General features: G+C 31.9%; 49 protein-coding genes (2 of these 49 cut by a window edge). 40 read left to right on the forward strand and 9 right to left on the reverse strand.

Translation table 11 applies throughout. The features are described from left to right. Nucleotides 1–450, reverse strand: partial view of a glycine C-acetyltransferase gene (gene kbl, locus HOO91_11135; GenBank protein ID NOU18097.1) — the beginning only. Its footprint begins 747 nt before the window's first position; only the first 450 of its 1,197 coding nucleotides appear in the window; the start codon lies at nt 448–450; its stop codon lies beyond the left edge, outside the window. 264 nt (nt 451–714) lie between these two features. On the opposite strand from kbl, the gene HOO91_11140 reads away from it, so the two are divergent. Next, nucleotides 715–1,452, forward strand: a complete 738-nt coding sequence (locus tag HOO91_11140; GenBank protein ID NOU18098.1) for a hypothetical protein — start codon at nt 715–717, stop codon at nt 1,450–1,452. On the opposite strand, the gene HOO91_11145 is transcribed toward HOO91_11140, so the two are convergent. Next, entirely contained in the window at nt 1,429–2,331 is a 903-nt protein-coding gene (locus HOO91_11145) for a CPBP family intramembrane metalloprotease (GenBank protein ID NOU18099.1), read from the reverse strand. The genes HOO91_11140 and HOO91_11145 overlap by 24 nt on opposite strands. A 181-nt stretch (nt 2,332–2,512) precedes the next feature. On the opposite strand from HOO91_11145, the gene dusB reads away from it, so the two are divergent. Beyond that, the gene (dusB, locus tag HOO91_11150) at nt 2,513–3,532 is read left to right on the forward strand and encodes a tRNA dihydrouridine synthase DusB (protein NOU18100.1); all 1,020 of its coding nucleotides are present in this window, start codon (nt 2,513–2,515) and stop codon (nt 3,530–3,532) included. Between the two features lie 11 nt (nt 3,533–3,543). Here dusB and HOO91_11155 read toward each other — a convergent pair whose 3' ends face one another. Further along, complete coding sequence (locus tag HOO91_11155; GenBank protein NOU18101.1) at nt 3,544–4,263, reverse strand: phosphatase PAP2 family protein; 720 nt, start codon at nt 4,261–4,263, stop codon at nt 3,544–3,546. An 86-nt stretch (nt 4,264–4,349) separates the two neighbouring features. Then, complete coding sequence (locus tag HOO91_11160) at nt 4,350–5,072, reverse strand: TerC family protein (protein ID NOU18102.1); 723 nt, start codon at nt 5,070–5,072, stop codon at nt 4,350–4,352. Nucleotides 5,073–5,336: 264 nt separating this feature from the next. On the opposite strand from HOO91_11160, the gene HOO91_11165 reads away from it, so the two are divergent. From HOO91_11165 to HOO91_11185, 5 genes are all read left to right on the forward strand, one after another. Continuing rightward, the gene (locus HOO91_11165; GenBank protein NOU18103.1) at nt 5,337–6,104 is read left to right on the forward strand and encodes a 4Fe-4S binding protein; all 768 of its coding nucleotides are present in this window, start codon (nt 5,337–5,339) and stop codon (nt 6,102–6,104) included. Nucleotides 6,105–6,187: 83 nt separating this feature from the next. Further along, entirely contained in the window at nt 6,188–7,366 is a 1,179-nt protein-coding gene (locus HOO91_11170; GenBank protein ID NOU18104.1) for a radical SAM protein, read from the forward strand. Between the two features lie 7 nt (nt 7,367–7,373). Continuing rightward, a complete protein-coding gene (locus HOO91_11175) occupies nt 7,374–8,957 on the forward strand; it encodes a DUF116 domain-containing protein (GenBank protein ID NOU18105.1) in 1,584 nt (527 codons plus the stop codon). Continuing rightward, on the forward strand, nt 8,920–9,795 hold the full coding sequence (locus HOO91_11180) for a hypothetical protein (GenBank protein ID NOU18106.1): 876 nt from the start codon (nt 8,920–8,922) through the stop codon (nt 9,793–9,795). The genes HOO91_11175 and HOO91_11180 overlap by 38 nt, the downstream gene beginning before the upstream one ends. Nucleotides 9,796–9,887: 92 nt before the next feature. Then, on the forward strand, nt 9,888–11,681 hold the full coding sequence (locus HOO91_11185; GenBank protein ID NOU18107.1) for a squalene--hopene cyclase: 1,794 nt from the start codon (nt 9,888–9,890) through the stop codon (nt 11,679–11,681). Between the two features lie 211 nt (nt 11,682–11,892). Here the strand turns inward: HOO91_11185 and HOO91_11190 are convergent, their stop codons facing one another. From HOO91_11190 to HOO91_11210, 5 genes are all read right to left on the reverse strand, one after another. After that, on the reverse strand, nt 11,893–12,657 hold the full coding sequence (locus HOO91_11190; GenBank protein ID NOU18108.1) for a hypothetical protein: 765 nt from the start codon (nt 12,655–12,657) through the stop codon (nt 11,893–11,895). An 831-nt stretch (nt 12,658–13,488) separates the two neighbouring features. After that, nucleotides 13,489–14,376, reverse strand: a complete 888-nt coding sequence (locus HOO91_11195; protein NOU18109.1) for a hypothetical protein — start codon at nt 14,374–14,376, stop codon at nt 13,489–13,491. Between the two features lie 12 nt (nt 14,377–14,388). Next, a complete protein-coding gene (locus HOO91_11200; protein ID NOU18110.1) occupies nt 14,389–14,808 on the reverse strand; it encodes a hypothetical protein in 420 nt (139 codons plus the stop codon). Between the two features lie 387 nt (nt 14,809–15,195). Beyond that, nucleotides 15,196–15,534 carry a DUF86 domain-containing protein gene (locus HOO91_11205; GenBank protein NOU18111.1) on the reverse strand — a complete coding sequence of 113 codons (339 nt, stop codon included), beginning with the start codon at nt 15,532–15,534 and terminating at the stop codon, nt 15,196–15,198. Next, entirely contained in the window at nt 15,527–15,826 is a 300-nt protein-coding gene (locus HOO91_11210; GenBank protein NOU18112.1) for a nucleotidyltransferase, read from the reverse strand. Before HOO91_11210 ends, HOO91_11205 begins: the two co-directional genes overlap by 8 nt. A gap of 386 nt (nt 15,827–16,212) precedes the next feature. On the opposite strand from HOO91_11210, the gene HOO91_11215 reads away from it, so the two are divergent. From HOO91_11215 to HOO91_11375, 33 genes are all read left to right on the forward strand, one after another. Next, the gene (locus HOO91_11215) at nt 16,213–17,826 is read left to right on the forward strand and encodes an ATP-binding cassette domain-containing protein (protein ID NOU18113.1); all 1,614 of its coding nucleotides are present in this window, start codon (nt 16,213–16,215) and stop codon (nt 17,824–17,826) included. A gap of 283 nt (nt 17,827–18,109) precedes the next feature. Continuing rightward, a complete protein-coding gene (locus tag HOO91_11220) occupies nt 18,110–19,192 on the forward strand; it encodes a hypothetical protein (GenBank protein ID NOU18114.1) in 1,083 nt (360 codons plus the stop codon). Between the two features lie 936 nt (nt 19,193–20,128). After that, complete coding sequence (locus HOO91_11225) at nt 20,129–20,668, forward strand: UpxY family transcription antiterminator (protein ID NOU18115.1); 540 nt, start codon at nt 20,129–20,131, stop codon at nt 20,666–20,668. Nucleotides 20,669–21,012: 344 nt separating this feature from the next. Next, complete coding sequence (locus HOO91_11230) at nt 21,013–21,909, forward strand: hypothetical protein (protein ID NOU18116.1); 897 nt, start codon at nt 21,013–21,015, stop codon at nt 21,907–21,909. Nucleotides 21,910–21,936: 27 nt separating this feature from the next. After that, entirely contained in the window at nt 21,937–23,244 is a 1,308-nt protein-coding gene (locus HOO91_11235) for a radical SAM protein (protein NOU18117.1), read from the forward strand. Nucleotides 23,245–23,253: 9 nt separating this feature from the next. Beyond that, nucleotides 23,254–23,961: an ABC transporter ATP-binding protein gene (locus HOO91_11240; GenBank protein NOU18118.1), complete on the forward strand. Its 708-nt coding sequence runs from the start codon at nt 23,254–23,256 to the stop codon at nt 23,959–23,961. 13 nt (nt 23,962–23,974) lie between these two features. Continuing rightward, nucleotides 23,975–26,086, forward strand: a complete 2,112-nt coding sequence (locus HOO91_11245; GenBank protein ID NOU18119.1) for a hypothetical protein — start codon at nt 23,975–23,977, stop codon at nt 26,084–26,086. Nucleotides 26,087–26,093: 7 nt separating this feature from the next. Beyond that, nucleotides 26,094–27,026 (forward strand): hypothetical protein, encoded by a 933-nt coding sequence (locus HOO91_11250; GenBank protein ID NOU18120.1) that lies wholly within the window; start codon nt 26,094–26,096, stop codon nt 27,024–27,026. A 12-nt stretch (nt 27,027–27,038) separates the two neighbouring features. Continuing rightward, nucleotides 27,039–27,578, forward strand: a complete 540-nt coding sequence (locus tag HOO91_11255) for a GNAT family N-acetyltransferase (protein NOU18121.1) — start codon at nt 27,039–27,041, stop codon at nt 27,576–27,578. A 63-nt stretch (nt 27,579–27,641) separates the two neighbouring features. Beyond that, on the forward strand, nt 27,642–27,836 hold the full coding sequence (locus tag HOO91_11260; GenBank protein NOU18122.1) for a hypothetical protein: 195 nt from the start codon (nt 27,642–27,644) through the stop codon (nt 27,834–27,836). A 912-nt stretch (nt 27,837–28,748) separates the two neighbouring features. After that, complete coding sequence (locus tag HOO91_11265; GenBank protein ID NOU18123.1) at nt 28,749–30,176, forward strand: SPASM domain-containing protein; 1,428 nt, start codon at nt 28,749–28,751, stop codon at nt 30,174–30,176. An 82-nt stretch (nt 30,177–30,258) separates the two neighbouring features. After that, nucleotides 30,259–32,184, forward strand: a complete 1,926-nt coding sequence (locus tag HOO91_11270; protein ID NOU18124.1) for a S8 family serine peptidase — start codon at nt 30,259–30,261, stop codon at nt 32,182–32,184. Beyond that, nucleotides 32,177–32,416, forward strand: coding sequence for a hypothetical protein (locus tag HOO91_11275; GenBank protein ID NOU18125.1), 240 nt, complete (start codon nt 32,177–32,179; stop codon nt 32,414–32,416). The genes HOO91_11270 and HOO91_11275 overlap by 8 nt, the downstream gene beginning before the upstream one ends. A 29-nt stretch (nt 32,417–32,445) precedes the next feature. Then, nucleotides 32,446–34,011, forward strand: coding sequence for an ABC transporter permease (locus HOO91_11280; protein ID NOU18126.1), 1,566 nt, complete (start codon nt 32,446–32,448; stop codon nt 34,009–34,011). A gap of 17 nt (nt 34,012–34,028) precedes the next feature. After that, nucleotides 34,029–34,982 (forward strand): radical SAM protein, encoded by a 954-nt coding sequence (locus tag HOO91_11285; protein NOU18127.1) that lies wholly within the window; start codon nt 34,029–34,031, stop codon nt 34,980–34,982. A 74-nt stretch (nt 34,983–35,056) separates the two neighbouring features. Then, a complete protein-coding gene (locus HOO91_11290; protein NOU18128.1) occupies nt 35,057–35,971 on the forward strand; it encodes a radical SAM protein in 915 nt (304 codons plus the stop codon). 2 nt (nt 35,972–35,973) lie between these two features. After that, nucleotides 35,974–37,368 (forward strand): ABC transporter permease subunit, encoded by a 1,395-nt coding sequence (locus tag HOO91_11295; GenBank protein NOU18129.1) that lies wholly within the window; start codon nt 35,974–35,976, stop codon nt 37,366–37,368. Then, nucleotides 37,365–38,249, forward strand: coding sequence for a radical SAM protein (locus HOO91_11300; protein ID NOU18130.1), 885 nt, complete (start codon nt 37,365–37,367; stop codon nt 38,247–38,249). The genes HOO91_11295 and HOO91_11300 overlap by 4 nt, the downstream gene beginning before the upstream one ends. 68 nt (nt 38,250–38,317) lie before the next feature. Further along, the gene (locus HOO91_11305; GenBank protein ID NOU18131.1) at nt 38,318–39,196 is read left to right on the forward strand and encodes a class I SAM-dependent methyltransferase; all 879 of its coding nucleotides are present in this window, start codon (nt 38,318–38,320) and stop codon (nt 39,194–39,196) included. A gap of 158 nt (nt 39,197–39,354) precedes the next feature. Further along, the gene (locus HOO91_11310) at nt 39,355–40,638 is read left to right on the forward strand and encodes a hypothetical protein (protein ID NOU18132.1); all 1,284 of its coding nucleotides are present in this window, start codon (nt 39,355–39,357) and stop codon (nt 40,636–40,638) included. 9 nt (nt 40,639–40,647) lie between these two features. Next, complete coding sequence (locus tag HOO91_11315) at nt 40,648–41,967, forward strand: hypothetical protein (protein ID NOU18133.1); 1,320 nt, start codon at nt 40,648–40,650, stop codon at nt 41,965–41,967. A gap of 24 nt (nt 41,968–41,991) precedes the next feature. After that, nucleotides 41,992–42,789 (forward strand): NTP transferase domain-containing protein, encoded by a 798-nt coding sequence (locus HOO91_11320; protein NOU18134.1) that lies wholly within the window; start codon nt 41,992–41,994, stop codon nt 42,787–42,789. 11 nt (nt 42,790–42,800) lie between these two features. After that, nucleotides 42,801–44,546, forward strand: coding sequence for an ABC transporter ATP-binding protein (locus tag HOO91_11325; GenBank protein NOU18135.1), 1,746 nt, complete (start codon nt 42,801–42,803; stop codon nt 44,544–44,546). Between the two features lie 11 nt (nt 44,547–44,557). Beyond that, the gene (locus HOO91_11330; protein NOU18136.1) at nt 44,558–46,207 is read left to right on the forward strand and encodes a radical SAM protein; all 1,650 of its coding nucleotides are present in this window, start codon (nt 44,558–44,560) and stop codon (nt 46,205–46,207) included. A 74-nt stretch (nt 46,208–46,281) separates the two neighbouring features. Next, entirely contained in the window at nt 46,282–47,940 is a 1,659-nt protein-coding gene (locus HOO91_11335) for a radical SAM protein (GenBank protein NOU18137.1), read from the forward strand. Next, on the forward strand, nt 47,937–49,151 hold the full coding sequence (locus HOO91_11340; GenBank protein ID NOU18138.1) for a hypothetical protein: 1,215 nt from the start codon (nt 47,937–47,939) through the stop codon (nt 49,149–49,151). The genes HOO91_11335 and HOO91_11340 overlap by 4 nt, the downstream gene beginning before the upstream one ends. Before the next feature lie 34 nt (nt 49,152–49,185). Then, complete coding sequence (locus HOO91_11345) at nt 49,186–49,950, forward strand: hypothetical protein (GenBank protein ID NOU18139.1); 765 nt, start codon at nt 49,186–49,188, stop codon at nt 49,948–49,950. A 90-nt stretch (nt 49,951–50,040) separates the two neighbouring features. Beyond that, nucleotides 50,041–51,201, forward strand: coding sequence for a radical SAM protein (locus HOO91_11350; GenBank protein ID NOU18140.1), 1,161 nt, complete (start codon nt 50,041–50,043; stop codon nt 51,199–51,201). A 455-nt stretch (nt 51,202–51,656) separates the two neighbouring features. Then, entirely contained in the window at nt 51,657–52,010 is a 354-nt protein-coding gene (locus tag HOO91_11355; protein ID NOU18141.1) for an acyl carrier protein, read from the forward strand. A gap of 7 nt (nt 52,011–52,017) precedes the next feature. Then, nucleotides 52,018–53,994 (forward strand): asparagine synthase (glutamine-hydrolyzing), encoded by a 1,977-nt coding sequence (gene asnB / locus HOO91_11360; protein NOU18142.1) that lies wholly within the window; start codon nt 52,018–52,020, stop codon nt 53,992–53,994. Nucleotides 53,995–54,015: 21 nt separating this feature from the next. After that, on the forward strand, nt 54,016–54,984 hold the full coding sequence (gene nadE / locus HOO91_11365; GenBank protein NOU18143.1) for an NAD(+) synthase: 969 nt from the start codon (nt 54,016–54,018) through the stop codon (nt 54,982–54,984). 26 nt (nt 54,985–55,010) lie between these two features. Beyond that, entirely contained in the window at nt 55,011–56,462 is a 1,452-nt protein-coding gene (locus HOO91_11370; protein NOU18144.1) for an AMP-binding protein, read from the forward strand. A gap of 269 nt (nt 56,463–56,731) precedes the next feature. After that, nucleotides 56,732–57,671, forward strand: the 5' portion of a protein-coding gene (locus tag HOO91_11375) for an MBOAT family protein (GenBank protein ID NOU18145.1). The gene runs 230 nt beyond the window's last position; only the first 940 of its 1,170 coding nucleotides appear in the window; it begins with the start codon at nt 56,732–56,734; its stop codon lies beyond the right edge, outside the window.

A 57,671-nucleotide genomic window follows, 5' to 3' on the forward strand; every position in this document is an offset into this window, starting at 1 on the left:
AAAGCGTTTTGCTTTACAAAGTCTAACGCCATCGATTATTGATGCGTGATTAAGCTCATCGGAAATAATCGCATCCTGTTCCCCAATAATTGGTTCAAATATGCCCCCATTTGCATCAAAAGCAGATGAGTAAAGAATAGTATCCTCTGTACCCAAAAAAGCACTTAACTTATTTTCAAGATCCTTATGAATTTTTTGAGTTCCACAAATGAATCGTACCGAAGACATTCCAAATCCATACTCCATAAATGCCTTATTTGCAGCATCAATTACTCGTGGATGAGATGATAATCCAAGGTAGTTATTTGCACAAAAGTTAAGTACTTTCTTTCCATTTGCGATTATGTCAACCCTCTGAGGGGTTGTAATAATTCGTTCCGTTTTATAAAGCCCCTCATTATGAATGGATTCAATCTGCTGCTTTAAATCCTCTTTTATTTTCCCGTACATAACTATATTATTATTTGAGATGTTTTTAAAAAATTTTTCAAATGTAGAATATTTTCTACTTATAAATTTCAAACCTGCTAATAAGCAGGTATTTTGAGAAGACATGCGTTTTTTGTAAAAACACCCAGTGTTCGTAAATTTAACTATTTAACGGTCAATGAAAAAAAACTACACCACAATTCGTGCGAAGATGCTTGTTTTTTTAAATTCATTCGCTATATTCGCACGTTATCAACAGCTATCTAACAACCAAATTCGACCAAAATGCCTTACAGACGCTTACCAAACACTGACATTGCCAGAATAAAGGCTCTAACCGTAGCCTACAAGAAAGCAAAGGAGCTTCCTCCTTTTAAGCTTGCATTCTCCCAAAGCACATTTGCCAAAATAGAACTCTTCATTAACTCGTTTGAAAAAGCGATGATTAATTATAAAGCAGCATATAATAATCAGGTTGAAAAAAATAAGGATTACGTTGCTTTAATGAAAAAAGCAAAAATTTACCTTTCTCACTTCATTCAGGTAGTTAATATGGCTATTTCAAGAGGAGAACAGCCTGAAAAAATAAGATCCTTATATGGAATGGACGTAGATGAACAAAAAATTCCATCATTGAATACCGAAAAAGATCTTGTGGATTGGGGCAAGAAAATTATTGAAGGCGAAGCAAAACGCATACTTAATAATCAACAACCTATTACAAATCCTACAATTGCTGTCGTTAAGGTCAGATATGAAAATTTTGTAGATTCTTACAATCATCAAAAAATCTTACAACAAAATACTCAGCGTATGCTGAACGAACTTGATGCGCTCCGTACAAGGGCTGATGAGATTATCCTAAGCATTTGGAACGAGGTTGAAGCATCATTTAAAGATTTACCCGATGATTTAAAAAGAGAGAAATGTACCGAATACGGCGTAGTTTACGTTTATCGTAAAAATGAGTTAAAAGGATTACAATTACTCGAGCGAAGTTTATTCGATTTTGCGGATCATTAGTCCTTCGCTTTTTATTTTCACCAGAAGTGCTAAAACGGATATTATACTTATAATACCCAATGGCCACAAAACCGTTAATCCACCAACATTTTCTGCCTCAGCAGGAAGATTTCCTTTGTAAATCAGTGTGTATCCAATAATTGCAATAGAATTATTAATAAAGTGGGCAATTATTGGTAACCATAATGATCCAGACCAGACTAAAAGGTAGCTGAAAAGCACTCCAAGCGCAAATCGAGGTATAAAGCCTTGAAACTGGAGATGCATTGCACTAAAGAGTGTTGCGGAAATAATAATTCCCCAAAAAGTCTTACCAGTAAGTTCCGCAAAGACTTTTTGTAAAATTCCTCTAAAAATCAACTCTTCACCAAGAGCTGGAAGTACAGCAATCATAAAAATATTTACAAGAACTCCTCCAAAACTATTCACTTGCATAAACGCTTTTGTTAGCATTTGTGCCTTTTCCTCCATACCATTCATCCATTCTGGAAGATTAATTTGTTCGTTTAGCGATGCCAGAAGATTTATTGCAGGGAAGGCAAATAGTACTGTAAGAGCGGTAAGAAAACCTAAATTGATATTTATCTTTTTAAAACCCAGATAATTTTTAGGATCTGAAGAAAAATAAATAGCCAATAAAAATCCGGGTGCGATAAATAGACCTATCGCCTGACATATCTGTAGGATTTTCAAAGAAACTATTGATTCATGTATTGCTGGATTCGGATTTGAAAGATAGGTCATTGAGGCAGAACCATATATAACAAAAACAATCAATATACCTATAAACATAAACAATAGCATACCTGTAAGGCAAAACATTAAGGTTAGCATTATTTTCATCGAGGGTGTTGATTCTCTGAAATATGTAGATATCATAAGAGATTTTTAAAATGAACTAAAATAATTCGAGAATCTAAAGTTGAAAACTATACTAACTTTAAATACTCTAGGCACTCGAAGTACTCTGGACACTAATATAATTCGCAAATATACTCAAAGGGTTTAGATAGGTTTCAGAAGAGTATGTATTTTTGTGTGCTAAAAAACCCAAGGAGAATTGAAAATAGGAAGTGTTGATTTAGGCAATTTGCCGCTTTTTCTGGCACCAATGGAGGATGTCACTGATCCTTCGTTCCGATTTATGTGCAAAAAATTTGGTGCAGATATTATGTACACGGAGTTTATAAACGCCGATGGGCTAATTCGTGATGCACGAACAAGTGTTGCTAAGCTAAATATCTTTGATTATGAGCGTCCAATTGGAATTCAACTTTACGGGCATGAGATTGATAGCATGGTTGAGGCAACACGAGTTGCAACTACTGCAAAACCTGATGTTATAGATATTAACTTTGGTTGTCCTGTTAAAAAAATTGCTAATCGCGGCGCAGGTTCAGGTATGATGCGAGATGTTCCTAAGATGGTTGAAATGACCCGCCAGGTTGTAAATGCAACAAATATTCCTGTAACCGTTAAAACCCGCTTAGGCTGGGACGATAGCAGTAAAAATATTTTAGAGATAGCCGAAAGGTTGCAAGATGTGGGCATTACAGCGTTAACAATTCATGGACGAACTCGTGCTCAACTTTACAAAGGAGAGGCTGACTGGACTCTGATTGGGGCGGTTAAAAGCAACCCAAGAATGGCAATACCAATTATTGGCAATGGTGATATTGATAGCCCCGAGAAGGCAAAACTCGCTTTTGATACTTTTGGTGTTGATGGAATAATGATTGGACGAGCAACCTATGGAAGGCCTTGGATATTCAAAGAGATTAAGCACTATCTTGAGACTGGTGAAAAACTGAAACCATTCTCAATTCCTGAAAAAGTTGAACTCGCTAAATTTCATTTATCAAAATCACTGGAAACAAAAGGCGATAAAACAGGCATCCTTGAACTTCGACGACATCTTACATGCTATTTTAAGGGATTGCCTCACTTTAAGGAGCTGCGTCTTAAACTGGTAACATCAATGGATCCGCTTGAAATTATATCACTACTTGATCAAATTGAAGAAAAATATGCGGAATTTACGCCTGACGAAACAGTTAATCCCTCTCCTTGGGCTTTTTAATTTAATATAAACTAAAAAACCATACACAACCCTGCATTACCCCCTAATCCATTAACATAAGGGTAAACTGCAATTTTTTTACTTTTAAACGGTTTCCAATTTCCGAGAGGGTTAACGTACCAAACTAATTGTGTAGAAATCATTCCAACTCCTGCTCCTACAAGAACATCGGAAAGCCAATGTCTATTATTCGTTATTCTTAATATTCCTGTTGCAGTGGAGAAGCCATAGCCTGAAAGGGCTAATAACCTGTTTGAGTCCTTATATTCAAGGTATAATGCGGTAGCTCCAGTAAAGGACTGTCCTGTATGACCAGATGGAAAGGAAAAGGGTGATCCGTTCGGTCGTGTAATTTTGGTTGTCTTTTTAAGACTTTGAACAATTATAGCGGTTAAGATCTCTGAAATCGCTAAATTTTTCGTTTGTTGAAAAACTTCGTTTTTGGTTTTTGATGAGTAAATATCTGCAATATATAATTGTGCAATTGGAACATACTGAATATAATCATCAATTTTTGTATTGGTTTGAATTTTTGAACTTTGTACTTTCTGCTGAAAGTATTCTCTAAAATTTGTCTCCTTAATAACTATTCCCGTAATACCTAGTGATACAGGTATAATCATCGATTTTGCGAAACCGTATTTGGGTACAAAATCCTTTTTCACAGAATCAATCTGAGCAAAAAGAGTTGTTTGAATAAGTACAAGAAGACAACTGGTAAGTTTTACCATCAATGAACTTTGTTAAAATATTGTAATGAAAGATAATATCATTTTAATAAAAACAGTAGTCTCCTTAATAACAGTATTTAAGATTACTAATTTTCCTCAGCCAATTTACGCCGAGCACGCATTTTCATATTAATTATCTCAACAACAACAGAGAAAAATAGCGCAAAGTAAATATAACCCTTCGGTATCTCGTAGTGAAAAGCCTCTAGGGTTAGCATAAAACCAATAAGTATAAGAAATGATAGTGCAAGAACCTGTAAAGTTGGATGTCGGTTAATAAAGTTGCTAATAAATCCTGAGAAATAGATCATTACAATCATTGATATTACAACAGCTCCAATCATTATAGGAAGCTGATTTGAAAGGCCAATTGCTGTAAGGATAGAATCAAATGAGAAAATAATATCAAGCAAGACAATTTGAAGAATCACATAAAAGAATGAAGTTGCTTTTCCATTCTTTGTAATATGCTCTTCTCCTTCAATCTTATCGTGCATTTCAGTAATACTTTTGGCAATTAAGAAAATGCCACCAAGAAGCAAAATCAAATCGCGAATTGAAAAACTAAAACTCCCAATTGTAAACAATGGATTGGTGAGTCGAATAATGTAAATGATAAACGATAAAAGGATAATTCTAAATAAAAGGGCAAACAGCAATCCAATAGTTCTAGTTTTTTTCCGGTCTTGCAGTGGAAGCTTATTGGTAACAATAGAGATGAAGATGATATTATCGATACCCAGCACAATCTCTAGTAGAGTGAGGGTAAACAATGAAACATATGTTTCGGGTTGAAAAAGAAAATCCATACTTAAAAGATTATTTTATTTATAAATGATTTGCAGATAAAGAGCCACAAAAGTAGCAAATTGTATAATGCTGCAATAACTTTTTGATGACATCTCACAACGATTAAACTATTTTTATAATTCTTTATCAAACAACTATATAAAAACATTTGTTTTAATCTTCTTTTGCATTCAGAAGTTAACATTACTGTTTAAAATCATTTAGTTGTATTATTTTTACCGAATAAAATCAACAGAAAAAAGCTATAAATCATAGAATATTTTATGCAAAAAAAGATTATTTACTGTAATTGTGGAGGAGAGATTGTAAGTCTAGAAATTAAAGAATCAATATCAAATTTTCTTTATAAAGAAAACGTTGATGCTATTCATCTTTCCGATTTGTGCAATTTGTGCGTTTCTGAAAAGCAAGATGTTAAAAAAATCTTTTCCTCTCAATACCCAACGCTTGTGGTTGCTTGTCACCCAAGAGCAGTTAGAAAGTTATTGGAATTTGCAGGGGTTGAAAGTAATCTTGAAAACCTATCATTCCTCAACCTACGAGAAACAACGAAGGAGGAAATCTTATCAACCCTAAAATCTAACTGCAATGATGAACCTTCTTTGCAAAAAGAACATTTGGGTGAGATTGAATGGCCATCATGGTATCCTGTGATCGATTACAACCGCTGCACGGCTTGTGGTCAATGTGCCGATTTTTGCCTATTTGGAGTTTATGAGAAAACAGACAGTAAGGTTAAAGTAGTTAACCCAAAGTCTTGCAAGAACAATTGCCCTGCATGTGCTCGTATCTGCCCGCATACTGCGATTATCTTTCCAAAATACAAACAGGGAGGTGCAATTAGCGGTTCCGATTCTATTGATGAAATCGCAGAGCAGCAACGTTTGCAGCAGGATATAAAATCGATTGCTGGTAACGATATTTATAAAGTACTCCAAGAACGAAAAGCAAAGCGACAATCGATAATTAAAAATGAGGCGATAAAAAAAGCGCTTGAGGAGAGGGATAGAGCGAAAGAAAATGAAAAATGAAAAATGAAAAATGAAAAATGAAAAATGAAAAATGAAATACATCAATTTTTCACTTTTCTCTTATCAATTATCACTTTAAAGAGATGTCAATAACAAGAAATATACTGCGTACCGATTCCAAATGCTTACGGAAATTCTTTTTCACCTTTGGGTGGAAAGGCTTAATGGGGTTCAGCAAGTTCCAAAAACGGAAGAAAAGAGGTGAGATGTTCCCTGCTTTTCAATTTATATCTGTAACTAATGACTGTAATCTAAGCTGCCAGGGTTGTTGGGTAACAAAAGGTGAGAAAACATCAAGTTTAGATATTGAGCAGATAAATAGAATTATTATCGACAGCAAAAAGTATGGTTCGTACTTCTTTGGCATTCTAGGTGGCGAACCTTTGATGTATAAACCACTAATGGATATTTTCAGATCCCACCCCGATTGCTATTTTCAGCTATTTACCAATGGAACCCTACTAAATGATAATGTTGCTCAAGAACTTCGCAGTCTTGGAAATGTAACCCCGCTTATCAGCTTTGAAGGAAACGAGACCATTGCCGATATCAGGCGTGGCAGCAATCGTGTTTACCAACGAACTATTCAGGCAATTGAAACAGCAACTAAACATAAACTCGTTACAGGTGTTGCTATAAGCGTTTGCAAATCGAATATCGACATGGCATTATCCGAGGAGTTTATTAATTTGCTTCACGATAAAGGGGTTGTTTATCTGTGGTACTATATCTATCGCCCATCGGGTGAAAATCCTTGCTACGATTTGGCTTTAAGTTCTGAGGAGATTGAGCGTTTGAGGTATTTCTTGGTTGATGGTAGAACAAAATATCCTCTCGTACTTATTGATTCCTACTGGGATGCTGATGGAAATCCATTCTGCCCAGCATCGGAGGGATTAAGTCATCATATTAATCCATCAGGGAACATCGAGCCTTGTCCTGTTATTCAGTATTCATGCGATAACATCAACAGCGAGGATTTAAAATCCGTTTACGAAAATTCAACTTTTCTAAAGGATTTTAAGGTAGAGATATCAAAGAAAACAAAGGGATGTATTCTGATGGAAGACCCAAATTGGCTACAAAATTTTGCATCAAACCATCAGGCTAAAAACACATCGAACAGAAGCGAAATGCCCAATCAACTTGCCAATGGCAAGATTGTGCCCAGCCATGGTTCGTGCAAAGTTATTCCTGAAAAAAACTGGATATATCGAATGGCAAAAAAACGTGCCTTTTTTGGTTTAGGAGCTTATGGTTGAAAGGATTATGAATATATCAACATTAGACCTAGTTGTACCTGAGACTAAAGAGACAAGGGCTGAGATTCGTAGCGAAGTGGAGAAATACTTTACGGCGAACACCGTTATTCCTCCTGTATCATACGAAGGCTTATTTGAACTAGCCGGAAAACTAGTCGAGGAGCATCATTGGGATGAAAGATATCTTGCTTTTACCATGGTATGCTCTGGTAATGCTATTTGGCATGATGTTGTTGGAGCAATCCCTTACAATCGCAGGGTGTTGATGTTGCCGCAATGCCTTCGAAACAGCAATCTTTGTAAAGCTGAAAACGATCACCTAGGATTACTTTGTCAGGAGTGTGGGGAGTGCAATATCTCTTTCTTTTTACAAGAGTCCGAAAAACTCGGGTATGAGGTTTTAGTTACAGAGGGAACAACAATTACCACTCAACTGATTGAAAGCGGTCAAATTGATGCCGTTATAGGCGTTGGTTGCTTGGAGGTGCTTCAAAAACTATTTCTTTCTATAAACAAATACTCTATCCCTGGAATTGGTATCCCTCTATTGACTTGTGGTTGCAAAGACACCCTTGCCGATTTAGATTGGATTAAAGAAGAAATATTAAATATTAGAGAGATAAAAGATTTTCGACTACTAAACTTCAACAAAGTACGTAGCAAAATCGATTCAATTTTCAACGAGGCAACACTTTCACACATTCTTGGTCACAATGGTTATGAGGCTGAAAAAATAGCCCTTAAATCCCTTTTGCTGGGCGGTAACCGATTTAGGCCATTCCTTGCAATGTTAACATACGAGGCTTTTTGCAAATCGTTTGACCAAAAAACGGCAAATGTTATTGCACTATCCGTAGAGTGTTTTCATAAAGCATCATTAATTCACGATGATATTGAAGATAATGACGATACCCGTTACGGTAAGGAAACAATCCACTCCGAGCATGGCACTCCAATCGCCATTAATACAGGAGATCTGCTTATTGGCGAAGGGTATCGGCTAATTGCTGAAAGCGATTTATCGCCCGAAGTAGTTCGCGATTGTATACTTGTTACATCACGAGGTCATCGTGCGCTATCGGTTGGGCAAGGTGCAGAGCTATCGGCAATTGCAAATGGTGAAATCCCATCGTTGAGTGATACCCTCAAAATCTTTGAGAATAAAACCGCTGCTGCTTTCAGAGTGGCCTTACTCCTTGGAGCCTCGGCGGGAAATGCGGATAAAGACAGTCTCGAAATACTCAATCGCTTTAGCCACAATATCGGAATTGCTTACCAAATCAAAGATGATTTAAGCGATTACCACGGAGATAATGGTGATATCGAAATAAGAAGATTCTCAATTCTGCTCTCGAAGGTTTTTGAGAAAGTTTCTGCTGATAAAAGATCTGCCCTTCTGAAAGATTTCAGAGATGGAAAGTCCTCGGAGGTTTTCGATCTTATCAAAGAAAATAAAATTCAGGAAGAGACTGAAACACTGTTAATGTCATATATCGGTGAAGCAAGAAAGAGCATAGAAAATCTTCAAAATCTTGGATTAAAAATCGCACTAAATGAACTTGTGGGAAAGATTTTTAAGGATTACCTATAGGTCGGCTGCCTCGCCATTTCTGAAACGATATCAGAAAAAATCCATTGAATCGGTTCTTAAAAAATCAACCTCGATTTTCGATGATGATATTCAGGCAGAGATTAAAAATCATCTCCTAAAATCTATTACAAAAGATGGCGGTTTTGCCGACAGGGGTGGAAAATCCGACCTCTACTACACCATGTTTGGTTGCTTTGTTGCCGAAGCCCTTTCGATAAACGAAATCTTCCCTGCGCTAAAGGATTATGTAAAAAGAGAGGTAAACCAAGACGCATTAAGTGGAATTCATCTATTTTGCGGAGCGATACTCTACTCAAAACTCCATGGATTTGATTCGACAACTGAAAAACTGAGAAAAAAGGTTGAGATTGAGTTGGGAAACAACAACGGAAGCAAATCGGAATACAACTATTTTATTGGACTACTTACACTTTACTACTTACAGGATTATCGGTTTATCCTAAAACTGAAAAAAAAGATTACAGGATTTAGCAACGAAAAGGAGTCGCCCTGTTCATTGGCTGCTGCGGAAGCAGTAATTAATGGCGTACTAGGAAAATCGGTTAAAGAGGTTGGAATCAAGTTAAAATCCTTCTACCGTGGCAATGGTGGATTTGTTGCCCTACAAAAAGCACCAATCACCGATTTACTCTCAACCTCAGTTGCATTGTATGCACTACATTTTATCGATTCCAATTTAACGAATATCAAACCCGATTGCCTTACCTTTGTTGATAATCTTTATCTAAATGGCGGATTCCGTGCCACCGATTTAGATTTTGATATCGATATAGAATATACGTTTTACGGATTATTGGCATTGGGAGCATTATCTTAATTTAACCACAAAGAGCACAAAGGAATTCACAAAGGTGTTCTTGGTGATACTTGGTGTGTACTTAGTGGCCTTTGTGGTTTATTTAGTTTTGTATGGAAAAGCATCAACTCGAAAATCAATATAAAATCCTCCTCAACAAGCTGATTGAGGAGCAGAATAGCCGTGGCTTTTGGACAGGGCAACTATCATCCAGCGCATTAGGTGTTTCGGTTGCAATTGTTGCCATTAAACTAAAAGGATTACCAAACCACGAGGAGCGAGTTTTTAAAGGCCTTCAATGGCTTTTTAGAAACGTCAACACCGATGGTGGTTACGGCGATACCCCCGAAAGCGAAAGCAACGTAAGCACATCATTCCTTTGCTATGCGGCAATTACATTTTGCCAGACATCCGAAACTGATGGGAACAAGATTTTAAAAGGGATAGAGAATTATCTCGAATCGCAGAAAATCTCCCTAAAATCGGGAAACATCGCAAAATCCGTTTTGAGCTACTACGGAAAGGATTATACCTTCTCCGTTCCCATACTCTCAATGCTCACCATCTGCGGCATTCTTGGCGATGAAGATATCAGAAAAATCCCCCAACTACCCTTCGAGTTCACCCTCCTACCCGCTTCGCTTTACCGATTCTTCAACATGCAGGTGGTTAGCTACGCAATTCCGGCACTTGTAGCGGTGGGTATCTATACATTCAAGAAAAAGAATCGATCCAACTTTCTAGTAAAATCAATCCGAAACAGATCGATAAAACCAGCCATTGGCAAGCTAACCCGATTAGTTCCCGAAAGCGGAGGATTCTTGGAAGCAATTCCGTTAACCGCATTTGTGAGCATGTGTCTTATACAAAGCGGATATGCAGATAATTCAATTGTTGATAAAGGATTAGATTTCCTCTACAACCAGCAACGTAACGATGGCAGCTGGCCTATCGATACCGACCTCTCAACATGGGTAACAACCCTTAGCATAAAGGCTTTAGGTGATAATCTTTCCAGCACATTCAAGCCGGAATCAGTGCAGCTGATGAGAAATCATCTACTAAACTTGCAGTACAAGGAGAAACACCCATTTAATGGAGCAATGCCAGGAGGTTGGGGTTGGACTAGCTACTCAGGCTCAGTTCCCGATGCCGATGATACCCCCGGTGCAATCCTTGCCCTACTTGAGATGTACGAGGGCACGGACGAAGAAACCAAAGCAATTATTGATGGTTGCAACTGGCTTATCAACCTACAAAATAGCGATGGTGGAATCCCCACATTCTGCAAAGGCTGGGGACGATTACCTTTCGATCAGAGCTGTGCCGATTTAACAGGCCACACCCTTTTAGCAATTACCCGTTCAATAGATGTTTTAGGTGATAAAATCCCCAAAAAGCAACAAGCAAGTTTTAAAAATTGCATTAATCGCAATTTGCGATACCTCAAAAACAACCAGCATAGGTTAGGATCTTGGCTGCCATTATGGTTTGGAAACCAGCAAACATCAAATAAGCGAAACCCGGTTTACGGTACTGCAAAAGTTGCAACTTACATTGTTGATAGCCTAAAGTGTAAGTGGCTAAGCTACCCAACCCGCGTTGAATTACAGCTTATGCTCACCAACGCTCAAAATTACCTGCTACAACAGCAAAACGATGATGGTAGCTGGGGCGGATATCAAGGCGTTGCTGGCACTATTGAGGAAACCTCCCTTGCAATCTGCGCCCTCGCAAAAAAGGATAAAGAGGCATGCATAAAGGGTTTTGATTGGCTTGAGAATGAATACAACCTCAACGGACTCCGCTCAAAGCCAATAGGATTATACTTTGCCACCCTTTGGTATGATGAAAAGATGTACTCGCTGACTTTTTATGTGGAGGGGTTGAGAAGATATCTTTCATAAATGGGGCAATTGCTCAATATGCCAATGGGACAATGAGACAATGAGACAATGGGACAATGGGACAATGGGACAATGAGACAATGAGACAATGGAACAATATGCCAATTGGAGAATGAGGCAATATGACAATAAAACAATGTAGAATTAATCATTGGCACATTGGCATATTGAGCAATTGACATATTGATTAATTGGCAAATTACTTCCATAACTAGGACTCTGTTACCGCAATGCTCTCAGACGATTCCTTCACCTTTGCCCGTTCTCTGCTTCTCCCTTTGCGAATATGGAGTGTAGTTCTGAAGTAGGCTATGGTCTCGTTCAGCTCGCTTGCGAATTTTAAAACGGCGGGTTTAGCAACTCCAAGCACAATGGTAGCGTTAACCCTCTCAACGATGCACGTGTAAAGCAGGTCTACAGGACGGCGCACAAGGCGCACGTTACCCTGCTCGCGGCTGGCGTACTCGGCGTTACGGTCATTGAAAAGATTCTGGAAACGCTCATTCTCCTTGCGGAGCTCATCAACCCATGCCTCGATACCGAGTTTTTGAAGATGAATAGCGTTTGCCAGTTCGGTAAGTGATGCAATTAGGTTCGATATTACCGAACTACACTCGTTGAACGATAGGCCATGGATTTTTCCAAAGTTCTTTATCACCCGCATAATTATTTCCGCACTCTCCGCCTCGTTCTCAAAGGGGCTTAGCCGTGTTGATTTTACCCTGCCATAAATCGCCTTCCAGATTCTAACTCGCTGCCGATCGGCTTGTCCAATCGCCTTTGACATGTTGCTTCCCAGCTCCGTCTGCATTGCAACCCCCTCCAATTTCAACTGGTTGCTAAAATCGGTGTACTCGCTATCAATGCCAAGCACGACGGGATCGTGTTTTTTAATCAACACTTCAACATCGGACATAAACTGGCAATGCTCGCTGTTTCGGAGGCGGAATAACCCCATTGTTTCTATCTTATCCATGGCAGTATAGTATGCTAGTAATTATATGGAAAGTATATTTAATGTATTTGCGTAAAATAATATCAGTATAAAAATAAAATATAGTGCATTTGCACATGCAATTTATACATTTTATATTTTAAAATAGCAATTTGCACATGCAAATTATATATAATATAAATGTATTAATAAAATTGCATATGCAAATTATTCTAATATATTTTGAATATTGATTTTTGCATATGCAAATTATATAAATTATTTCTGATTACTAAAATTTGCAGATGCTAAGTATAGTTTTTTATAATATTTTCTATAATTTGCATTAATAGATTATATAAAACTATTTTTGGTTATAGATATAAGTGTGGTTTATTGGCTGAGCGGTGGAATGACTGAACTTGTTCACCAACTTTTTATTCCCGTTTTACTTTGAATTGGGTAGGTGTAATTGTGCGCAATGATAAATGATATGGGGGAATTGATCAAAATTGTAGTTGCCTTAAGGCGAACGCAAAAAAAACGTTTTGTTACTGCAAATGCAGGAGCCCCTTTTCTGACATTGGTAATTCTACACTAGGCTGGGAATAGGGTTTACAAGTTCGGAAATTAGAGTTTCTCTTAATATTTATTCATATCGTATCCATATTTTATCTATGTAAATAGATAAGATTTTTATTAATCTATCTATAATGTATCCATAAGATATCTATTTATTGAGATTTCGGACAGGATGTGCTATAACATTCCTGTGGTTGGAAATTTGGGAGTTAACGGCTGCTTTTGTATCCACCGTTAATGAGCTTTATGGTGAGCGAAAACCTTGCTGTTGCATCATCAGCCCCAATATTTTTAACCACATGTTGTGCGCTGTGTATTAATATTGTCAATTACTTCTTTCCACATTTCTGAATCTTCAAAATTTATGAAATTTACTTCTTTCGTATAGTATTCTCTTATATTGAATTCATTAAGTAATTTAAGGCATATTAAAGATGAAAATAATCCCGCTTCAAAGATGGCATTCAAATTCTCGGAATTTAAGTTAATTAAATTCTTAATATTCAAAGAATCTGTGTTAGGACTAATTTTACAAATATCATACGTAGGATACTGTTTTTGCTTTAAGTATGCAAGAACTGAAAATGCAGCGGGATGGCTTATTTGACATAAAAAACTATAAAACTGATATAAGGAACCATTTTCTTCTTCATCGACAAATTCTATGTATTTTTTTATTGATTTTGTTTCATGACATTTAGGTGAATTTTCATTTTTCAATAATCTCCTAGCATACGTAAAATGAATTAAAGTTTCTTCAAGTTCAGAATCAAGATATACAGTATCTTTTTGTTCACAGTGTAATGATTTCTTTATAGAAGAAAAAGATTTAGAAATCGAAATTGGGACTTTAATAAAAGTATCATAAGAATCAACAGATGATTCTAGCAAACCACGTGTAGAAGAACAAAAGCCAATAAAATTATTGTTGTCATAGTTCAAAATCATTGAATCTAACCATCTAATATTTCTTATTAAGCTAAGAAATGCCGCAGAATGAACTCTATTTAAGATTTCTACCCAATATATTTTATTAGCTTCAACTATATTATTGTGCAAAATTTTAATAAATTCTTCCTCAGATGTAAAAAGGTATTCTCTTTCGTCTGAGAGTGTAATGATATTAGAAATGAGAGGATACAAATTGCTATTTACTTCACTAAAAATTTTATTTATCATTTTTGTAATTTCCTAGGAATTTTCCACAACTTTTTGTATTACAAAAACTACAAAAACACCTCTATCTGTTCTGTCTTTTTTAAACATATACACAACTTCTCCCTTGTCATTTACATATTTTGATAAGATATATTTTTTTCCTGACTTCCTTTCAGTATAGACAATGTTTCCATCTTGGAGGTCTTGTAAATAATCGAAGTTTATAAAACCTAATGCTCCGTCTACATCGGTATATAATACTTGATACGATTTAAAATAATTTTTATAAACGATAATAACAGTTTTACCCCAAGGAACAGAAGTCATTACTTTATTTGAAACAGAATCGATAAAAAGTGCTTCCATAGATGGAGCTCTAAATACTTTTTCATCATCTTGACCATAAGCTAATATACTAGTCAAAATGAAAATTAGAAATAGTAATCTTTTCATAGTTGTAATTATGTTAGTTATCGTTAATTACATTGCGCACAACAACCACCCCAAAGGTATGGTAATACAACTCAAAATAGATATTAAACCACACCCTTTGGTAGGGTCTATTTTCAAACTTAGTAAATTATTATTAATCATCAAAATGCAATTGGCAGGAAGTTGATTGGTGTCTTCGCTAACAGGGTAATAAATATCCTAATGCCATTTTGCTTGGTAAACTAGGAGAGCAAAGCGAATCATCTCATGAACGAAGTGAACCGAGCTTGCGAGCTCACCGAAGGTAATAATGCAGGTGCTGACCGAAGGAAACTCAGCGGAGTTAATCTCCTTCGCTATTTTGTATTTCTGCCCAAATGGAATTTAGCGTTTGTTGTGTGTAGCCTTTTATTCGTCTAGTTTCGAGGTAATTTCTTCTTTCAGTTTCGGAAGGTGATTGATAACAATGCTCCAAATTAAATCATCAGAAATTTTATCATAGCCATGGGCAATTCGATTTCTTGTTCCAATTATTTTTTGAACGTTTTCAAGTTTGAACTCTTTGTCTCTTTTCATTATTCTATTAACGGCCTCTCCAATTATTTCTATATCCCTTTCAACGGCTCGTTTTGTTCTTATATCAGTATTGTATTCTTCGAATTTCTTAGGTCTATCTTCAAAGTAACTCTCTATTTCTTTTATCGATTGCAGAATGTCGTACAACCAAGTTTTAATTTCGCTATCCATAAACTAGTTGCTTTGATGAATCAATGGATTGTCTTAAATATGGATTTTTGATTGCTTTTTCCTCCAATAAATCCACATTGCGTTTAAAAAGTTTCTCTAATGATTCTTTTAAATCAAAATAGTTGTCTGCATATTCGTAAAGGTCTACACCTTGAAAGTCTACAACTAAGTCAATGTCGCTATCCTTTTTGAATCTATCTGTCAATACTGAACCGAATACAAATAGCCGCCTCACCTTGTGTCTTGAACATAAGTCACGAATCTTGTCGATATTTCTTTCAATCAGGTTCATAGGACAAAGATAGTTAATTTGGAAGATGTTGCCAAATCGCGCTAAGGCTACACACAACTCTCGCAAAGTCGCTAAACCGCAAAGAAGATCTGATATATCAAGAACTCATTTAATGTCGATTGAAACTTCAGTTTGTGCGCAAAGGAAAAAACATTTAGTTTTTTCTTCTTCGCGAACTTGGCGACTTTGCGAGATTTATTAGCGTAAGAATAGCCTGTATTTAATATCTTCTAAGTATTTGTTTGGGAATCGTTATTGGTGGTAGATTATCAATTATTCATCACAATATCTTTCTTTTCCTTTCCATCTAATAATATTTATATACTTTTGCAGGCTCTCAAAAAATCTCTCACGCTTTTTTAATTATTTACGAACCACCTATTTACATGATTACAGTTTCGAACCTCGGCGTTCAATTTGGCAAGCGAACACTATTTCAGGATGTCAATATGAAATTCACTCCTGGCAATTGTTATGGAATAATTGGAGCGAATGGTGCCGGGAAATCCACTTTTCTGAAAATGCTTTACGGAGAGGTTGAAAATACAAGGGGTACAGTAACCTTTGGCCCACGCGAAAGATTATCGGTACTAAAGCAGAACCACTTTGAGTTTGACGAATATACAGTTCTTGACACCGTATTGATGGGTCATGCCAAACTTTGGACAATCATGCACGAGAAGGATGCCCTTTACGCAAAGCCTGATTTTAACGAAGAGGACGGACATAAGGTATCGGAACTTGAAGGGAAATTCGAGGAGATGGATGGCTGGAATGCACAGAGTAATGCAGCATCGCTACTTAGCGGGTTAGGAATTAAAGAGCAACATCACGATAAGCTGATGAAGGAGCTCAGCGGAAAAGAGAAGGTAAAGGTTCTTTTAGCACAAGCGCTATTCGGCAAACCCGATAACCTCCTACTCGATGAGCCCACCAACGACCTCGATCTTGAAACTGTTAGCTGGCTTGAGAATTATCTTACAAATTTCGAAAATACCGTTCTTGTTGTTTCGCACGATAGACACTTTTTGGATTCAATCTGCACCCATATTGTCGATATCGATTTTAATAAGGTTCAGCTCTTTGCTGGGAACTATAGCTTTTGGTACGAATCGAGTCAGCTGGCACTACGTCAACAGCTGGCTCAAAACAAAAAGGCTGAGGAGAAGAAGAAGGAACTTCAGGAGTTTATTCAACGCTTTAGCGCAAACGTGGCTAAGTCAAAGCAGACCACAAGCCGCAAGAAGATGATTGAGAAGCTGAATATCGAGGAGATACAGCCATCAACCAGAAAATACCCGGGAATTATATTTACGCCAGAGCGTGAGGTTGGTAATGTAATCCTTGAGGTTGAAAATCTCAGCAAAGTTGTTGAGGGTGTTACTCTTTTCAAGAACCTTAACTTCAGACTTGAGAAGGATGATAAAATAGCCTTCCTATCGCGCGATTCCAGAGCAATGACAGCTCTATTCGAAATTCTTAGCGGTCACGCAATGCCCGACACTGGCTCATTCAACTGGGGTCAGACCATTACTTATGCCTATCTTCCTGTAGATAACGAGGAATTCTTTAAAAAAGATATCACTCTAATTGATTGGCTGGCTCAATACTCATCGGATACGCTAGAATCATTCTTGAGAGGATTTCTAGGGAAAATGCTTTTCTCCGGCGAGGAGATCTTCAAGAAAACAACCGTGCTTTCTGGGGGAGAAAAGATACGCTGTATGATTGCCAAAATGATGCTTCGCAATGCTAATGCAATGATTCTTGATTCACCAACCAACCACCTTGATCTAGAATCTATTCAAGCATTCAATAATACCCTAACAAACTTTAAAGGGGTAATCCTAATGTCATCGCATGACCATGAGTTTATCGAAACCGTTTGTAATCGCATAATCGAAATTACACCGAACGGGATGATTGATAAACGAATGGATTACGACGATTACATTACCAATGAAAAGGTGCAGGAGTTGAGGAATACGATGTATCAATAGGACAATTACTCGATGTGCCAATGGTTCAATAGGACAATTGATCAATGTGCCAGTATGCCAATGGTTCAATGTGCCAACGGTTAATGAAAATTGACTCATTGTCGGATTGGCATATTGAACAATTGTCGAATTAAATATCCTTTCATTTAAAGTAAAAAGCCCTTTTTCATAGGTCTACCATTAGTATGATCAACCATCTCCTTTTGTTAAATTTCTTTAATTCTGCTGAATGTTTCATTAAACTTCTAGTTTTGTAGGTATCTAAAATGCAGATAAAAGTATTATGAAAATACACTTAGTAGGAGGTTTTCTTGGTAGCGGGAAAACAACAGCCATAACTAACGCCAGTAAACTACTGGTTGATAAAAATATTTCAACATCGGTAATTACAAACGATCAGGGGAATTATTTGGTTGATAGCCGATTTGTCCAATATTCCGAAATACCTGTTGCAGAGGTCACAGGTGGTTGCTTTTGTTGCAACTACAATCAACTTGATTCACAAATCAATAATCTACAGAAGGAGTTCAATCCAGAAGTAATTTTTGCAGAAACTGTTGGTTCATGCACAGACCTAATAGCCACGGTACTTAAGCCTTTGCTTAAATTTAGAGAGACAGATATAGAGCAGGTTACCTTTTCGAGTTTTGTTGATTCACAACTATTGCTGATGTATTTACAAGGTAAAACATTACCCTTTAGCTTAGAAACAAACTATATTTGGGAAAAACAGGTAGAGGAGGCGGAAATACTCATTGTGAATAAAGTTGATTTACTATCCACCGAAGATTTTGAAGCATTGGTTGAATTGGCAAATAAATCCTTCCCTTCAAAGCTACTTCTATTTCAAAACTCTCTTGATATTGATTCAGTAAATATCTGGGTTGAAAATATTGGCAAACAGCAAGGAATAAAAGAGCACAAATCGATAAATATTGATTATGTGAAGTATGGTGCTGGTGAAGCTAATCTTGCGTGGTTGGATGAGGAGATTGAAATATCAACATCAGATAATTCTGCTGTTGAACTCGTTTTCGATTTCATTAAAAAACTAACCACCGAAGTTACCACCAGAAACCTTCCAATTGGGCACTTAAAATTCTTTCTGTCGATTAATGGACAATTCCACAAGTTGAGCTATACAACCATTTTAGAGAAAGAGTCTAAAATTCCTCCAATTCTTGAAAAGGCAAGTAAAGTAGATCTGCTAGTAAATGCCCGAATACAAACCACACCAGACGAACTAAGAAACATCTTCATTGATTTACTCAATAAAATAAAATCAATACCTGGTGTAAGTATTTACGAGAAGCACCTCTCCTACTTTCAGCCAGGTTTTCCAAATCCTACGCATCGGATCCCTTAAAATAAACTGAATTTGATATAGTTTTTTAACACAGAGGTTTTAAGTTCTGGATCTAACAAAGTGATTGCTTTAATAAGATACAAACTTGCCAATATTTTGTTTGTTGATATTGAGAAGAACAGAGAACGCAGAGGTTTTTTGATTTTGCATAAATGCAAAATCAAAAATGTGTAATACATCAAATTCTAAGCTATCCAATACAATTTCTTGCTTCGAACTAACGTTAAAATATTTCTAAAAAACGCCACATTCACCAGTTCAATCATCTTCTGTGTCCAATTCTTGCCTTATACACTGACTAGAATGAAGTGGGTTAAAGCCCGGAAATAAAAGGAGTTTCGAGGTAAATGAAGACACTCCTCACAATTTGCCTAGGGATAATAGACAACGCTGTTACTTGTAGATATTTCAAACCATTCAAAAAGTATGCGTAAATCGAAAAGAAGGCATTTGAAAGATTGTGTTGAAAGCAACGAGTCCTACTCAATATTGAGCATTTGGAACTGAAATAATCCACAAATATGATATTCTGCGCTATAGAGTGGATTATTTGTTTTTATGTTGAATAATAATAAATTACCGAAAAAATACTTACAAATCTGTTCTCATATAACCAAACACAGACAATATATAGACGTTTTCTATAATTCAAATTTTTATTTTTAATATTTTTTAAATAGTTGTTAATATCACATTACCAAAGAGTAAATATGATTCTAAAAAAAATATTCAACCAGCAAAAGCAGAAATAATATACAAAACAGCGATAAAAATACAAAATTTGTTTGTATTATTTTTTTTTGCTATATTTGATGCTAACCGATACAAAATTAATTGTATTAACGGTTTTAAATAAGCAAAGTAGTAATACTTTACATTGGGTACGTTGTGTTCGTTCATTAAGTTGACAGCAATCAACCCCAGATCATAAGGCCTATGAATGAGCCATTTTGGCACATACTATATGTAAAGCCAAGAACGGAAAAAATTGTTCAAAAAAAATTAGAAGAGGTAAACTTTAATGTTTTTCTTCCATTAGTGAATCATTTGCGTGTTTATAAAACGGCAAAGAAAAAGATACTCCTTCCATTATTTACAGGATATATTTTCGTGTTTGTTAAGGCTGGGTATCGTCATCAAATAACTGCAATTCCTGAAGTGTATCGGTTTATAAAATTCAGAGATGAATATGCCAAAATATCTGATGAAGAAATTATTAACCTCAAATTACTTGTAAACCATATTAAAGATTACAACGAATTTCAATCAGAAGTAATATTCCAATCAGGAAGCCGTGTGGAGGTAACCGAAGGTCCTTTTCGGGGAATGAAAGGCAGAATGATTATGAGGAGCGGAAAGCGAAGGATAGTAATTGCAATAGAGGCCATTAAACAATCTATTTCAGTTGAGATTAACGCAACAGATCTTCGTAAATTAGAATGCTCCAACATGGATGAATTAGCGGGTTACGTCTAAAAATTCTTATTTCTTCCAAAAATGCGAGTGAGATTATTTATTATCCCTGATAATGTAAGATAACATCACACAAACTATTAAAAGATTTTTAAAGTTACGCGTAAGACTTGAATTACTATACCGTCCAACATGTTCACCCGATTTGAATCAAGCAAAAGAGTTTGGAGGTATATGAACTACTTGCAATAGGTTTATTAACAACATTAAAGAAAGAGAAGGAAAGTTTTGGAGGATGTTCTCTTATTACCTGAAACCAAACAATTTATGAGGAATTTATTTGTATTAAATTATTAGGCTTAGTATAAATCAATCGTTCCTTTACATAACAAAAAACAATGTAAATTTTGAAAAAAAAAGTACCCGTTTATATAATCGAAGAGCATCACGAAGCATTTATCATTTGGAATTATGCAATAGAAAATAAATTAATTTCCAGAGAAAAGAATAGATTAGTTCATATCGATGAACATTCAGATATGAATATCCCACGGTTTAATTCCTCAATTAATGATTTAAACTCGGACATCCACAAAATAAAACAATTTACTTATCAGGAGTTAGCCATTGCATCTTTTATAATGCCTGCCATCTATCTTGGAATATTTAATAATATAATTTGGATTAAACAAAATCATAAAAAAACAACAAGGAAAGGGTCTACCTGTTTTGTTCGTTCTTATAATAAACAGGGAAAGAGATTACTATCTGGTCGTGGAAAGGATAGCGCAAAAGACAATAGTGATTCAAAAACTTTTAAGTTTTATCATAAAACAATAGAAGCGTTACCTTCAAATTATGGCAAAATTATTTTGGATATTGATTTAGACTATTTTTCTTGTTCAGGTAGTCCGAACGATAATGATGAAATTATAATTGAAATAACCAAGGACGAATATATTAAATTTAACAATGATAAATACCATAGACTAAGATATTTGAATCTAGGAAGAATAGAGACGCTAGAAGAGAAAGGCAAATACTTTTATGTTATTAATTACTATAATGAAATTTATCCCAACCCGTTAAAAGTAGATAATGAAACTATTATAAAGAGAATAAATTTACTAATTGATACGTTGCAATCAAAGAAATGTAATCCCGCAATAATTACGATATGTAGATCAAGATATAGTGGATTTACGCCGGTTGATCAATGGGAATTTATAGAGAATATATTAATTGAAAAGTTGAAAGAAATTTATCCCATTACTATAAGCAATACAAGTGGGATTTTAAACTAATTCGTTTTTTAAAATCATTATTTAAAAATGTCCAATATCATTTTAACAAATAATTGTAACATAAAATGCCCATTCTGTTTTGCAACGGAAAATAATTATGGTATAACAAAGAATACTAAAGAAGAATTTAATATAATTGATATTTGGAAATTAACACCTTTTCTTAAAGATAAAACTCTCAAATTGTGTGGCGGAGAGCCTACACTAAATAAGAATATTATACCAATAATTGAAGGCGCATTAATAAATGGCAATAGTGTAATTTTAATGACAAATGGATTGTGGCCTCAATCTTTCAAAGAATACATTGGTAATTTATCAGATTTTGATGCAAGCAAAATCAGCTTTTTGTTTAATATTCTTGAAGATAAATATTATACCAGAGAACAACTCGAAAATTTAAATCATGTATTTAATATTATTAATCCTGTAAACTCAACATTTGGAATAACTATTTACAAAAAGGATTTTGAGTATGATTATCTCCTGAATTACGCAGAAAAATACTCTGTAAAAAGCATCCGAGTTAGTATAGCTGCCCCAAATATAACCATTGGTGAGTATGAACTGGAAAATAGTTATTGGCAAATTGCAAATCAATTGAATGACTTTTTAATTGCGGCTTCCAACAGAAATATTAAAGTTTATAAAGACTGTAATTATATCCCTCCTTGTTTTTTTAGCAAAGAACAATTAATTAACATTAAATTTCAACTCAAGGGTAATTGGAGTTTTTCCTGTGTTTCTGCACCAGTCGATATTAATGCTAATGGCGAAGCTTGGCGGTGTTACGGATTATTTTCAGTTTTAAGAACAAAGATAGGCGACTTTAGTACTGAGGAAGCATTAAAAAAATATTTTAATAGAAGAATGAGACTACTGTCCATTAACCTATATGCTTATTCTGAATGCAAAGAATGTCCTTATTGGCAAAAGAGTTGTTTGGGTGGATGTTATGCTATACGGATTAAAAAAGTATTAAAAGAACATCCCAACATGATTTTATTTCCTATTGATGATGATAATGAAATTCTTAATTGTAAACCCAAAAGAAATGAATCATTAGTGTTACGCGAGAATAAATTAAACTATAAAGTTTATTCCGAGGGGAAAGTTATGAATCAACCTGATGAAAACATGGTTTCTTTTCTTAAAATAATTGATGGGCAAATAACAATAAGAGAATTAATTGATAAGTGGAAAGAAAACTTTGATAATTACGAAGAGACCAAAAATGAAGTCACAAAAATGTGTAGAAAACTTTTTGAAAAAGACATGATTGATATAGTATATGATTATAAATGTGAGATAGCACCTCTTCCAAAAAAACTTTAACTATTAACAATGCTCCAGATAATAAATTTAACTAAACTCTATGCCAATGATGTTTTGGCTGTTAACAACCTAAATCTTGAAGTACAAAGAGGGGAGATTTATTGTATGCTTGGGGCCAATGGTGCCGGGAAGACAACAACAGTTAACATGATTTTCAATTTCACACCCCCAACCAGCGGTAAGATTTTAGTAAATGACATTGATGTAACTATTGATCCACTTGCGGCAAAAAAGCATTTGGCTTATGTTTCTGAAAATGTTATGCTTTACGAGAATTTCTCGGCAATTCAAAATCTAGATTACTTTTCAAGGTTAGGTGGGGTTAAAAATTATTCCAAAGCTAATTATACAGCTATTTTAAGTAAGGTTGGATTACCAGAAAATGCTCACGAAAGAAGAATTAAAACATTTTCGAAGGGAATGAGACAAAAATGTGGAATTGCAATAGCAATAGCAAAAAACTCCGATCTCATTATTTTGGATGAACCAACTTCGGGTTTAGATCCCAGAAGTGCAAGAGAATTCATGAATCTTTTGTTTCAACTCCGAAAAGAAGGTAAAACGATTTTAATGACAACCCATGATATTTTTAGAGCGAAGGAAATAGCCAATAAGGTTGGCATTATGTCAAAAGGAAATTTAGTGCTGGAAATGAGTTCTGAGGAAATTAAAAAAGTGGATCTTGAAAAAATGTATATGGAGTATGTTGAAATCTAAAGAAATTCAATTTATGAACTTTATCTCGAAATTGAAGAATTTAATTATTATTTTTATTCTTATAACAATTTCCACCCCCCCTTCATTTGGAAATAAAGATTCAAGTATTTATTCCACCTATATCGATTCATTTGTATATCGAATTAAGCATAGGGATGTAGCAATTGGAAAAATAATTAAGTATAATTTTCCCCCATTGGAAAAAGGTTCACCTTATGTAATGGAAAATATCGAAGCCGAAAAGTTCTTTCCTAAAAATTTTGAAAACGAAAAGTTATATGGCTGCACATTTAAAATAGGAAATAAAATCGAATTAGATAAGAATTTCGAATTTAAAATTAATTTTTATGCCTGTAATATTGATAGTTTGATTATTGATTTAAAATTGGAATCTATAGACTTTTCTTTGAGGCTCTCTTCGATAAAAATAGGCAAAGACTTACTTTATTATAATTATAACGGAAGTTTTGAAAAACCATTAAAATATCTAGAAAAGCATGGATTAAATAAAAAGAAGTATAAAATAAATGAAATTGTTATATATGCTTTTCATCAAAAAGGACAAAGGCTTATTGTAAACGATCTGATTATATATTTACCTATAAAAGTTACAGCATATTCAGAAAATTCGTTAATAAACTCCATAATAAGTAAATTCCCCATTGTTTACAATAATCAAAGCAACTTCTGTATTGGAGGTGCAACAACGCCCAAAATTTCCAATTTGTTTGAAACAACCGATGTTGATTATCTTAAATATCCTATCAGAAGAGATTATATTTCAAAAAATGACGATAAAATTTCAAAGGATCAAGAGTATTTGAATGTTTCAAGTTCTATTAGAAATATAATGGTTGAATATTTTGAAACTACTGAAAACAAAAAGAAATATTTGTTACATCAATATGATTCGATTGTAAAAAGATCAAAATCGTTAGATGGTTTCTACCAATCGCTTGCTAATTTTCTATACAAATTGAATGATAATCACTTTAGATTAGATAATGATAAAGATGAGCCTCTTGAGAATATTCAAATGCCTTTATATTTTCAAAATATAAAAGATCATATAGATGTTGTAGCTATTCTTGATACAACATTATTAAACAAAGTAAATTTGGGTGATAGGTTAATTAAAATTAATGGTAAGCCTGTTAACGAAATAATTAATGAGTTAGATAAGCGTACGGCTGGCAGTACAATTCACACACGTAATATGAAAATATTACAGAAACTACTATACCGAGCTTATAATATTTTTTCCGATACTTTACTACTAGAACTGAACGGCTTAGAAAAGGGGAAATACACCTTAAAAATATCTCCCGATCAAGTGTTAAAAAATACGAGAATCAAAATCCCCTATAATATAAAAGAAAAGCAAAAACGTTACGATTTTAAACTCATAAACAACTATGCATATTTAAAAGTTGGTGTTTTTCATGACAAAACCTTACGTCCTTTTATTTATAGTATCATAGATTCGTTGATGACCAGCGATGCGCTTATTCTCGATTTAAGAAACAATCCTGGAGGAGATTTATCAACATTATTTCTGCTATCATTTTTTATAAATTCTCCCTCGATTTACTTCACATTTTATAATGTAAAGGGTTTTCATGAAACAATTTTGGATCAGCCCGATCCCTACTACTACTATTCGAAGCCAATCGTAATACTTTTTGATTCTAGAACCACCTGTTCATGTGAATTTTTTATCTGTGCAATGCAAAAATCACATAATGATCTTATAACAATTGGTGCCTCTAAGACAGCAGGCAGTGGACAAAGTATTAAGTATTTCTATCTTCCAGAAAGTAAATCTTTTAAAGGAAACTTAGTATACAGAACAAATATAGACTATACGGCTACAGGAGAAATATTAGATGAAATCGGAGGTATAACACCAAAAGTATGGACTGGTTTCGATTCTTATCTCGACCTTGCACCTTATAATGATAAACTTTTACGCATGGCTGTTACTTATTTTGACAGTAAATTTGGAGTGGCAAAGACATACAATCATAAATCAAATCTTCTCAATATTATAATCACAGGATCGCTAATAACCTTGCTAATTATAGGACTAATTATATTTCTAAAATTTAGAAAAAATAAAGAATAATAAAAATATGAATACCCAGAGAATAAAGACATTTATCCTTGAAGAAAACCACGAGGCTTTTATCATTTGGAATAATGAAATTTGGAAAGAATCTTTAAATCCAAAAGATAATATATTGCTTCATATTGATGAGCATATTGACATGGTTCCACCTAGGGTAAAAACATCAATATACGATGTGAACAATTTCGAAACTCTAGTTCGCTTTACTTATGAGGAATTATCGATAAACTCTTTTATTATCCCTGCAATATTTAAGGGGGTTTTTAGTCGAATTTTCTGGATCAATCGAAATAGCAAACATTCCAGCACTATCAAAAGATGTGTTAGAACATATAACAACGAGGGTAAAAAATTTATCTTGTTTAATCCTGTAAAAATTCCAAGTAATGGCAATGTGGATATGAAAAAATATATTGTCATGCCAACAAACATAAATGATCTTAAACTAACAAATCACAAAAACATCGTATTGGATATAAGTTTAAATTATTTTTCCTGTGTATCTGATCCGAATGAATACAAAGTAAATTATATTGAAATAACTAAAAATGAATTTGATGAGTTTGTTGAGAACTATAAATACCATAGCCTAAAGTTTGAATTAATTGGTCATAGAATTACTGCTCGTGAAGAACAAGGAAAGTACTATTACGTTATTAATGACCACGATGAGATCTATTCTAAAGTTAGTGCCTTAACAAAAGACGAAATAATCAGACGAATCGATTCATTTGTTAGCTCTCTAGTAAAAAATAATATTATCCCCAGCCTCATTACATTAACCAGATCTTCAAAGAGTGGTTACACCCCGGAAGATTGGGTTGATATTATAGAGAATGAATTGCTCGACAGACTAAAGAGAATTTATAATCTTGAAATCTCTTTTATTGAAAAGTACCTGAAAAAAAATTTAAATCAGAAAACAATAGAATGTTAAATTTTATTCTGAATGATTATAAGAAAAGCTAACTTATCGGATGCCAAAAGTATAGCAAAAATTCATTACGAATCCAGAGAACTTGAATTGAGCCGTACATTGGGAAGAATCTTACATGAGTCTTCACTCAAAGAATTCGAAAGATATTGGAAGCTGCATTTTATGAATCTTAAGGATGAAACATTAGTTTGCGAAGAGGCTAATAATATCATTGGATTTATTACATATATTAATGGGTGGAAAGATAAAGGTTCTGAAAAAATATTGGTTGGAGTAATATCTGCAATTTATATATCTCCTGTGCAATTACAAAAAGGTTATGGAATGACTCTCATAAAGGAGGCTATGTCCAAAATGAAAGATAAAGGGACTGAAGAAGTATTTGTGTGGGTAATTGATAATAACAACCCTGCTATTCGCTTTTATGAAAAAGTGGGTTTTGCCAAAGAGTCTGTAACTCGTGTAAAAAATCATAATGAAGCACAAGTAATTGAGTGCAGATATCGGTTATTCTTATCACAAGAATTATTAAATAAGATAATGCTTTTATAAAATATATAGTAGTGGTTCGGTCAATATTTTTCTGACAAAAAATAAATTCCTAGTAAAAAATAATTGCAAAATAGTGGATCAGAAAATAACATAAGAGAAAATATTTTTAAAAGAAAGGAGGTATATATACAAATGGTAAAAAAATTGGTTAAACCAGAAGTTAATGAAGAAGTAGTAGTTCCTTTTTCAGAAGGTGGTGGTTCATGTAGCCCACAAAGAAACTATGCTGATGAAGAAATAGATGATATTACATTCTAAAGCATATGTTACTTTTTTAAAGTTAAATAAAATTTGATTTTTGAAACTAGCGTTTGTGCCTTTTCTCTTATGTTTCTTTTTAAATACTGTAACAATCAATAGTATTCCATTTAAATCAATTCTGATAATTTAAAAAAGAAGTTTTTAATAAATTATTATAAATATAATATCTTTATTTTCAATAAAAACACTTGAAAATCTGTCACATATAGGTTTAAAAAGTGAAAATTGAGTGACCAAAGCCATTTTTAGTCGACTTCTTAGTCTTACTAAATTTTAAAATTTGCTAATTTTTGTTTTTAATCGTCTAATTTTCTAATGTAGTAAGGTAAAAGGTAAATTTTCCTTATAGCTTCACCTAAGAATAAACCTTTTTAAAAACGGGGCGACTTCATTGCACAAATAGGAAGAGTCTGTAACTCGCATAAAAAGTCATAATGAAACACAAGTAATTGAGTGCCGGTATCAATTATCCCTATCACAAGAATTAATGAATCGGATAATGCTTTTATAAAAATTGTAATAGCAGTCGGGCTAATAATCCTCTAATAATAAAAGAATAATTTTTTTCTACTGAAAAAATTCAATGACAAAATAACGGGTCAAAAAATATTAACGTAAGAGAAAATATTTTTAAAAGAAAGGAGGTATTTGCAAATGGTAAAAAATTTGGTTAACGCAGAAAGTGTTGCAGCAGAAGAAATGATAGACGCTGATGCTTGTAGCCCACAAAGAAACTATGCTGATGAAGAAGTAGATGATATTACATTCTAAAGCATATATTACTTTTTTAAAATTAAATAGGTGAAATTGATTTTTGAGACTAGCGTTTGTGCTTTTTCTCTTATGTTACTTTTTAAATACTGTAACTGTCAATCGTATTAAATTTAAATCAATTCTGATAATTTGAAAATGAAAAGAAGTATATATAACATAATTATTGAAAATAAAGATTATAATAATTGGTTATTATTTAACTCCAGAATTTGTTCTCTTCTAGAAATAGATGAACACGTTAAAAAGTATTTAGAAGGTGACTTTAATTTTCAGGAAAATAATTATCAGGAAGCGCAACAGTTAAATGAAGAGGATAAAACTGCTTTATATGAGTCTGGAATTTTAGTTGATGACGATTTTGATGAACTTACAGATGTAATGGGATTAGACAAAAAAGGTTATGATTTATATGAAAACATAGAAAATTATTTAAATTTGACAATATGTCCTACCTACGGTTGTAACATGCGGTGTTCCTATTGTTATGAATCTTTTTATAAAGATTCAAAGAATTATGGGATGATGAATGAAGAGGTGCAGCAAGATATAATTAATCTATATACTAACCATTGTGTCAAGAATAAGCACAAGAGTGATAATATTATCGCAGACACCATTTCATGGTATGGTGGGGAACCTTTATTAAACCTAAAGGTTATAAATAATGTCCAAGGGCAAATAAATAAAATACAAAAACAATTTAACAGAAAGCTAAAAAGATCAATAACGACCAATGGAATTTTGCTGAATTCGAAATCTCTACGTGTGTTAAAAGATAACGAAATTAATGATATTCAGGTTACGATTGACGGACCTCCTGTGATACACAATAAAAGAAGATACTATCCCAAAGATCCAACAAAGTCCTTCGATATCATTCTGAATAACTTAGCAATAATCGATGATTATTTTAAAATAACAATCAGGGTTAATGTAGATAAGGAAAATTATAAATACCTTGATAATACTTTGGAGGAATTGGTTACAAGAAAAATTTGGCCTCGAAAAAACATAACTTTATACACTGCTAATATAAAATGTCATACTTTAAATAATGTGAATTATTCTATGGAGCAAAATATGTTTGCTAAGATAAAACGTGAATTTAGATTGAAAAAACTGGAAACATATAATTTGCTCACAAATGGTAATGCTAAGTTTAAATTAATCTTCCCTACACGCAAAAAAGACGGTTGTATTACTGCAATTGGTAAAAACGCTTATGTAATTGGACCCCAGGGAGATATTTATAAATGCTGGAGCAATGTAGGAAGTGAGAAATATAGCGTTGGAAATATCAGTGAGATAATTGAAGGAGATAATTTTAGTAATAAATATTCTTTCAACATTACTTCTGAATTACGGAATAAACTAGGTTGTTATTCATGTAAAATATTACCGATTTGTTCAATTTCTTGTCCTGAATCCTATATTAGAGAAGGAACAATTAATCACGATTTCTTATGTTCAAAATGGAAATTCATCTTAGAAGATACCCTTCTCTTTAATTACAATTTACAAAAAAAACATCCAGAATTGGTTGCGCCAGCAAAAAAAGTTTAAGCAAAGGTATAGTTAATATTAAAATTCGTTAGTCTTATTTTAAAATAGTAAATACCCTTAATTATCTTATTATTCGATTTAAATGGAAAAAATTAAGATTGCTATTGTTGATAGCGGAATTGATTTAAAGCATCCTAAGTTTAAAAATTTGGAAGAAAATGTTGTTTGCTGGAATATTTTAAACCAGACAAAAAGTGCAGAAGATCAGGATTTGGGAAATGGCAAAGGACACGGTACTGGAATATTTTCAATTATTTACGATCATTTACATGATAATCTCCAAGATTTTACATTTTATATAGTCAAAATTTTTGATGAACTTGGTCATACTTCAGAAGACTATCTGATAAAGGCAATCGAATACTGCATAGATAATAAAGTACATATCATTAATTTAAGTTTAGGTATTGAAAAAAAATCTCCATCAAAAGAATTGCATGATGTCTGTGAGCGCGCTTACAAACAAGGTATAATCATTATCGCCTCTGCAAGCGATAATGCAGTTGCAACATATCCCGCTTATTTTCCTTTCGTTTTTGGAGTTACAGGAGGAATAATCAGTTTAAAAAAAGATTACGGTATCATAGAAAATAGCCCTATTCAGTTCATTGGTAAAGGCAACTTACAACGAGTTGCTGATTATAACTCAAATTATGCGTTTGTTGCCGGAAATAGCCAAGCTACAGCTCATATTACGGGAATTGTTAGCTCAATAAAAAGGGGAAATATTGATTGGTCCTTTCATAAAATTGAAAAACATTTATTTGAAAACGGCAAAAAGGATATCAGGGTTTTCACCAATCGTTTTATGCAATATGTAGATCCTAAAGGTTGGATTGGTTATAGAATTAAACCATCAAATGAAGAAAAAATAAAAATACTGGAAAAATTCTTTTCTTTTAAGCATAGGTTCTCTTGGATGAAAAAAATAGCCATATATCCAGTAAGTAATAAAGAGATGAAGGCTTTTTTCTATTTTGCGGATCTTTGTCCTTTTGAAATTGTTGAAGTTTATGATTTCCCAAGATTCGGAGCCCGAGATAAAAATATAGAAATTAATGACACCAATTTAGAGATAAATTGGGATTTAAATGAAAACTCTTTTAATGATGTAGATACTTTGGTAATAGGGCATCCGTATGATACGGCTATTGAATTAAATACGAAATTCGCAGATAAGATCATTAATAAGTGCGTTGAAAAAAAGATGAATTTCTTTGTTTTTGATAAACTTCTGTATTTAGAGTTAAAAAACAAGTTAAAAGATTATCCAGCAACAATATATTATCCGAACGACTTTACAACTTTAATGGATTTAACCAAACTATTAAATTTTGATTCAATAACTATACCAAGTTTATCAGTAGTGGGAGTTACCCCTCAGAGCGGGAAATTTACAACTCAATTAACCATTAAGAAAGTTTTAGAAAAAGAAGGATATTCAATAGGTTGGTTATCTACTGAGCCTCAGGGTGAATTGTTTGGAGCAGATCTCTGTTTACCCATTGGAGGAGAAATTAACAGTCTAACTCTTGGTTCTTGGCCCTACTTCTTATCTTCCATGATTTCAGGAATTGAAAAATATAAAAAACCTGATATTTTCCTTACAGGTCATCAATCTGGTTTGGTTCAACAGTATAAACAACATTTCCAGATAGATACTTTAAATTCAATAAATTTTCTTGCATCAGCACAACCGGATGCGGTAGTGTGTGCAATAAATCCTGCGTATGCTGCCGATCAACTTGAACGGGTTGTTATAATATTGAAAAACCTTTTTCAGCTTCCTATTTTATTTTTTACCTTATCCAAAAGGAGTATCTCTCCTCAGAAGATGAATTCGGAAAGTATCCATTTAAAAAATGAGATGTTAGATGAAAATGAATGGAAACGACTAGCTGATGAGATTTCTAACAAATATGGTTTACCCGTCATTGATCCATTAGATGAATCACAAAATCATATCATAGTAGAACGAATAACTAATTTTTTTAAAGCAAATGATTAAAGAGAAAATTAACCAGATACTAAACGAAATTGTCACTGATAAAAGCATTAAAACGGATCAGAACAGGTTATTACATATTAGTAATAATTCCATTTTATCATTACATTTTGTGACAGCAATTGAAGAATATTTTGAGATTGAAATTGATAACGATGATATTGATTATAAGTTTTTCTCAGATTTTGATTATCTAGAAACGACGGTAAAGAAGTATGTTAATGCAAAAAACTAACAAAACTGCAATCTAATATAAAGATCGAGATGTTTAAAACTCTTTTATACAAAGAAATTAAGAACACTATTATTACTTTTCAATTTCAATTTATTACAATTTTATCGGTTTTAATTTGCAGTGCATATATATATATTGGACTTAAAGAATATGAGACCCGATTAGAAAATTATAATATTTTAAAATTAAAAAGTAAAGAAGAGGTTGATAATATTAATGTGTTTTCTCAACTACAACCTTTGGTAGCCTCGCAGCCGAAAGTTTTTTCAATTATCTGTAATGGAACAATGGGAGCTAAAGGATCCTACTTAAGAATATCCCCTTTTTCTGTACCGTCTAAACTTAACAATGAAATTACCTATAATCCATATATAAATTCTGGGTTTCAATTTGATTTTAACAAAGTTGTGGCTGTTTTACTATCTCTTTTGGCTATACTTATTTCTTTTAATATGACATCCGAAGAGCAGGAAAAAGGCACCTTAAAGTTAACCCTTAGCAGTTTTGTTCCGAAACGCAAGATAATAATGGCAAAGTTACTGGCTTGTCAAATTGCAATATCAATTACATTACTTGCAATTTTCTTTATACTATTTTTAATATTATTGTTTTCACCAAGCGTTTCACTAAATATTGATTTTTTCTTTCGTATAGTTTTAATATTCTTATTTTATCAGGTTTACTTATTTACATTTATCTTAATTGGAGGATTATTCTCGATACTTACAAAAAGATCATCAACATCTTTAATAATTAACTTATTTGTTTGGTTATTATTTACCATAGTAATTCCGTATGGAGTGATCTTTATTTCTGAATCTGTTTCTGGTAACGAAAAAATGGATGGGTATAATACGCAAATAATGGCTTTAGAAAACGATGCAAATAGAAAATTGAACGAATGGAATAAAACACATCCAAAGCCAGGTCCCGCTTATACCTTTGGGTATGTTGAATTTAATGAACGTGATAATTACTTCATAACGCGTGGAGTTAGACAAGAATTTTTTGATTGGTGTGAAACATATTTTACGTACAGAAACAGTTTAATGATAGATAAGGCTGAAAAAGAATACGAAATAGAAAAAAACATCCTTTTGTATAAAGAAAATCGACGTAAACTAAATGAACGATTACTCTCTTTATCTGTTACCAATCAGCTAAGTGTTATCGTTGAAAATTTATGCAACACTTCCTTTTTTGACTATGAATCATATATAAATGACCTGAAAATTTATAGAACAACTCTGCTTTCATACATTGAATCCAAAAAAGGATTTTCCAGTAGAAGATGGTTTACAGATGATCAAACGGGACAAGACGCTTGGGTTAAAGATCCTGAAAAATTTGATCCAAATATATTGGCGAATGACAGAAATATTGGTTACAAAGCTTATTTAGCAATAAATGTTCAAAAAGATCTTCCTGAACGGAAACTCAATCTTAAAGATGTTCCTGTTTTCCAAAACTCCAAAATTAGCATTAGCAAATCTTTTAAAAATTCACTTTTTGAATCTAACTTTTTAATTCTGTTCAACGCGTTACTATTTTTTTTAATACTAGTACTTTTCAATAAATATTATGTAATCTCTTAATTTCAATAATTATAAACATGAAAAAAAAGGAGAATTATCAGAAATTCCTAAGCATCGATCTTACTAAAAACTGCACCAACAATTGCCTTTTTTGCGTAGTTGAAGGGAGAAGTGGAAAAGCAACCGATCAGGAGTTCAGTGATGTCGAAAAATTTTTAAGATTTTATAAATCTCATGGATTCGATTCTGTTAACCTACATGGCGGCGAACCTACTATATATAAAAGATTTAAAGATCTAATCATTTTAATTAACGAACTTGGTTATAAAGATATTACTGTTCAAACAAATGGATGCAGGTTAGAAAATGAAGAATTCGTTTCCTTTTTAATAAAGAATAGAGTAACTCTTTTTGTTGTATCATTTCATGATTGTGACAAAGAAAGTCACAACACACTTACTAAAAACCCCAAGTCTTTTGATCAGGCTACAAATGGTATAAAAACGGTTCTTCGTCTGGGGGGAGATGTTAGAACAAACACTGTTTTAGTTAAAGATAATTATAAAAGGGTTACACAAATAGTAGATTTTTTGTATGATCTAAATGTAAAAAAATTTAATATCTCTAGTCTTAATCCTTATTGGCTATGGCTTGAGAAACAGCAGGAGCTTTTTGATCAACTCGTACCAAGCTATCAGGAGTTGAGTCCCCATTTATGTGAAATGCTTGATAAATATGCAACCAAGGATGTTAAAATAACCTTGGAAGGATTTCCTTATTGTTTATTTCCAGGATACGATGATTATAATCTTTATTCATATACAAGGGAAATAACTTTATTATCTGATTTTGAAAAGAGTATCATTGATTATGAAAATTTCCTTAATGAAAATGGTATAAGGTTGAAACGGCAAGAGTGTCAAAAATGTATTAAAAACAATCAATGCAGAGGGGTCTGGAAGGGTTATTTAAAAAATAAAGGTTGGGCTGAATTCCAACCAATAAGCTTACAGTCAACCGTTAACAAATAAAAGCACTATCGGCTACGATAATACCTCTCAAACGGAAAAACTAATTTATTTCGAAAATTTTCTAAAAATCATTTATGGATTCGCGTAGATATTTAAATATCTTGATGCTAAAAATAACCAACAGATGCAATAACCGATGCATATTTTGTTGTGATCGAAAAAGTCATGAAACTATTAAAGATTTAAATATTGATGCAATTACGAAATGTTTAGATGAGCAGAAACAAAACTTTGAAGTTGTGCATGTAATTGGCGGAGAACCTACAATGCATCCAAACTTTAAACAATTAATTGTGAATATTAATAATGCAGGATACAAAGAAATAGTACTCGAAACAAATGCATCTCTTTTAAATCAGCCATTAATTAATTTTTTACTTAACAACAAAGTAAAAACGTTTATAGTAGGGTCACACACTACCTCAGATCAATTGTATTTTAATTTAACCGGTAATAAAAACGGGTTGAGAAATTCTTTTAATGGAATTAAAAAAACTATCCTTTCAGGAGGAAAAGTTATCGTAAATATTGCCGTTCAGAAGAAGAACTATAAGGAACTAAAAGAAATAGTAGCTTCATTAAATGCAATTGGAGTTAATGATTTTGTAATCTGCTCGGTTATACCACCATTATTTCTTGATTACTCCCGCGAAGAGATTTTTCCCGTTTTTTCTGATATCTATCCTTACATTTTAGATACTATAACATCATACAAACAGGTAAATTTTACGTTACAATATTTTCCTTATTGTGTTATAAAAAACCTTGAAATTTATAGGAATGATAGTTCGCAAGGAGCAATTCATTATATTGATATTAATGGCATCTTAACTCCAATGAAACTTGATTGGACGTCCCATTTAACAATAAAAAGGGAAGAATGCATTAAATGTAAGTATAATAATGTATGTAATGGGGTTTTTAAAGAATATATTGATTTTATGGGATGGGATGAATTTTTACCTGTTATTAACGAAATAAAAAATTAAACATGATTGAGGTTTGCCTTTTTCAAATACGCGACAATTTTAAAAACCTAAAATTCGTTATTTCATTTTTACTCATAGTTATTCTATTTATATTAAATGCACTGTTTTTTTCTTTTAGAACAGAAAACAGACTAATTGAATATAATAAAATAGAAAAATCATCTGAAGGTGCAATCCGAGATGCCTCCAGTCGATTGAATGATCTCATATTTATTAATCATTTATTAATAAAAAAGCCACTTAACAGTGAATTTATTATTAATGGAAATCAAGATATATTTCCTGATGGTTTTACCCTCAATGTTAAAAGTATAAATTTACCCGAAAAAGTATTTCACGACAATGAAGGAAACTCTAATCTACCTCCTATTGATTGGTTTTTTATTATTTCAATTATTCTACTTTTCTTAATTTTTACATTAACCTATGACTCAATTTCCGGAGAAAAGGAATTAGGAACATTTAAACTTGTCTTTTCGAATAGTATTAACAAACTCGAATTTTTAATAGGCAAAATTGCTGGGATTAGTATGTCCGTTATGATTCCCATACTACTTGGAATTCTTCTGAACATATTTATAATAATTATTTTAGGCAAAATAACATTTGATTCTAAATTACTTGTTCAGGTATTCTTCCTAATTTTCTATACAACGTTCTATGTAATGTTCTTTGTAACCCTTGGAATGTTCATTTCATTTATTTCTAATAACTCCCTAAAATCCCTAATTATTTGTTCTTTATTATGGATTGTATTAGTAGTTATTATTCCTGTTATTGTAAAAATAACGATAACTAATCTGTATGAAATCCCCTCAAAAAATGATTATGAAATTGAATTACAGGAGGCCGATAACAGATTGGTAGAATTTCTCTCTAAATATGAGGCTGGTTCAAGGGGGATTGAAGCAGGAAAAATAGATGATTACAAAAAGGAAAAAGGAGAGGCATTAGCACAACAGGAATTAGCAAATCTGAAACAAAAGATAACCAATACTTACATAGAGAAAAAATTTAGTCAAGCTAATTTGTTTTATAACATATTGAGCATTTCTCCTGTTTATCTTTTTCAATCTACATTAGAAAAACTATTTGGCACTGGATTAGAAAGAGATAAAAAAATTTATAAAGAAGCTCGAGAATTTCAACTAACCCTAATTAATTTCTATAAGAATGAAGATATAAAGGATGCTTCATCGCCAAATGTTCATTTCTTGTATAATTATTTATCTGCAAAAGGGATTAATTATTCAAATATTCCAAAATTTAAAGAAAATGTTGATTCCACGGCCAATCTCATCCTGAAGAGTAGCTCTGCATTTGTTTTTCTCTTTTTGGAATTTGTGATTATTCTTGGTGTAATTTGTATTTTATTTCTCAAAGCAGTGCTATCATGAGTTTTAAAAATGTTCCTAACATTTTTCTAAAAAGTTTAGATGTTGAAATTTCTACGTATTGCAACATAAAGTGTAAATTTTGTCCTAGAAGCTCCATAACTCGGTCAAAAGGAATTATGACAATGGAGATGTTTCAACAATTATATGAGTGGATACCGGTTAATATGGGTATAACCTTTTCTGGAATGGGAGAACCTTTGATGAATACAAGTGTTGTAGAATTTGTAAGAATGCTCAAAAAAAAAAACATTAAGGTTTTTCTTAAAAGTAATGGCCTCTTGTTAACACCAGATACTCTTAAAGCCCTTATAGAAGCAGAGATATTTCATATTCAGATAAGCTTAATTACAGGAGAAAAAACAAATTTTGAGGATTTTGAAAAAAGTTCAGATTTTCAATTATTGAAAAGCAACTTAGAACACACTTTAGCTTTTAAAAACCCTCCCATAAGTTTAAGTGCTGTGCAATCGGAAGATATATCAAATACTAATAGCATTCATAAATTTGCGCAATTACTTAACTTACCGTTGTTTATAAATAAGTTGCATTCCAGGGGTGGTGAACTATATTCAATCAAAGAGGAAACAGCAAAGGATGTGAATAACTCGTTTTGTGAAATTTTTCCATATATTTCATTTATTACATGGGATGGAAATATTTTAAGTTGTTGTCATGATGTGCGAGGCAAATCAATACTAGGAAACATATTAGAGATTGGTTATTTGGAATTGGAAAATAAGAAAAAAGAAGTTATAAAGAGGTCGGAATGGTTTCCATTTTGTTCTCAATGCGATGACGAATTAAGATATACCTTTTCGCAAAATTTAGTAGCAAAAGATTTGTTAACAAGTTTTCAAACGAAGAAAACAAAACTCATTTAAAGATGACTAATTCAATTGTTTGAATTTGTTATATAATGTAGTACCAAATTAAAGTAAAAATGCTTAAAATGAATAACAAAGAAGATTATTTAAAGATTCTTAAAGATTTTTGTTTTACATCTCATAATATTGAACTACAAGACGATATTACAACTTTTACAATATCAAACAATAGCAAAAAAGGTTCTCAATATTTAAAAAATGTAATCGGAATAAATTATTCCGATGTTCCTGTAATGTCAGAAATGCCAACATATAAAGCCATAAAAGATTTGTTAAAGCTAGTTGGTTTTGAAAAAAATAAGAGTAATCTTAAATTATTGGATTTGGGTTGTTTAGAAGGAGGTTACGCAGTTGAATTTGCTCGAAATGGTTTCCAAAAAGTAATTGGAATTGAGGGACGCAAATCTAATTTCGAGAAATGCGAAGCTGTTGCTCATTTTTTAAACCTTAATAATCTTGAGTTTAGGCATGACGATGTAAAAAATATTAAAGATTATAAAGAATCCTTTGATGTAGTTTTATGCTTAGGGCTATTGTATCATTTAGATTCTCCTATTGAATTTTTACAAACTATTAATAATTTGCTATCTGATAATGGTATATTATTTCTGGAAACACATTATGCTCCAAAGAATCAAAATGAACATGAAAATTTCTTTTTAAAGAATGTTTATCCTGATAAAAAACTGTATGAAGTAAAATATCAAAACGAAACATATGAAGGATGTTGGTGGTTTGAATATAAAAGCGATACACCTGATCATAAACAACATCCGTGGAGTGCCGTAAGCAATGATAAATCTTTTGTGCCCACATATCAGTCCTTAGTAAATGGAATTTTTAATACAGGATATAAAACTATATATGTAATTCAATCTCCAATAATAACTGAACTTGAAAAAACTTGGTATAGAATTCTTTTTGCTTGTTTTAAAAATACTTAAATTGATAAAAGCAATTTAAGTATACTCATTTTACTTTAAATATATAATCTTCCTATTGAATATAATAATTCGGAGAAACTTTGTATAGATGCGTTATAAAAACAAAAAACAATCGAATAATCCGTTTTAAGTATAATCATTAACCGGTGTTTGTCTAAATGAAAGTTTTGTTTTGCTCGCCAGCAATCAATGCATTGGGGGAAACTTATACAATTGCTAATTTTGCATTAGAGTTAATGAATAAAGGTCATGAATGTTATTTTTTAGCCCCATTATTAGGTAAACGGTATTTATTAACATTTGGTTTTAGCGAGCATTTAATTTTAGTTTTAAAAGGATCGATTAAAGAAGATAAAGAACTACTAAAAAATAATAAAGTAATATTTGATGCTTTTTTAGACAAAGTATCTCCTGACTTTGTTATAGTTGCTGATTGGCATGAATTTAAACCAAACGGGAATTCAAATAATAATTCATATAATATTCATTGGTTTAATGACAAAATAAAGTTAGGAACATTTGATCATTTTGGCTTTGCTCCAAAGGGTATTAAACTTGATCTGTTTATTAATGGATACAAAACTGACAAATTAATTCCGCCAACAAATCAGTTTTCATTTATCATTCGTCCCTGCCCTCACCATAACAATCTTAAAAAGAACGAAGATAAAATCTTTTATTGGGCTATTATAAAAGATAAATTTGATTATTCAACTACGCATAAAGAGGGATTTAGAAAATATTCCGATTCACATAATATTCAAATTTTTCATCCCATAGGTCTTTGGCAGGAAAGAGCAATTGATAAGATATTCTTAAACTCAAAAATTAATAAAGATTATTATGCGGATATTTTTTTACCAATTATGTTTAATTATTTAACTGACTTAAACGAAGAAATATCTTATATAGTTATTTCAGGAAAGGTAAAACAAGAAACTAAAACAAAGTATCGCAATATAAACATTACATGGAAACCACCAATAGGCAACAGTGAATTTATGCAACATTTATTTGCATCAGATATACTAATTACTGATAATTTAATGAGTTCCAATATAGGAAAAGCAGCATACGGCAATGTTATTCCCATTGTATTCACTAACTCCATGACGTTTGACAAAAAAAATAATTTGCATTGCAATTTTGAATTAACAGATAATATACGAGAAAAGATTTCGGTTTTAGTTGATCATAAATTACTATTCCCGTATAAGGCTTTTCCGATGGGATTGAATGAAATCGAAGAAATGTATGATAACAACCCCTTTACATCATGTTTTATAATGTTAGAGTTATTTGATGAAGTATCTTCAAAAGAACTATTTTACAAGTTAATCAAAGAAAAGAGCCTTTCGGAAGAAATTCAATCAAAGCAAAAGCAATATGTTGAGTTTAATAAAAAGTTATTAACAGCCGAAGAAATTTTAATGCAACTTTAAAAATTGGGTATGAATGTTTTATTATGCTCTACTGGGATAAATTCCTTAGGAGAAACATTTACGCTGGCATTGTTTGGAAAAGAATTAATGGGATTTGGACATCATTGTTTTTTTATTGCACCAAAGCTAGGAAAAGATTATCTATTAACGTTTGGTTTTAGAGAAGATCAAATCCTCGTTTTGTCAAACGATAGTAAAACAAATAATTGCTTTGATTCTGACACTAATAAGAATATACTACAGCAATTTGCTAAGAAAATATCCCCAAAATACATTATTGTGGCTGATTGGCATCACTATAAAGAGGATGGCTATTCTAATAACAATACTTATTCGATTCATTGGTTTGATAAGAATATACCAATGGGAACATTTGATCATGTCGGATTTGCCCCTGAAGGTAAAATTGTAAAACAGGATGAAATAGCACAAGCTATTGAATTAAAAACAAAAAGAGATTTTCAAGAAAAAGAGTTTCCTCCTATGCATGATAGATTTTCTTTTATTATCCGTCCCTGCCCACATCACGATAACACCAAACAATTTGATAAAAATATTTTTTACTGGGGAATTTATAAAGATAAACTTGAAAAAAACGTAAATAATATAACTCAAATTCGCAATAAATATGGATTAAATGAAAATTCAAAACTAATATTTCATGCAATCGGTTTATGGCAAGAGCGTGTAATTGACAGACTCTTCGAAGAATTAAATGTCAACTATAATTATTATGAAGAAACCTTTTTCCCAATTTTATTACACTATTTGTCTAAAGTAGATGAAAATTTTACATATATAAGTTTATCAGGGAAAACAAAAGTTGAAAACGTTATAAATACAAAAAATATAAAGTTCATAAAAATCCCTCCCCTAAAGCACGAAGAGTTTATGCAACATCTTCTTGCGTGCGATTTATTTTTGACCGATAATTTAATGAGTTCGAATTTAGGAAAAGCCGTATTCTCGAACATTCTTTCTGTTGTATTTAAAAATAGCACAACTAATGTAAATGGCAAAATTAGATCACCATTTAAAATTTCTAATTTCATAACAGATAAAATAAAAACACTAATTGAAAATGATCTTTTCTTTCCATATCGATCATTTCCAATAGGTTTATGTGAATTAGAAGAAATGTATACAAATAACGGTTTCGCTGATTGCTTTGTCGAAACAGAGTTTTTTGATGAAGAAAGTAATATTGAACTTTTCAGAAATTTATTTTCAAATACTGGATCGTTTCAAAAAATATTTGAAAATCAGGATAAATACATTTACAATAATAAAAACCTGCTCTCTTCAGAAGAAATTTTAAATCACATTTAATTTTTATACTAATACAATTATATTATGGAAAACCTTGACTTTGGAGTGATACTTGCCGCTGGTAGTGGAAGTAGATTGTACCCCTTAACTAAGTTTTTCCCAAAAATAACTCTGCCAATCTTTGATAAGCCACTTATCGTGCATCATTTTGAGATTTTGCATTCAATTGGCATTAAGAAGGTTTATATAGTCGTTTCTGGTAATAATCATGGTATGATTACCGAAGTTTTGAAAAAAACTAATCACGCCGATATTGATTATGATTTTATAAACCAAGATTATTTAGGAGGAACAGGCCATGCGCTTTGGTTATTAAAAAACCAATTAGAGAACTCAAGATTTATCCTATTGCTAGGGGATGAATATTATAATGATATTACTTCGTTTAAAAAAATTAGGGAATGTGAAGATGAAAACATTCTGGGAATAGTCGAATATGATGACGTTGAAACTATTATGTCTGGCTGTAACGTAATAATTAACAACAACTACATTACTAGGTTAAAGGAAAAACCAAAGGAAAATGAAATTGAGGGTAAATGGTGTTGGGATGGTTCTGTGGTGTTAAACCCTATAATCTTTGAAGTCCTTGATGAAATGATCAAATCTAATCATAAGGAAAAAGGTGAATTATGTATCGTAAAAGCAATGCAAATAATGCTTGATAGGAATATCCCTATTTCAACAATAAAGAAGACATGCGCCAATATCAATATTACCAGCGATATTGATTTGTTAAAGGCGAATTTCATTGAATGTACCAAAAAGTATGACAGTACTCATATATTGGATATTTTAAAAAAGACCATTAAGACTCATTAGTAATCATAAATATGATCTTTAATAACATCAAAATTAAATTATTCTTAAAGTTTTATACCTTTTTAAAACCGTATAAGGCAGCACTTATATTTATATTGTTATTATCCTTAATAACAATTGCTATCAATATTTTAAATCCATATTTATTAAAAATACTTGTGGATGATGCGTTGATGCAAAAGAATAAACAACTATTAGTTAAACTCTTGATCCTGATGGTTGCCTTAGGCTTTTTTTCTACAGGAATTGAATTTCTTAGCACTTATTTTAACGGACTCATAACCGGAAAAATAATGATCAATATAAGGAAATCCATATTTACACATATTATTTATTTACCACAGAGTTTTTTCTTGAAAAATAAAATTGGTGATATTGTTCAAAGAGCAAATAATGAGGTTGATAATTTACGCGACTTTATCACTAACAGCTTATTAAGGGTGATAAAGGATTTTATCATGATTATTGGTTATACGAGTGCCTTATGCTGGTTAAATGCACGATTATTTCTGCTTATAAGTATAACGCTTCCATTAACCATTGTTACTTTACGTTACTTTCAACCTCGAATTAAAAAGACACTTGAACAAATTAGGAGAAAAGATTCAGAAATACTTGGCTTTTTTATAGAAAGGTTTAATAGCATTAAATTGATTCAGGCATTTAATATTTATGAGGAGGAAAATAATAAACTTCAATCACAACTAACTTCCAGATTTGATCTTGGAATGAGGAGGATTAAACTAATAGCTTTTAATTCTGCCATCATGGGATTAGTATTTTCTACTGTTGTGATTATTTTATTTTCGTATGGAGGATATTTAATAATAAACAATCTGCTTACAATTGGTTCACTACTGGCTTTTTTAAGCTATTTACTAAATATTATGTCCCCTGTAAAAGATTTACAAAATCTATACATGGATGTGATCCGAGTTTCGGTTTCAATGGAAAGGATTAATGAAATACTTGCAACAGAAACAATCCAAAAAAAAACAGATTCAGTCTGTCCTTTTGAATTCAAGGATAAAATCCATTTTGATCAGGTAAGTTTCAACTATAATGAATCAAATATTATCAAGAATTTAAATGTTTCATTTATAAAAGGGAAAACTTATGCAATTGTTGGTAATAATGGTAGCGGTAAATCAACTTTAGTTAATTTGCTGTTGCGATTTTTTGACCCCTTAGAAGGTAGTATTTACATTGACACGGTACCCATACAAAAGTTTGACATCTTTCAGCTCAGAGAAAAAATCTGCTATATTTCTCAGGAAAACTATCTCTTTAATGATTCAATCTTTGAAAATATTAGAGTTGGAAAAATAAATTGTTCCGAGGAAGAACTTATAGAGGCCACAAAAAAAGTAAATATATACAGTCTTATTACTTCATTGGATGAAGAGTTTAAATCACGTGTTGGCGATCAAGGAACAAAATTGTCAGGCGGTGAAAAACAAAGAATTGCACTAGCCCGAGCGTTCATTAAAAATGCTGATATAATTATTCTTGACGAAGCTTTTGCATCACTTGACTCGGAAAGTGAAAAAGAAATACTTGTCACTTTAAAGGAGAAGAAAAAAGATGTTACTATCATAATTATTAGTCATAGGGCTAGTACAATTAAAGAAGTTGATGAGGTTGTTTATATAAACAACGGAACTGTTGTTGAGCAAGGAAAACACGAAGAATTAATGTTAAAAAAAGGATATTACTGGAATTTATTTAAAGAACAAATGGAAATTTCATTAGTATAAAACAATTGTTTATGAATGTTTTAATTTTAGTAGCTCCAGAAGAATCGTCCTTTTATATGGGGAAAAATCTACCTCCATTGGCGGTTGGAGTTTTGCAAGGTTATTTTCGATCAAAAAACCACAATGTAAAATCCTATGATCTCAGTATTCCTTTCAAGGAAATGAAACATAAAAAATCCTATAGCTATCGCAAATGGATTGCTCTTTTTAAAAAGGATTCTGTTTTCGAATTAATTAATAACTCTCATTTAGAACCAATTGAAGATTTGGTTGGTGAATTATTTCAAAACATAGACTTTACTAATATTAATTTTGTTGGGATTTCAACAGGAAGTGGAGTTTCACTTTTCGAACTCCATTTTTCTTTACTTATAGGTAAATATATTCAATGTAAGTATAATCTACCGGTTGTTTTTGGCGGAATAAATATTTCTCATATATTCAGTTTTAAAACTGCTTTTAAGGAATTATGGGAATTGATTTCAAATAATTTTAAATATATTTTTGTTGGCTCAGGTGAATCTTCATTTGAGAAATTGGTAAGTGCCTATGCTAGTGGTAATGCAGGCGAAATATATTTGACACTCGAAGGTGCTGTATATTATAAAGAAGGCAATGTTTACGCTAATAAGCAGGCTTATCCATCCTTTATTTGTCCAGACTTTGATGGCTTTTCTCTTTCATATTATACATCATATTTTAATCCTGAAAACTTAGAAGAAAATATAATTCAATATTTTGGATGGCCATTCCCTTATAACAACTTTGCAAAAGATGTGAATAAGATTAAATATCAAAAACATGATATGAAAGAAGTGTTTTTACCCTACTATTTTAATCACCATTGTCCATATAATTGTGCATTTTGTAGTCAAAGCGATAAAAACAAACTCTCCCCTTGTTCCAAAGATTCGGAAACAGTATTAAAAGATATTGAATGCTTAGTTTCAAAATATAAAACAAAATACATTCATTTTGTAAACAATACATTTAATTACACCCCTTCGTTTGTTAGGGGATTTTGTGAAGGAATAATAAAAAGAAATATAGAAATCTACTGGAGCGACTGTGCCCGTGTCAATAACTTAACAAAAGAACTACTAGAGCTGATGTATAAAGCTGGTTGTCGCAAACTTGTTTTTGGTTTTGAAACTGGAAGTAAAAAACTACAGAAATATATTAATAAAAAGTTAGATATTGATCAACTATATAAAGTTCTTACATTATGTCATGAAATAGGTATCATGTGTGATTTGGAGGTTATTATTGGATTCCCTTATGAAACAGAGGATGACTTTATGGATACATATAATTTTCTTGATCAAAACAGAGAATATATAAATTATTTTTATTTAAATAGATATTTTGTTGTACCCGAATCATTAATGGGTACTTATCCAGAAAACTACAATATCGAGTTGTTTGAAGTTCAGGACTATAATATAATATTGAATAAAAACAAAAACTTATTTTTGAGAAGGTATAACTATAGTACTGGGGATGATATAGAATTGTCGAATCTTCATATTTATTCATTTAATGAAATTAATGGCCGTACTTGGAATGAGATTAATTCTGATATCAATGCAAGATTTGAAAAAATATACTCTTTACAACAATCATTTAAATCCTTTATTGATTCATCTAAATATATATCCTAAGTTACCTAAATTAATTTTATTGAAGCAGAAATTATTTCGATTCAAATAAATTTTTGAATAATTGATCAGTTGAGATGGTTAAAAATATTTTAATAATCTTGGTTCCGGAAGAACTTGGGTTATTTTATGGAAAAAATATCCCTCCTATGGAACTTGGGATTTTGAAATCATATCTAGAAAATAACAATAATAACAATGTAAGTATTTTAGATTTGTATTGCGATTTTGATGTTAATAATATAAAACTCGAAAAAGGTAATTTTTTTCTTGACCTACTTAACAAGGAGTTTGTTATTGACCAATTGAATGCAAATAGTCTGAATGAAGAACTTGAAAATAATTTTGAGCCATTTTTAAATAAAACTGATATTCACAAAATTGATGCAATTGGAATATCAATAGGTTCCGGTATTTCTTTTTTTGAAATCCACTTCGCCTTCTTATTGGCTAAATATATACAATTAAAATACGACAAGCCCATTATTTTTGGAGGAATTAATCTTAAATATATTTACATGTTTAATGATTTATTTTCAGAATTATGGAAATCGTTACGTAAAAATTTTACTTTTTTTATTAAGGGACCGGGAGAAGTATCTTTAGCAAAATTGTTAAATGCATTAGGTGATGAAGATATGTATGAAGTTTATAAAAATCTTGAAGGTGCTATTTATTGGGAGGATGATAAGTTAATTGCCAATTCTGAAGCCAAACCAACATTCACACTCCCAGATTTCACTGGTTTAAATTTAATTTCATACACAACCACAATAGATACATTAAATCATCAAAATAATATTAAAAATTATTTTTGGTACCCTTCCCCTTTTGGAATTAAGGCATCTAATCGGTTAAAGGCTACATCACAAAACAAGGAGGATATCTTATTCTTACCTTACGTGTTTAACTTTTATTGCCCTTATAATTGCGCATTTTGTGAGCAAAGCGAAGAAATAAAAAGCAAGCCTTACTCCAAACCGGCACAACAAGTTATTTTGGATATTAAACATTTAATGAATACTTACAATTCACAATACTTTTATTTTTTTAATAACACTTTTAATTATAGTAAACAGTTTGTAATTGAATTTTGTAATTCTGTAATAGAGCAAAAATTAGAATTTTATTGGAGCGATTGTGCTCGTGTTAATGGTTTAAGCAAAGAATTACTTGAATTAATGTATAGGGCTGGTTGCAGAAAACTAATTTTTGGGTTTGAAACAGGCAGTTTTAAACTTTTAAAATATATAAACAAACAAATAAATATAGACGATTTAGTATGCGTGCTTAATTGGTGTAAAGAAATAGGTATTGCAGCAGATCTTGAGGTTATTGTTGGTTTTCCTTATGAGTTTGAAGATGAGTTTTATGATACATATAATTTTCTGGAAAAAAACAAAAATATTATAAATATTTTTCATTTGAATAGATATTTTGTAGTTCCGAATACCTTAATGTGGGTTTATCCTCAAAAATATAAAATTGATCTAAAGATTGTTACAAGTTATGATGAAATACTGGATAGAAATAGGCAGGTTATCCTAAATAATCTTAACCACAATTGGGTAAATGATGATGGTCAAAACAATTTTCATATTTATTCATTTGACGAAACGCAAGGAAGGAACTATGAAGATATTTCAATACAAACAAGAAAAAAATATCAAAAACTTAAAAACCTTCAAATTAGCTTTCCGCTATTTAAAGAAGCTGTTTCAAATTATTCACTATGAAGTTGAGAATTCTATTTGCTCCATTGAGTATCTATTTTTCACATATCTCCCGATGTTTGTGTATTGCAGAAGCTTTAAGATCTAAACATGATGTTCATTTTATTGCATGTAATAGATATTTAAGCATCATACAAAAAGAAGGTTATAATGTATTGCCAGTAATCTCAAGTGATTTTGACAAACAGACTATTTTTGGAGCTCCCGAAGACTATCAAATGAAATTTAATAGTCATTTAAGTAGGGTTAGATATAATTTTAAAGAAATGATTAAAGATGATTTTGATGCAATAAAAAAAATAAAACCTGATATTGTTGTTTATGATGGTAGAGCAACAACCCATCTTGTTGCTGAGTATTTAAAAATTCCCTCTATCGAAATACGAAACCATATGGGAATAAGGACAAAAAATGAAATAGAAACACTACAAAATAAGGGAAATATTGAGGTTAACATAAAGGATCTTGAAGATTCATATAAAGAGATAATGTCGGCATTAAAAACTCTACCAAACATAAATCTACTAAATTTTTTAAGTAACTATAAATTTTCACCTGTGATAATACCAGGAATTCAGGAGTTTGAATTAGAAAATAGTACAAATTGTTTCTCTGACAGATTACATTCTTTTGTTGGCCCTTTAATATGGAATGGATGGGAAAAGTGGGAATCTGTGCAACATGTTCAAAATGGGAGAAAAGTTGTACTAGTGACTTTAGGCAGTACATTTCCTTTCAAACATTTAATCGATGTGTTGCTTAATGTATTAAATAACAAGTTGTATTATATATTTAACATCGGCGATAATTTCTCATTAGAAATCAATAAAGAAAAATATCCTAATTGTGAATTCCACAAATATTTGAATTTAGAAGAAACGTTAAAATATGTTGATTTTGTTGTACACCACGGAGGGCATGGAACAACGATGCAAGTTTTAAAAGCAGGAAAACCAAGTGTTATAATTCCTTTCAACGGGGATCATATGGAAATTTCAAGTCAAATTGAAAAACTAAAATTAGGTGTTCGTATTAAAAAGTATCCGGATGAGATTACTGAGTTTGATATAAAAAAAGCCTTTGATGAAATATCAAAAGATATTTATAAATTCAATGTAAAGAAAATAGCGGATAAAATAGAAATGGAATCAAATCCAGCTACTAAAGCGGTCGAATTTATTGAACAATGTTATTCTTATAAGACAATAGGATAAATATCGTTTAAATATAACGTTTAAAAAAATCAATATGAAAACATTTAGTAAAATATCTTTAATTTTCATTGTCCTTTTTTCTCTTTCATGCAATTCAGGAAAAGTTGATGAAAATGAAGTTCTCAATAAAATTATGAATCTGTGTGGAGAAAAAGAAACGGTACAAAAAATTAAGGATCAAAAGCAAGTTTGGTCTATTCATGATAGCAAAGGGAATAATTTAAAATGTTTCTATTTTTATAAACGTCCAAATAAATTTAAAATGCAAATTATTACGATGGATGGAAATCCTCTTCTCCTTACTATTTATGATGGAAACAAAGGAATTAACAAAATTTTTGGTGAAACCCATATTATGACTCAAACGGAATTAAATGAGTATAGAATTACAATTTTAACATGGCTAGATAAATTCTCTGTTTATCAAAAAAAAGATTTTAATTTCATAAAGAATATTAAGGATGATGATAAAGAATATTTGGTTTTTGATGTTACAGATGAGTTTAAGCAGAAACATCGAATTTATGTAAATTCCGAAACAAAAACCATAGATATTATTGAAGAAAGCCATATCGATATTATATCTAAGCAGCCTTCGGCTCGTAAAATAGTAACAAAATCATATACCAAAATAGAAAATGTAACTTATCCGCAAGAAGTAGTTGTTCAAGATGTAAATGAGAGCAATCAAGTGGCAAACAATGCCAGATTTCTGAAACTTGAATCTGTTTTTAATAACATAAATATTGAAGATAGTGAATTTGATATAGATGCGATTATCAAGGAAGATACTAAGTAGTTTATTGTTAGTTGATTATGTTTTTCATTTATAGGTGGATTAATAAATATCACCAACCTATTATTTACCAATCAATTATTTTAATTCCATATGTTTAAAAAATCAAGCCTAGATCCAGAAAAGACTGATATATTACTTCAAAATATAAAGCCTGATTTACGTCTTTTATTGTTGTTCACAAATCAGAAATGTAATGCAAGATGCAATTTCTGCCATATTTGGGGAGAAAAAGGGTGGGCTCTGAACAACTCAGGAGAACAGTCTTTAGAAGAGATTGAACTTAGTGTTATCACTAAATTTGTCAACGATGCAATAAAAATTAACAAAAAACAATTTTGGGTAATGCTAACCGGTGGGGAACCAACTCTATACAAAAATTTCGAGCCCCTTGTTCAATTTTTAAAAAATAATAATCTTCCTATAATTTTGCTAACGAATGGTTCTCGATTGGTTAAGCAATCCAAATTCATTGTTGAAAATCAAATTAATGTTATTTCGATTTCATTAGACGGACCTCCTTTAATTCACGATTCTATTCGGAGTATTAATGGGTTATACAATAGTGTTTGTGATGGAATTGAAATAATTATTAAAGAAAAAAAGAGAAGAAGAAGTCATTATCCAATGCTTTTTCTTAATTGCGTAATTTCTGATTATAACAGTGCTTATATGAAAGAATTTATTAGTCAATTGAAAATACAATTTGCAGAAAGAGGTATTAAACTAGGTTTTAACCTCGAATCTATGAAAGAATTCAATGAAGTAGTGATGCGATTTGAGCCAATGCTACACACAACAGAAGAGCAGGTTGTCAAGTATAAAGAAGAGATGAAAAAATATTTTAATACCGAATTATCGTCAACACCATTTAGTTTTGTTCATGATAATAGCGGCATTGAAATAAAATCTGTTAAAAATTTCTTAGAATCTTTATGGGGTGAAGATGGGGCTAATTTCAACGAATTTGTTGAAGTCGATGAGTATTTTCAAAATATCCATAACACTTTTGGACACAAGAGATGTTTTGCGCCATGGCATGGCATGATTGTTAGGCCTAATGGAGATGTTTATTTTTGTCCCGACTTTAAGGAATATAAAATTGGAAACATTACTCAATCAAATTTTGATGAAATTTGGAATGGTGACAAAGCAAATAAATTTCGAGAAGTGCTAAAAACTCGATTACTATCATTGTGCAATAGATGTGGCGGGCTATATACTGATTATAATTCATTAGATTTAAATTGTTAAATCTAATAAAATTCATATACGCTTTTAAATTATCAGAACTAATTTAACACATGCATATGTTTAACAAAAATTATAATTATTAATTAACGTGAGTTCGATATAAGAAATGTGATAATATATTAACTTTCATAGACATATAATTATTTAGTACCATGATGGAAGGTTGGAATAATGGAACTGGAGCGAAGCGGAACTCGACGAAGTCAAAACAAGAGGTTAGATTTTTGCTTGTATTTTCCACTATTCCATTGATTCAAATAAAACAAATCGATTGATATATAGGTTTATACATTGTTTTTTACATCGAACTGACGTTAATTACATTAACTTTTGTTTATCACACAATGATAGGCTCAAATATGCAGAAGAAATAAAAATTGCGTTAAAAGAAAGTTATACAATTCTATCTATAGTGGAAAATAAAGGAGTCATGTAGAATTTCTTGGCATAAAACAATGCCTTGTTTAAGTTGCAATTCGATTTTAATATTTTCTATTTTTTTTGATGTATGGAAATTATCAGGAACAAAAGCGGGCATAAAATTTAATTTGCGGATTACAATGGACAATGAGTTACAATTAAAAGTAAAAGAATTTATTTTGGATAAAACTTTTGCTGACAAATCAAAAATAAATAACGAAACTTTAATTTTTAGAGAAGGGTATCTCGATTCGATGGGTTTTACTTTCTTAATTTCTTTTTTGGAAAAAGAATTCGCTATTTCATTACAAGATCGTGACTTAATTGAGGAAAATTTTGAATCCATTAATGCAATAACAAGTTTTGTTTTAAAAAAGAAACTTTCTTAAAAATAATATGTGTGGGATTGTTGGCATACTAAATTATAAGCAGGAAAACTTTGTTTCGGTTAAATTGCTTGAATGTATGCTTGATGTTATAAATCACAGAGGTCCTGATGAGAGGGGTATTTATCTAAACAAAAATTTAGGATTAGGGAATGTTCGGTTAAGTATTCTCGATTTAGAAACGGGGCAACAACCGCAGAGCGATTCTTCACAAAACTATTGGATTGTATTTAATGGTGAAATATTTAATTATTATGAAATTAAGAATGAATTACAAAATCATGGTTATTCATTTATAACACAAAGTGATACAGAGGTTATTGTAGCGGCCTATTCTATTTGGGGGTTAAATTTCCTTTCCAAATTGAATGGGCAATTTTCTTTTGCAATATGGGATAAAAAAAAACAGGAATTATTATTGGCAAGGGATAGAGTTGGTATTTGTCCGCTTTTCTATACTGAAAATAATGGATCATTTATCTTTGGCTCAGAAATCAAAGCAATACTTCAACACCCGGAAATTGTTCCAAAGCTCTCAATAACTTCTCTGTGTCAGATATTTACTTGCTGGTCAACGTTAAATTCTGCTACACTCTTAAATGATATTAAGGAGGTTCCTCCGGGTCACTATCTTAAAATAGGCAATGGAGAAGTTCAATTAGAATCTTACTGGAAACTTGATTTTTCAGAGGATTTTGGATCTAAAAAAATCAATATTCGCGATGCTGGTGAAAAACTCAAGCAGATACTTACCGATTCAGTAAGGATAAGATTAAATGCCGATGTTCCAGTCGCCGCTTATTTAAGTGGAGGGATTGATTCAACGGCTATTACAGCCTTGATAAATAAAATTGCTCCAGGTATACTAAATACTTTTTCTGTTGGATTTTCGGATCAAGAATTTGATGAAACAGTTTATCAACAAGAGGTTAGTACGTTTTTTCACACTAATCACAAAAGTCTAAAATGCACTAATGAAGAAATTGCAGATGTTTTTCCACAAGTAGTTTGGCATTCCGAAAATCCAATGTTACGCTCGGCTCCAGCGCCAATGTATAATCTTTCAAAGTTTGTAAGACAAAATAATATTAAAGTTGTTCTGACAGGAGAAGGTGCCGATGAGATGCTTGCAGGTTATGACATTTTCAAGGAAATGGCAATTCGGCGTTTTTGGGCATGTGAACCTAATTCAAAGTATAGATCATTATTATTGAAAAAACTCTATCCATACATTCCACAAATTAAAGATGCTAATATACATACATTAAAATTTTTTTATGGATTCAAATTAGAAGATGTCAAATTACCTTATTATTCGCATATCATGAGGTGGAATAATGGAAAGCACCTTCTAAAATATCTACACCCCTTACACAATAATATTGTATCAAATTTTGACCCTTTTACTTGCTGGATAAAACATAAACCTCATAATTTTGATAATTGGAACAATCTGGGGAAAGCACAATACATTGAATCTACCACATTTATGTCGGGCTATCTTCTGTCTACACAAAGTGATAGAATGACTATGGCAAATTCGGTGGAGGGGCGTTACCCTTTTTTGGATCATCGATTAATTGAATTTGCATGTCAATTACCTGAAAACTTCAAGATGTCAGGATTAAATGAGAAATATATCCTAAAAAAAATCATGGTAAATGAAATTCCTCATTCAGTACTTAATCGAAAAAAGCAAGCATACAGAGCACCTATAAGAAATAGTTTTTTTGGAAAAAAAAATATAGATTATATAGAATCACTTACTAATGCTCAAACCATCTCAAATCATGGAGTTTTTAATCCATTATTAACAACAAAACTTTTTGAGAAAGCAAGAAGTAATGAAAATATGACAGAAATAGACAATATGGCTATTTGTGCTATTATTTCCACACAATTATTTTTACAAATGTTCGTAACAAAACAATTTCCGCTTTCAGATACGAAAGTAAGAAGCAGTTTACGTCTTATCGAAGAAGTCTAACCCAAGGTTTTATATAAAACTATGAATACTTTTAACAAGGAAATTCTCAGATTTAACGATCCAGAAAAAGCAGCAAATAATATTGTACAAAAAATACAGCATACTGTTCTTGAAACCTTAAAACGAAACGGTGGCGTTATTGGTATAAGTGGAGGAATAGACTCTTCTGTAACCCTTGCTTTGGCAGTAAAAGCACTAGGATCAAAAAATATTTTAGGATTAATCCTTCCCGAAAAAGATTCTAATCCAGAAAGTAAACAATTAGCCTTAAAATTATCTGATGCATTTGGAGTACAGACAATTGAAGAAGATATCACTCAAGCACTGGAGGGTTTTGGCTGTTATCGCAGAAGAGATGAAGCTGTTAGAAGCATATTCCCGGAATATGATCCATGTTACTATAAAATGAAAATTGGTATTAATCAAACAGGATTAAATCAGAACTTACCGCCAGTTTTTTCATTAACAATAATCGATCCTGCAGGTCAAAATAAAAGTAAAATTTTACCCGCCAAAGAATATCTGCAAATTGTTGCTGCATCAAACTTTAAACAACGTTGCAGAATGGCAATGCTTTATTATTATGCAGAACAAAAATACTATGCAGTTATAGGCACTCCCAACAAACATGAAGTGAACCAAGGTTTTTTTGTAAAATATGGAGATGGAGGTGCAGATGTTATGCCGATAGGTCATCTTTATAAAAATCAGGTTTATCAAATAGCTGAATTCTTAGGAATACCCAAAGAAATTATTGAACGGACTCCTACAACTGATACTTATACTGCGGAACAAACTCAAGAAGAGTTTTTCTATCAATTACCTTTTGATGAAATGGATTTAATTTGGTATGGATATGAGAATAAAATTGAGCCTGAAATTGTAGGGAAAACTCTTAATAAATCTGAGCGAGAAATTAAGATCATATACTCTAATTTTGAGAGAAAGCAAAAAACGACAGAATACCTAAGAACTCCACCCATTATATAGTATTATAATTACATAATAATTCAGCGATGAATTTTTTCGATTATTTATTTGAACAAACTAAAGAGTTAGAAAAAAATTTGTTACTCCGAAAATCGGAGCAGGCTTCGTATCATGAAATCCACGTAACTAGTTTGTTTTTAGCTCAACATATCCAAGAGACAATTGGTAGCAGAAATAATATTTTAATAATTTCTGCTAATTCCCTATTTTTTATTACTGCTTATCTTGCGATTATAAAATCAAATAATATTTGCATCCCTCTTAATCCTGAGATTGAGGAGGGGACTCTAAAATATATTTTAAAAGAATGTAATCCTAAACTTATATTTACTCCTTATGCCCATAACCAAACATTGATTGACGCTAAATGGAAAATAGTTGATGAAAAGGCGTTGAAAGAAATAGTTAATCAAAAAGCGGAGATCAAATTATTAGAATCTGATTTTGATTCAAACAACATTGCAGAGATTATTTTCACATCTGGCACAACGGGAACGCCAAAAGGTGTAATGCTAACACACAAGAATTTAATAGCTAATACAAATTCAATTATTTCATATCTGGAGTTAAGTGAAAAGGATACAATGCTGGTTGTTTTGCCTTTCAATTATTGTTATGGACTTTCGTTATTGCATACTCACATAAGAGTTGGCGGTTCTCTTGTATTAAACAACTCATTTATGTTTCTCGGGACCGTCATTAATAATCTCAAAGAATACAAATGCACAGGATTTGCAGGCGTACCCACTCATTTTCAGATACTCTTACGAAAAACAAAGGATTTCAAGAATACAGATTTCCCGAACCTTAAATATGTGACCCAGGCTGGTGGAAAATTACATGATGCATTTATTCTGGAGTTTATTGAGACTTTCCCAAAAATAAAATTTTATGTGATGTATGGTCAGACTGAGGCTACTGCACGATTATCTTTTCTACCTCCGCATTTAATTCGAAAAAAGATAGGTTCAATAGGCAAAGGAATTCCTGGGGTTGACCTTAATGTAATTGACTCTTTTGATAATCAAGTAAAAACGGGCGAAGTAGGTGAATTAGTTGCAAGAGGCGAAAATATTATGTTGGGTTATTATAATGATGAAAAGACAACTAAAGAAACCATTCGTAACAACTGGTTGCGAACTGGAGATTTAGGTGTAATTGATGATGAAGGGTTTATTTATATTACAGGAAGAAGAAAAGAGATATTAAAGATTCGGGGAAACAGGATAAGTCCTAAAGAAATAGAAGGGGTTATTTTGCAAATAGAAAATGTTATTGACTGCATAATTTCGGAAACAATGGATGATACCGTTGGCGAAACTATTAAAGCTGAAATTATTGTTAATAATGATAGTGGAATAACTTCAGACTTTATTCAAGAGTACTGCTCCAAGGAATTAGAATCCTTTAAAATTCCAAGAGTTATTGAAATTAAAAAAACATTTAAGTTAAATGCTTCTGGTAAAAAATATAATTAAAGTTTATGGATTTTTATAGTATCGAGTTTTTTTTGTTTTTTATTGTTACACTCTGCTTATATTACTTTTTACATTCGAAAACTCGAAATATTTTGCTTTTTGTAGCAAGTTCGTTTTTTATTTTATTTGTTTCTGCTTGGTTTCTAACCTATGTTCTAGCTTATATTCTAATTAATTATTTAATTATATGTTTATTAGATGGATATGAACCTAATCCAAAATTAAGGAAAATTATCTGCAACACTGGAATTATTCTTAATATTTTACCTTTGGTTTTCTTTAAATATCTCAGTTTTATTATTACTGGATTATTATCTTTTTTCAATTTTTTTGGCTTCTCTAACAACTTCCATACAAATAACATTTTAATTCCTATAGGTATTTCTTATTATACATTTCAAGGAATTGGCTATATTCTTCAAGTGTATAGAGAACATGAAAAAGCAGAACGAAACATTTTCATATTTTCAAATTATTTTCTTTTTTTCCCAAAATTCCTTTCAGGACCAATTGAATTATCCAAAACATTTATTCCCCAACTAAAATCTGTCCAAAATTTTAAATGGGAGAATATACAAGAAGGTGTTCAATTAATATTATGGGGAGCTTTTAAGAAATTAGTAATTGCCGATCGATTATATGTAATAATCAACAGCGCTTACCCAAATATTGGTCAATATAGTGGTAATACCCTATTTGTAACGTTCTTATTGCAACCTCTTCTTTTATATTGTAACTTCTCTGGATATACTGATATTGCTTTAGGGGTTGGCAGAACATTTGGATTTAAACTTACCGATAATTTTAATCGTCCTTTTTTCTCACCTAGTGTAACACAATTCTGGCGCCGATGGCATATATCACTTTCTAATTGGTGTAATGAATTTATATTTAAGCGATTATCATTCAAGATGCGAAAATGGGGCAGTTGGTCGGGCTTTTTTGCAGTTTTTATTACCTTTCTTGTAATTGGCATCTGGCATGGAGCAAGTTGGAAATTTGTTGTTCTCGGTTTGTTGCAAGGAATAGCTATAAATTATGAATTTTTTACAAAAAAATATCGGCTTCAAATTGCAAGTAAGTTTCCCTCGTATTTAGTTACTTCTTTTAGCTGTCTGGCTACTTACCTATTCTTTTGTTTATCATTGACATTTTTCTATGCAAATTCATTATCGGACGCTTTATACTTTATATCGAAACTATTCATAA

Source organism: Bacteroidales bacterium (assembly GCA_013141385.1).
Taxonomy (GTDB): domain Bacteria; phylum Bacteroidota; class Bacteroidia; order Bacteroidales; family Tenuifilaceae; genus UBA8529.

Excerpts from the sequence above, each read along its gene's own strand:
- HOO91_11320 (NOU18134.1), top strand. The coding sequence starts at position 41,992 with ATGGAAAACCTTGACTTTGGAGTGATACTTGCCGCTGGTAGTGGAAGT.
- HOO91_11345 (NOU18139.1), top strand. The coding sequence starts at position 49,186 with ATGAAAACATTTAGTAAAATATCTTTAATTTTCATTGTCCTTTTTTCT.
- HOO91_11225 (NOU18115.1), top strand. The coding sequence starts at position 20,129 with ATGAATGAGCCATTTTGGCACATACTATATGTAAAGCCAAGAACGGAA.
- HOO91_11300 (NOU18130.1), top strand. The coding sequence starts at position 37,365 with ATGAGTTTTAAAAATGTTCCTAACATTTTTCTAAAAAGTTTAGATGTT.
- HOO91_11215 (NOU18113.1), top strand. The coding sequence starts at position 16,213 with ATGATTACAGTTTCGAACCTCGGCGTTCAATTTGGCAAGCGAACACTA.
- HOO91_11250 (NOU18120.1), top strand. The coding sequence starts at position 26,094 with ATGAATACCCAGAGAATAAAGACATTTATCCTTGAAGAAAACCACGAG.
- HOO91_11265 (NOU18123.1), top strand. The coding sequence starts at position 28,749 with ATGAAAAGAAGTATATATAACATAATTATTGAAAATAAAGATTATAAT.
- HOO91_11155 (NOU18101.1), bottom strand. The coding sequence starts at position 4,263 with ATGGTAAAACTTACCAGTTGTCTTCTTGTACTTATTCAAACAACTCTT.
- HOO91_11315 (NOU18133.1), top strand. The coding sequence starts at position 40,648 with ATGAATGTTTTATTATGCTCTACTGGGATAAATTCCTTAGGAGAAACA.
- HOO91_11210 (NOU18112.1), bottom strand. The coding sequence starts at position 15,826 with ATGAACCTGATTGAAAGAAATATCGACAAGATTCGTGACTTATGTTCA.
- HOO91_11175 (NOU18105.1), top strand. The coding sequence starts at position 7,374 with ATGAATATATCAACATTAGACCTAGTTGTACCTGAGACTAAAGAGACA.
- HOO91_11355 (NOU18141.1), top strand. The coding sequence starts at position 51,657 with ATGCCTTGTTTAAGTTGCAATTCGATTTTAATATTTTCTATTTTTTTT.
- HOO91_11145 (NOU18099.1), bottom strand. The coding sequence starts at position 2,331 with ATGATATCTACATATTTCAGAGAATCAACACCCTCGATGAAAATAATG.
- HOO91_11285 (NOU18127.1), top strand. The coding sequence starts at position 34,029 with ATGAAAAAAAAGGAGAATTATCAGAAATTCCTAAGCATCGATCTTACT.
- HOO91_11140 (NOU18098.1), top strand. The coding sequence starts at position 715 with ATGCCTTACAGACGCTTACCAAACACTGACATTGCCAGAATAAAGGCT.
- HOO91_11220 (NOU18114.1), top strand. The coding sequence starts at position 18,110 with ATGAAAATACACTTAGTAGGAGGTTTTCTTGGTAGCGGGAAAACAACA.
- HOO91_11335 (NOU18137.1), top strand. The coding sequence starts at position 46,282 with ATGGTTAAAAATATTTTAATAATCTTGGTTCCGGAAGAACTTGGGTTA.
- HOO91_11245 (NOU18119.1), top strand. The coding sequence starts at position 23,975 with ATGAACTTTATCTCGAAATTGAAGAATTTAATTATTATTTTTATTCTT.
- HOO91_11180 (NOU18106.1), top strand. The coding sequence starts at position 8,920 with ATGAACTTGTGGGAAAGATTTTTAAGGATTACCTATAGGTCGGCTGCC.
- HOO91_11350 (NOU18140.1), top strand. The coding sequence starts at position 50,041 with ATGTTTAAAAAATCAAGCCTAGATCCAGAAAAGACTGATATATTACTT.
- HOO91_11255 (NOU18121.1), top strand. The coding sequence starts at position 27,039 with ATGATTATAAGAAAAGCTAACTTATCGGATGCCAAAAGTATAGCAAAA.
- HOO91_11200 (NOU18110.1), bottom strand. The coding sequence starts at position 14,808 with ATGAAAAGATTACTATTTCTAATTTTCATTTTGACTAGTATATTAGCT.
- HOO91_11185 (NOU18107.1), top strand. The coding sequence starts at position 9,888 with ATGGAAAAGCATCAACTCGAAAATCAATATAAAATCCTCCTCAACAAG.
- HOO91_11290 (NOU18128.1), top strand. The coding sequence starts at position 35,057 with ATGGATTCGCGTAGATATTTAAATATCTTGATGCTAAAAATAACCAAC.
- HOO91_11240 (NOU18118.1), top strand. The coding sequence starts at position 23,254 with ATGCTCCAGATAATAAATTTAACTAAACTCTATGCCAATGATGTTTTG.
- HOO91_11370 (NOU18144.1), top strand. The coding sequence starts at position 55,011 with ATGAATTTTTTCGATTATTTATTTGAACAAACTAAAGAGTTAGAAAAA.
- HOO91_11270 (NOU18124.1), top strand. The coding sequence starts at position 30,259 with ATGGAAAAAATTAAGATTGCTATTGTTGATAGCGGAATTGATTTAAAG.
- HOO91_11295 (NOU18129.1), top strand. The coding sequence starts at position 35,974 with ATGATTGAGGTTTGCCTTTTTCAAATACGCGACAATTTTAAAAACCTA.
- HOO91_11340 (NOU18138.1), top strand. The coding sequence starts at position 47,937 with ATGAAGTTGAGAATTCTATTTGCTCCATTGAGTATCTATTTTTCACAT.
- HOO91_11190 (NOU18108.1), bottom strand. The coding sequence starts at position 12,657 with ATGGATAAGATAGAAACAATGGGGTTATTCCGCCTCCGAAACAGCGAG.
- HOO91_11305 (NOU18131.1), top strand. The coding sequence starts at position 38,318 with ATGAATAACAAAGAAGATTATTTAAAGATTCTTAAAGATTTTTGTTTT.
- nadE (NOU18143.1), top strand. The coding sequence starts at position 54,016 with ATGAATACTTTTAACAAGGAAATTCTCAGATTTAACGATCCAGAAAAA.
- HOO91_11325 (NOU18135.1), top strand. The coding sequence starts at position 42,801 with ATGATCTTTAATAACATCAAAATTAAATTATTCTTAAAGTTTTATACC.
- asnB (NOU18142.1), top strand. The coding sequence starts at position 52,018 with ATGTGTGGGATTGTTGGCATACTAAATTATAAGCAGGAAAACTTTGTT.
- HOO91_11170 (NOU18104.1), top strand. The coding sequence starts at position 6,188 with ATGTCAATAACAAGAAATATACTGCGTACCGATTCCAAATGCTTACGG.
- HOO91_11195 (NOU18109.1), bottom strand. The coding sequence starts at position 14,376 with ATGATAAATAAAATTTTTAGTGAAGTAAATAGCAATTTGTATCCTCTC.
- HOO91_11205 (NOU18111.1), bottom strand. The coding sequence starts at position 15,534 with ATGGATAGCGAAATTAAAACTTGGTTGTACGACATTCTGCAATCGATA.
- HOO91_11310 (NOU18132.1), top strand. The coding sequence starts at position 39,355 with ATGAAAGTTTTGTTTTGCTCGCCAGCAATCAATGCATTGGGGGAAACT.
- HOO91_11235 (NOU18117.1), top strand. The coding sequence starts at position 21,937 with ATGTCCAATATCATTTTAACAAATAATTGTAACATAAAATGCCCATTC.
- HOO91_11165 (NOU18103.1), top strand. The coding sequence starts at position 5,337 with ATGCAAAAAAAGATTATTTACTGTAATTGTGGAGGAGAGATTGTAAGT.
- HOO91_11275 (NOU18125.1), top strand. The coding sequence starts at position 32,177 with ATGATTAAAGAGAAAATTAACCAGATACTAAACGAAATTGTCACTGAT.
- HOO91_11330 (NOU18136.1), top strand. The coding sequence starts at position 44,558 with ATGAATGTTTTAATTTTAGTAGCTCCAGAAGAATCGTCCTTTTATATG.
- HOO91_11280 (NOU18126.1), top strand. The coding sequence starts at position 32,446 with ATGTTTAAAACTCTTTTATACAAAGAAATTAAGAACACTATTATTACT.
- HOO91_11160 (NOU18102.1), bottom strand. The coding sequence starts at position 5,072 with ATGGATTTTCTTTTTCAACCCGAAACATATGTTTCATTGTTTACCCTC.